The sequence below is a fragment of the Enterobacter bugandensis genome (genome assembly GCF_900324475.1).
GTDB lineage: Bacteria > Pseudomonadota > Gammaproteobacteria > Enterobacterales > Enterobacteriaceae > Enterobacter > Enterobacter bugandensis.
Window position 1 is genome coordinate 1,203,165 of the sequence record NZ_LT992502.1, and the last position, 57,001, is coordinate 1,260,165.

General features: G+C 58.2%; 54 protein-coding genes, 1 tRNA gene and 2 pseudogenes (2 of these 57 only partly in view). 28 read left to right on the forward strand and 29 right to left on the reverse strand.

From position 1 onward, the window contains the following. On the reverse strand, positions 1-534 hold the 5' portion of the coding sequence (locus tag DG357_RS05765) for an EAL domain-containing protein (RefSeq protein ID WP_049001006.1). 165 nt of this gene lie to the left of the window's left edge; only the first 534 of its 699 coding nucleotides appear in the window; it begins with the start codon at positions 532-534; its stop codon lies beyond the left edge, outside the window. 278 nt (positions 535-812) lie between these two features. Between DG357_RS05765 and DG357_RS05770 the strand changes: the two genes are divergently transcribed. After that, positions 813-889: transfer RNA gene (locus DG357_RS05770), tRNA-Arg, on the forward strand. Between the two features lie 15 nt (positions 890-904). Here the strand turns inward: DG357_RS05770 and DG357_RS22930 are convergent. Further along, positions 905-1,023: pseudogene (locus DG357_RS22930) on the reverse strand (hypothetical protein); the annotation flags it as partial. Between the two features lie 154 nt (positions 1,024-1,177). Between DG357_RS22930 and DG357_RS05775 the strand changes: the two are divergent. The 7 genes from DG357_RS05775 (at position 1,178) to DG357_RS05805 (ending at position 11,657) form a co-directional block, all read left to right on the forward strand. Next, the gene (locus tag DG357_RS05775) at positions 1,178-3,361 is read left to right on the forward strand and encodes a TonB-dependent receptor (RefSeq protein ID WP_088205205.1); all 2,184 of its coding nucleotides are present in this window, start codon (positions 1,178-1,180) and stop codon (positions 3,359-3,361) included. 128 nt (positions 3,362-3,489) lie between these two features. Further along, complete coding sequence (locus DG357_RS05780; protein ID WP_088205204.1) at positions 3,490-5,463, forward strand: PhoX family protein; 1,974 nt, start codon at positions 3,490-3,492, stop codon at positions 5,461-5,463. A 102-nt stretch (positions 5,464-5,565) separates the two neighbouring features. Continuing rightward, the gene (pheP, locus tag DG357_RS05785) at positions 5,566-6,954 is read left to right on the forward strand and encodes a phenylalanine transporter (RefSeq protein ID WP_047367642.1); all 1,389 of its coding nucleotides are present in this window, start codon (positions 5,566-5,568) and stop codon (positions 6,952-6,954) included. 244 nt (positions 6,955-7,198) lie between these two features. Next, positions 7,199-8,434: an MFS transporter gene (locus DG357_RS05790; protein ID WP_088205203.1), complete on the forward strand. Its 1,236-nt coding sequence runs from the start codon at positions 7,199-7,201 to the stop codon at positions 8,432-8,434. 15 nt (positions 8,435-8,449) lie between these two features. After that, entirely contained in the window at positions 8,450-9,475 is a 1,026-nt protein-coding gene (locus DG357_RS05795; RefSeq protein WP_088205202.1) for a sugar phosphate isomerase/epimerase family protein, read from the forward strand. Continuing rightward, on the forward strand, positions 9,468-10,610 hold the full coding sequence (locus tag DG357_RS05800) for a Gfo/Idh/MocA family protein (protein ID WP_088205201.1): 1,143 nt from the start codon (positions 9,468-9,470) through the stop codon (positions 10,608-10,610). The genes DG357_RS05795 and DG357_RS05800 overlap by 8 nt, the downstream gene beginning before the upstream one ends. Positions 10,611-10,685: 75 nt before the next feature. Continuing rightward, positions 10,686-11,657, forward strand: a complete 972-nt coding sequence (locus tag DG357_RS05805; RefSeq protein ID WP_088205200.1) for a LacI family DNA-binding transcriptional regulator — start codon at positions 10,686-10,688, stop codon at positions 11,655-11,657. On the opposite strand, the gene DG357_RS05810 is transcribed toward DG357_RS05805, so the two are convergent. Together DG357_RS05810 and DG357_RS05815 are read right to left on the reverse strand one after the other, a co-directional pair. Next, positions 11,658-12,902, reverse strand: coding sequence for a mechanosensitive ion channel family protein (locus tag DG357_RS05810; RefSeq protein ID WP_041911005.1), 1,245 nt, complete (start codon positions 12,900-12,902; stop codon positions 11,658-11,660). A 65-nt stretch (positions 12,903-12,967) separates the two neighbouring features. Continuing rightward, complete coding sequence (locus tag DG357_RS05815; RefSeq protein ID WP_088205199.1) at positions 12,968-14,404, reverse strand: MFS transporter; 1,437 nt, start codon at positions 14,402-14,404, stop codon at positions 12,968-12,970. Between the two features lie 107 nt (positions 14,405-14,511). On the opposite strand from DG357_RS05815, the gene DG357_RS05820 reads away from it, so the two are divergent. The 4 genes from DG357_RS05820 to DG357_RS05835 all read left to right on the forward strand — a co-directional run bounded on the left by DG357_RS05820 (position 14,512) and on the right by DG357_RS05835 (position 16,799). After that, positions 14,512-15,381, forward strand: coding sequence for a helix-turn-helix transcriptional regulator (locus DG357_RS05820; RefSeq protein WP_047367648.1), 870 nt, complete (start codon positions 14,512-14,514; stop codon positions 15,379-15,381). Between the two features lie 139 nt (positions 15,382-15,520). Next, complete coding sequence (locus DG357_RS05825; RefSeq protein ID WP_088205198.1) at positions 15,521-15,850, forward strand: type II toxin-antitoxin system RelE/ParE family toxin; 330 nt, start codon at positions 15,521-15,523, stop codon at positions 15,848-15,850. Beyond that, a complete protein-coding gene (locus DG357_RS05830; RefSeq protein ID WP_028012247.1) occupies positions 15,831-16,118 on the forward strand; it encodes a helix-turn-helix domain-containing protein in 288 nt (95 codons plus the stop codon). The genes DG357_RS05825 and DG357_RS05830 overlap by 20 nt, the downstream gene beginning before the upstream one ends. 78 nt (positions 16,119-16,196) lie before the next feature. Next, positions 16,197-16,799, forward strand: coding sequence for a hypothetical protein (locus DG357_RS05835; protein WP_045260722.1), 603 nt, complete (start codon positions 16,197-16,199; stop codon positions 16,797-16,799). A gap of 27 nt (positions 16,800-16,826) precedes the next feature. On the opposite strand, the gene nfsB is transcribed toward DG357_RS05835, so the two are convergent. The 3 genes from nfsB to DG357_RS05850 form a co-directional block, all read right to left on the reverse strand. After that, complete coding sequence (gene nfsB / locus DG357_RS05840) at positions 16,827-17,480, reverse strand: oxygen-insensitive NAD(P)H nitroreductase (protein WP_047367650.1); 654 nt, start codon at positions 17,478-17,480, stop codon at positions 16,827-16,829. A gap of 120 nt (positions 17,481-17,600) precedes the next feature. Continuing rightward, positions 17,601-17,969 carry an MmcQ/YjbR family DNA-binding protein gene (locus DG357_RS05845; RefSeq protein WP_028012250.1) on the reverse strand — a complete coding sequence of 123 codons (369 nt, stop codon included), beginning with the start codon at positions 17,967-17,969 and terminating at the stop codon, positions 17,601-17,603. Next, a complete protein-coding gene (locus DG357_RS05850; RefSeq protein WP_028012251.1) occupies positions 17,959-18,549 on the reverse strand; it encodes a TetR/AcrR family transcriptional regulator in 591 nt (196 codons plus the stop codon). Before DG357_RS05850 ends, DG357_RS05845 begins: the two co-directional genes overlap by 11 nt. Before the next feature lie 190 nt (positions 18,550-18,739). Between DG357_RS05850 and DG357_RS05855 the strand changes: the two genes are divergently transcribed. Further along, positions 18,740-19,843, forward strand: a complete 1,104-nt coding sequence (locus DG357_RS05855) for a RomA family MBL fold metallo-hydrolase (RefSeq protein WP_088205197.1) — start codon at positions 18,740-18,742, stop codon at positions 19,841-19,843. Positions 19,844-19,875: 32 nt separating this feature from the next. Continuing rightward, on the forward strand, positions 19,876-20,217 hold the full coding sequence (locus tag DG357_RS05860; protein WP_028012253.1) for a RamA family antibiotic efflux transcriptional regulator: 342 nt from the start codon (positions 19,876-19,878) through the stop codon (positions 20,215-20,217). Between the two features lie 56 nt (positions 20,218-20,273). On the opposite strand, the gene DG357_RS05865 is transcribed toward DG357_RS05860, so the two are convergent. After that, on the reverse strand, positions 20,274-20,522 hold the full coding sequence (locus DG357_RS05865; protein WP_041910998.1) for a DUF1158 domain-containing protein: 249 nt from the start codon (positions 20,520-20,522) through the stop codon (positions 20,274-20,276). Positions 20,523-21,010: 488 nt separating this feature from the next. Between DG357_RS05865 and DG357_RS05870 the strand changes: the two genes are divergently transcribed. The 3 genes from DG357_RS05870 (at position 21,011) to DG357_RS05880 (ending at position 28,011) form a co-directional block, all read left to right on the forward strand. Next, the gene (locus tag DG357_RS05870) at positions 21,011-23,719 is read left to right on the forward strand and encodes a cation-transporting P-type ATPase (RefSeq protein WP_162497083.1); all 2,709 of its coding nucleotides are present in this window, start codon (positions 21,011-21,013) and stop codon (positions 23,717-23,719) included. 83 nt (positions 23,720-23,802) lie between these two features. Next, positions 23,803-24,867, forward strand: a complete 1,065-nt coding sequence (locus DG357_RS05875) for an efflux RND transporter periplasmic adaptor subunit (RefSeq protein WP_088205195.1) — start codon at positions 23,803-23,805, stop codon at positions 24,865-24,867. 9 nt (positions 24,868-24,876) lie between these two features. Next, the gene (locus DG357_RS05880; RefSeq protein WP_088205194.1) at positions 24,877-28,011 is read left to right on the forward strand and encodes an efflux RND transporter permease subunit; all 3,135 of its coding nucleotides are present in this window, start codon (positions 24,877-24,879) and stop codon (positions 28,009-28,011) included. Here the strand turns inward: DG357_RS05880 and DG357_RS05885 are convergent. Then, entirely contained in the window at positions 27,962-29,083 is a 1,122-nt protein-coding gene (locus DG357_RS05885) for a YbdK family carboxylate-amine ligase (protein WP_045260729.1), read from the reverse strand. The genes DG357_RS05880 and DG357_RS05885 overlap by 50 nt on opposite strands. Before the next feature lie 105 nt (positions 29,084-29,188). Here DG357_RS05885 and DG357_RS05890 point away from each other — a divergent pair, with 105 nt between their 5' ends. Then, on the forward strand, positions 29,189-30,079 hold the full coding sequence (locus tag DG357_RS05890) for an oxidoreductase (protein WP_108780324.1): 891 nt from the start codon (positions 29,189-29,191) through the stop codon (positions 30,077-30,079). A 53-nt stretch (positions 30,080-30,132) separates the two neighbouring features. Here DG357_RS05890 and DG357_RS05895 read toward each other — a convergent pair whose 3' ends face one another. Genes DG357_RS05895 through DG357_RS05905 form a run of 3 tightly spaced genes read right to left on the reverse strand, consistent with a single transcriptional unit; the run spans position 30,133 to position 31,422 of the window. After that, positions 30,133-30,567, reverse strand: a complete 435-nt coding sequence (locus DG357_RS05895; RefSeq protein WP_088205192.1) for a hypothetical protein — start codon at positions 30,565-30,567, stop codon at positions 30,133-30,135. Next, entirely contained in the window at positions 30,564-30,920 is a 357-nt protein-coding gene (locus DG357_RS05900; protein WP_045325586.1) for a tlde1 domain-containing protein, read from the reverse strand. The genes DG357_RS05895 and DG357_RS05900 overlap by 4 nt, the downstream gene beginning before the upstream one ends. Before the next feature lie 10 nt (positions 30,921-30,930). Then, on the reverse strand, positions 30,931-31,422 hold the full coding sequence (locus DG357_RS05905; RefSeq protein WP_088205191.1) for an Hcp family type VI secretion system effector: 492 nt from the start codon (positions 31,420-31,422) through the stop codon (positions 30,931-30,933). A gap of 448 nt (positions 31,423-31,870) precedes the next feature. Between DG357_RS05905 and DG357_RS05910 the strand changes: the two are divergent. Further along, positions 31,871-32,023, forward strand: a pseudogene (locus DG357_RS05910) (oxidoreductase); the annotation flags it as partial. 170 nt (positions 32,024-32,193) lie between these two features. Here the strand turns inward: DG357_RS05910 and DG357_RS05920 are convergent. Next, positions 32,194-33,093 (reverse strand): LysR family transcriptional regulator, encoded by a 900-nt coding sequence (locus DG357_RS05920; protein WP_047367767.1) that lies wholly within the window; start codon positions 33,091-33,093, stop codon positions 32,194-32,196. Positions 33,094-33,221: 128 nt separating this feature from the next. Between DG357_RS05920 and DG357_RS05925 the strand changes: the two genes are divergently transcribed. Next, positions 33,222-33,794 carry a flavin reductase family protein gene (locus DG357_RS05925; protein WP_028012260.1) on the forward strand — a complete coding sequence of 191 codons (573 nt, stop codon included), beginning with the start codon at positions 33,222-33,224 and terminating at the stop codon, positions 33,792-33,794. A 179-nt stretch (positions 33,795-33,973) separates the two neighbouring features. Here DG357_RS05925 and DG357_RS05930 read toward each other — a convergent pair whose 3' ends face one another. From DG357_RS05930 to DG357_RS05940, 3 genes are all read right to left on the reverse strand, one after another. After that, a complete protein-coding gene (locus DG357_RS05930) occupies positions 33,974-34,429 on the reverse strand; it encodes a hypothetical protein (RefSeq protein ID WP_059357462.1) in 456 nt (151 codons plus the stop codon). Then, complete coding sequence (locus DG357_RS23285; protein ID WP_108780325.1) at positions 34,392-34,553, reverse strand: hypothetical protein; 162 nt, start codon at positions 34,551-34,553, stop codon at positions 34,392-34,394. Before DG357_RS23285 ends, DG357_RS05930 begins: the two co-directional genes overlap by 38 nt. Before the next feature lie 306 nt (positions 34,554-34,859). Then, positions 34,860-35,741 (reverse strand): LysR family transcriptional regulator, encoded by an 882-nt coding sequence (locus DG357_RS05940; protein ID WP_088205189.1) that lies wholly within the window; start codon positions 35,739-35,741, stop codon positions 34,860-34,862. A gap of 105 nt (positions 35,742-35,846) precedes the next feature. On the opposite strand from DG357_RS05940, the gene budA reads away from it, so the two are divergent. The 4 genes from budA (at position 35,847) to DG357_RS05960 (ending at position 39,715) form a co-directional block, all read left to right on the forward strand. After that, entirely contained in the window at positions 35,847-36,626 is a 780-nt protein-coding gene (gene budA / locus DG357_RS05945) for an acetolactate decarboxylase (RefSeq protein WP_028012263.1), read from the forward strand. Beyond that, positions 36,598-38,319, forward strand: a complete 1,722-nt coding sequence (gene alsS / locus DG357_RS05950; protein WP_274621348.1) for an acetolactate synthase AlsS — start codon at positions 36,598-36,600, stop codon at positions 38,317-38,319. The genes budA and alsS overlap by 29 nt, the downstream gene beginning before the upstream one ends. 20 nt (positions 38,320-38,339) lie before the next feature. Next, positions 38,340-39,110: a (S)-acetoin forming diacetyl reductase gene (locus DG357_RS05955; RefSeq protein WP_088205188.1), complete on the forward strand. Its 771-nt coding sequence runs from the start codon at positions 38,340-38,342 to the stop codon at positions 39,108-39,110. A 131-nt stretch (positions 39,111-39,241) separates the two neighbouring features. Then, positions 39,242-39,715, forward strand: a complete 474-nt coding sequence (locus tag DG357_RS05960) for a cold-shock protein (protein ID WP_088205187.1) — start codon at positions 39,242-39,244, stop codon at positions 39,713-39,715. 43 nt (positions 39,716-39,758) lie between these two features. Here the strand turns inward: DG357_RS05960 and DG357_RS05965 are convergent, their stop codons facing one another. The 5 genes from DG357_RS05965 to DG357_RS05985 all read right to left on the reverse strand — a co-directional run bounded on the left by DG357_RS05965 (position 39,759) and on the right by DG357_RS05985 (position 44,763). Beyond that, entirely contained in the window at positions 39,759-40,463 is a 705-nt protein-coding gene (locus DG357_RS05965; protein WP_088205186.1) for an ABC transporter ATP-binding protein, read from the reverse strand. Then, on the reverse strand, positions 40,450-41,286 hold the full coding sequence (locus tag DG357_RS05970; protein ID WP_088205185.1) for an ABC transporter ATP-binding protein: 837 nt from the start codon (positions 41,284-41,286) through the stop codon (positions 40,450-40,452). The genes DG357_RS05965 and DG357_RS05970 overlap by 14 nt, the downstream gene beginning before the upstream one ends. Further along, complete coding sequence (locus DG357_RS05975) at positions 41,279-42,112, reverse strand: ABC transporter permease (RefSeq protein WP_048961396.1); 834 nt, start codon at positions 42,110-42,112, stop codon at positions 41,279-41,281. Before DG357_RS05975 ends, DG357_RS05970 begins: the two co-directional genes overlap by 8 nt. Beyond that, positions 42,112-43,125, reverse strand: a complete 1,014-nt coding sequence (locus DG357_RS05980; protein WP_048961395.1) for an ABC transporter permease — start codon at positions 43,123-43,125, stop codon at positions 42,112-42,114. Before DG357_RS05980 ends, DG357_RS05975 begins: the two co-directional genes overlap by 1 nt. A gap of 69 nt (positions 43,126-43,194) precedes the next feature. Continuing rightward, the gene (locus DG357_RS05985; RefSeq protein WP_088205184.1) at positions 43,195-44,763 is read right to left on the reverse strand and encodes an ABC transporter substrate-binding protein; all 1,569 of its coding nucleotides are present in this window, start codon (positions 44,761-44,763) and stop codon (positions 43,195-43,197) included. 200 nt (positions 44,764-44,963) lie between these two features. Here DG357_RS05985 and DG357_RS05990 point away from each other — a divergent pair, with 200 nt between their 5' ends. After that, a complete protein-coding gene (locus DG357_RS05990; RefSeq protein WP_048998934.1) occupies positions 44,964-45,662 on the forward strand; it encodes a GNAT family N-acetyltransferase in 699 nt (232 codons plus the stop codon). A gap of 32 nt (positions 45,663-45,694) precedes the next feature. Here the strand turns inward: DG357_RS05990 and DG357_RS05995 are convergent, their stop codons facing one another. From DG357_RS05995 to betI, 8 genes are all read right to left on the reverse strand, one after another. Continuing rightward, positions 45,695-47,389, reverse strand: a complete 1,695-nt coding sequence (locus DG357_RS05995) for a thiamine pyrophosphate-binding protein (protein ID WP_088205183.1) — start codon at positions 47,387-47,389, stop codon at positions 45,695-45,697. 33 nt (positions 47,390-47,422) lie between these two features. After that, complete coding sequence (locus tag DG357_RS06000; RefSeq protein WP_063154746.1) at positions 47,423-48,163, reverse strand: SDR family oxidoreductase; 741 nt, start codon at positions 48,161-48,163, stop codon at positions 47,423-47,425. A 273-nt stretch (positions 48,164-48,436) separates the two neighbouring features. Beyond that, the gene (locus DG357_RS06005) at positions 48,437-49,084 is read right to left on the reverse strand and encodes an anti-sigma factor (protein WP_088205182.1); all 648 of its coding nucleotides are present in this window, start codon (positions 49,082-49,084) and stop codon (positions 48,437-48,439) included. Further along, positions 49,081-49,635: an RNA polymerase sigma factor gene (locus DG357_RS06010; RefSeq protein WP_045260746.1), complete on the reverse strand. Its 555-nt coding sequence runs from the start codon at positions 49,633-49,635 to the stop codon at positions 49,081-49,083. Before DG357_RS06010 ends, DG357_RS06005 begins: the two co-directional genes overlap by 4 nt. 43 nt (positions 49,636-49,678) lie before the next feature. After that, positions 49,679-50,242, reverse strand: coding sequence for a fasciclin domain-containing protein (locus DG357_RS06015; RefSeq protein ID WP_049138747.1), 564 nt, complete (start codon positions 50,240-50,242; stop codon positions 49,679-49,681). A gap of 156 nt (positions 50,243-50,398) precedes the next feature. Beyond that, entirely contained in the window at positions 50,399-52,063 is a 1,665-nt protein-coding gene (gene betA / locus DG357_RS06020) for a choline dehydrogenase (RefSeq protein ID WP_048998928.1), read from the reverse strand. Between the two features lie 13 nt (positions 52,064-52,076). Beyond that, entirely contained in the window at positions 52,077-53,549 is a 1,473-nt protein-coding gene (betB, locus tag DG357_RS06025) for a betaine-aldehyde dehydrogenase (RefSeq protein WP_088205181.1), read from the reverse strand. A gap of 13 nt (positions 53,550-53,562) precedes the next feature. Next, on the reverse strand, positions 53,563-54,150 hold the full coding sequence (betI, locus tag DG357_RS06030; RefSeq protein WP_049138744.1) for a transcriptional regulator BetI: 588 nt from the start codon (positions 54,148-54,150) through the stop codon (positions 53,563-53,565). A 128-nt stretch (positions 54,151-54,278) separates the two neighbouring features. On the opposite strand from betI, the gene betT reads away from it, so the two are divergent. The 3 genes from betT to nadS all read left to right on the forward strand — a co-directional run. Then, entirely contained in the window at positions 54,279-56,312 is a 2,034-nt protein-coding gene (gene betT / locus DG357_RS06040; protein WP_088205180.1) for a choline BCCT transporter BetT, read from the forward strand. 138 nt (positions 56,313-56,450) lie between these two features. Then, the gene (locus tag DG357_RS06045; RefSeq protein WP_041912044.1) at positions 56,451-56,837 is read left to right on the forward strand and encodes a type II toxin-antitoxin system RelE/ParE family toxin; all 387 of its coding nucleotides are present in this window, start codon (positions 56,451-56,453) and stop codon (positions 56,835-56,837) included. A 2-nt stretch (positions 56,838-56,839) separates the two neighbouring features. Further along, positions 56,840-57,001 carry the 5' portion of a NadS family protein gene (gene nadS / locus DG357_RS06050; protein WP_041910964.1) on the forward strand. Its footprint extends 123 nt past the window's final position, so only the first 162 of its 285 coding nucleotides appear in the window; it begins with the start codon at positions 56,840-56,842; its stop codon lies off the right edge, out of view.

Genomic DNA, 57,001 nt, shown 5'->3' on the forward strand with positions numbered 1-57,001 from the left:
GCGTAAACGCCAGAATGCGCCCTTATCAATTTTGATGCCGTTCAACGGTAATCGACAAAATAAAAACGGCTGAATGACCGTTTCGTCGATGTCATCCAGCCATATACTGTGCCCCTGTTCCCGGAGTTTCGACAGGTTTTGAATGACGCGCTGCTTCTGTGCGGCAGAGAAAGCCAGAAAGGCAGAGAGATCAACAATCTCGATATTCAGCGGCGTGTTTTTCAGATTGATGAGCCGCTGAAAAGACGCTGGCTCTGTCATAACGGTTATCGGCAGATTAATAAAAAGGTTATTACCGTGCGGCGTCTTTTTTAGTGCGGCAAGCTGCGCTTCAAGCAGCGTCATTGACCAGCCTGCCGACTGATGGCGAAAAAAATCCTCGCTGTGCTGCGTTTCGGACAGAATGCTAAGCACCTCCACGCCAACCTGACGCTGAGAGGTGAGGGCGACGACAGGCTCCAGTTTGATGCCGACGATGTCCTGAGAAATAAACTGTAATCGGGGGGGCGTATCGAACGGGTTGTGCGCTGTCACTCCATTGTCCTGTTGTCTGTCAGCCTCCAGGCGGCCGGGAAACCTTGCTCTAGTGTGACGAGCCGACGAGCAGGAAAACAGCAGGCGTTACTTAAATACAACTAAGCCTTTTCGCAGCGCTAAATTTTACGGTGAAACAGTGAGAAATGTTGAGAAAATAGCCGTATTTACAATCGGCTAGCGGTAATTGCCCCCGAAAACGGAAAAGGCATTGACTCACCTGACATTGACCGTATAATTCTTCGCGTTTCACCACCGCGAAGTTCACTCTTCTCAGTGCGCCCTTAGCTCAGTTGGATAGAGCAACGGCCTTCTAAGCCGTAGGTCGTAGGTTCGAATCCTACAGGGCGTGCCATTTAGAAACAGGCACTTACGCCAGTTTCAAACCAGCCTGATTTTCTCCTTGTGTCGTATTTGCGTCATGGTTGCCAAAATGGCCTCAATTTTCCGTGCGTGTTCACTTAAATGGTTCAGCGCAAGGTGAGCATCCCCTTTTATCACGCATTAACTTGAGCAGGATCCTGCAGAGATTTGCGCTTGCCAAAGCATAGATAATGCGTATAGTTCTCATTTGCATTGCAACCAATATATTCTAAGGCCCGTCCACGGGCTATTTTTGCGCGCACTTTCAAACGAGTTAACGATGAACAACACCAAAATGCACAAAACGCTGCTGGCGCTCGCCATTGGCGCGGTTACACATTCCGCCTGGGCGGCAGAGGATAAAAAAGAAGACACCATCGTTGTGCAGTCTGCACCTGCCGGCGACTTTAAACCCGGTGGCGACCAGCTGGTGCCGGCCTTCCTTGACGGGCAGGTGGCCAACGGCGGGCGAATGGGGATGCTCGGCCAGCAGAACGCCATGGACGTGCCGTTCAACATCATCAGCTACACCTCAAAACTGGTGGAAGATCAGCAGGCGAAAACCATTGCTGACGTGGTCGCCAACGACGCGGGCGTACAGTTTGTGCAGGGTTACGGCAACAGCGCGGAAACCTTCCGCATTCGCGGCCTGAAGTTTGACGGCGACGACATGACCTTCGGCGGCCTCTCCGGCGTGCTGCCGCGTCAGGTGGTGGATGCCCAGATGGTCGACCGCATTGAGATCTTCAAAGGGGCCAACTCCCTGATGAACGGCGCGGCAAGCTCGGGCGTGGGCGGGATGATTAACCTTGAGCCAAAGCATGCCGGGGAAACGCCGCAGGCGAAAGTGGGCGTGGACTACACCTCTGATTCCCAGATTGGCACCACGCTGGATGCGGGGCGTCGCTTTGGCGATAACGACCAGTTCGGCGCGCGCGTGAACCTCGTGCATCGTGAAGGGGAAACCGGCGTACCGAACGACCGCCGCCGCACCACGCTGCTCTCCACCGGCCTGGACTACAAAGGCGACCGCTTCCGCACCTCGCTGGATCTGGGCTATCAGAAGAAAACCTTCCACGGCAGCCCGACCAGCGTCAACATCTCGGCGGTGGACTTCGTGCCTGAACCGCCGAAAAACGATCGTAACTTCTCGCAGAAGTGGGCCTACAGCGATATCGAAAACGAGTTCGGGATGTGGCGCAGCGAGTATGACATCACCGACAGCTGGACCGCCTATACCGGCCTGGGCGCGCAGCACGCGCATGAAGAAGGGATCTACAGCGCGCCGAAGCTGGTGGACAAGAGCGGCAAGGCGACGGCCAGCCGTCTGGATACCAATCGCATCAGCGATTCCGTCAGCGGGATGGCGGGCATTCGCGGCAACTTCAACACCGGCTTCGTCTCGCACAAGGTCAACGTCGGGTACTCCGCAATGACCAAAAACGAAAAAATCGCCTGGAAAATGTCGGCGGCGAAGGATAACCCGACCACCAACATCTACCACAACACCGGCGTGGATATGCCGGACAGCACCAACTTCAACGGCTCCGGCGGTAAATACAGCGATCCGCTGACCAGCGGGCGCACCCGCACCCAGGGCTGGCTGCTGAGCGATACCCTGGGCGTGTTTGATGACAAGCTGCTGTTCACCGCAGGCGCGCGCCATCAGAAAGTGGTCGTTCGCGGGTATAACAAAATTACCGGCGCAGAGAACGACGCGGACGGCTTCGACGGCAGCCGCTGGATGCCAACCTACGGCGTGGTTTACAAACCGTGGGAAGAAATTTCCCTCTACGCCAACCACACCGAAGCGCTGCAGCCGGGCAAAACCGCACCTAACACCGCCACCAACTACGGCCAGAGCACCGGCATCGTTCACTCTAAGCAGAACGAAGTGGGCGTGAAGGCGGACTTCGGGCGCGTGGGCGGCTCTCTGGCGCTGTTTGAGATTAAAATGCCCTCGGCGATCCTCGATGCTAACAATCACTACGGCCTGGACGCTGAACAGCGCAACCGTGGCGTGGAGCTGAACGTCTTCGGCGAGCCGATGCTCGGGATGCGTCTGAACGCCAGCGCCACCTGGCTGCAGGCGGAGCTAACCAAAACCAAAAACGGCGTGAACCAGGGCAACGATGCAATTGGTATTCCGAACTTCTACGCCGTGCTGGGCGCGGAGTACGACATCAAGCCGGTTGACGGCCTGACAGCGACCGCGCGCGTGAACCACTCCGGCACGCAGTATGCCGACCTCGCGAACAGCAAAAAGCTGGATAGCTACACCACGCTGGATCTGGGCATGCGCTATCGCTTCGCGGTGAACCACAACGCAAACCAGATGACCGTGCGCGCGGGCATCGACAACGTGACCAATGAGAACTACTGGGCCAGCGTGGACGATTCCGGTACCTACATCACTCAGGGCGAACCGCGTACCTTTAAGGTCTCGGTGGGCTACGAGTTCTAAGCGTTCCACCTCGTTATCCGGGGCACGGATGCCCCCATCCTTCCGTCATCGTGTTATAAAATTGTAATAAAAGCTTCTTACACTGGTCGCCAACTCTTTTACCTCTTGGCCAATGACAGGAAGCCGCTATGGGCAGACCCCTCAAATCCGTTTTTAAAAAAGAACATCGCGACGACATCGCTAACCGCAGCGCAAACCCGGTATTCTCCGAGGTGGCGGAGGTGTTCCTCTCCCGCCGCCGTTTTCTCCAGATGGGGGCCGTTGCGGGGGCCGCCGTATCATTCCCGTTTCTGATCAAACCTGAGAACGCCATTGCCGCGGTATCGAAGCCTTCCGCGCTGGCAAAAGCGGTTTCCCTGGGCTTTACCAGCATCGACGTCTCCACCGAAGATACGGTCAGGGTGCCGGAAGGCTATATTGCCCGCCCGTTCTATCGCTGGGGGGACCCGACGGGGATCAAAAACAACATGCCAGCCTTTAAGCCGGACGCCAGCAACACTACGGATGAACAGGCCGTGCAGGCGGGCATGCACCACGACGGCATGGCGTGGTTTAGCCTGCCGCAGGGGGAGCAAAACCCGGAGCATGGCCTGCTGGCGATGAACCATGAATACATCGACAACGGGATGCTGTTTACCGACGGTACGGCGAACTGGAGCCTCGACAAGGCCCGCAAGGGGCAGAACGCGATGGGCGTGTCGGTGGTGGAAGTGAAAAAAGCGGGCAGCGACTGGCAGGTGGTACGCCCGTCTTCATATGCCCGCCGCATCACCGTCAATACGCCGATGCAGCTTACCGGCCCGGCGCGGCATCAGGACTTAATGAAAACCGCCGCCGACCCGCAGGGGGAACGCGTGCTGGGCACCATGCAAAACTGCGCTAACGGCCACACGCCGTGGGGCACCTATCTCACCTGCGAGGAAAACTGGTCGGATATTTTTGTCAAAAAAGCCGATCTCAATCCGCTGGAAAAACGCTACGGCATCAGCGACAGCGATGAATCCTACCGCTGGAACGAGGTGGACGAGCGGTTCAGCGTCGATAAAACCCCTAACGAACCCAACCGTTTCGGCTGGGTCGTGGAGATCGATCCTTACGACCCGACCTCTACGCCACGCAAGCATACCGCGCTCGGTCGCTTCAAGCATGAGGGGGCTGCCGTCACGCTCGCCGCTGATAATCGCGTGGTGGTCTATATGGGTGACGATCAGAAGTTTGAGTACATCTATAAGTTTGTCTCGGACAAAAAATACGATCCCGCGAACCGTGAAGCCAATATGCAGCTGCTGACCTCCGGCACGCTGTACGTCGCCAGGTTCAACGAGGACGGGAGCGGAGACTGGCTGCCGCTGATCTTCGGGCAAAATGGCCTGGATAAGAGTAAAGGGTTTGAAAGCCAGGGCGATCTGCTGATTAAAACCCGCCTGGCGGCCGACGCGGTGGGGGCGACCAAAATGGATCGCCCCGAATGGATAGCCGTCGATCCGCACGCCAGCGGCAGCGTCTACTGTACGCTCACCAACAACAGCGATCGCGGGAAAGAGGGGAAAGCGCCGGTGGATGCCGCCAACCCGCGCGCCAACAACGTGTTTGGGCATATCATGCACTGGCACGAAGACGGCGCGGACCCTGCTGCCGCACGCTTTAAGTGGGATATTCTGGTCATGGCCGGACGCACCGACGGCGACGATCCGAAGGCCAAAGGCTCCATGCAGGGCGCGGCATTCGGCAGTCCGGACGGACTCTCTTTCGATCATCAGGGCGTCCTGTGGATCCAGACCGACGTCTCCTCCAGCACCATCAATAAGAAAGCGTACGAGGGAATGGGCAATAACCAGATGGTGGCGACCATTCCGGGCACCAACGAGTATCGCCGTTTCCTGACCGGGCCGCGCGGGTGTGAGATCACCGGCATTGCGTTTACGCCGGACAACCGCACGCTGTTTATCAACATTCAGCACCCAGGGGAGGGCGGGGATGATATTACCGACCCGGCCAATCCTCGCGCCGTCTCTAACTGGCCGGACGCCAGCCCGAACGGACGCCCGCGATCGTCCACGGTGGTGATCGTGAAAGCGGACGGCGGAATTATCGGGTCGTGACGTTTATCCGCCGGGCGCACGCGCTGGCCCGGCGTTAAGCTTGCTACCACCAGCATGAAGTGTTAAAACGTGCCCCTTCTAAAAAAGAGACAGGGGTAGGGCGTGAAAGACGCGTCATCCGCTTCAGGCCATGGTCGCGCTGAAGCCTCGTCGGATCAGAATCCGACGCTGCAACGTGGTTTGCAAAATCGACATATTCAGTTAATTGCCCTCGGCGGCGCAATCGGTACCGGGCTGTTTCTCGGCATCGGCCCCGCCATTCAGATGGCCGGCCCGGCGGTTCTGCTGGGTTACGCTATCGCCGGGATTATCGCCTTCCTGATCATGCGCCAGCTCGGCGAGATGGTCGTTGAAGAGCCGGTGTCAGGCTCCTTCGCGCACTTTGCCTATAAATACTGGGGCCCGTTCGCAGGCTTCCTCTCCGGCTGGAACTACTGGGTGATGTTCGTGCTGGTGGGGATGGCGGAGCTGACCGCCGCCGGCATCTACATGCAGTACTGGCTGCCGGACGTGCCCACGTGGATCTGGGCGGCGGCCTTCTTCATCATCATTAACGCCGTTAACCTCGTCAACGTGCGCCTGTATGGTGAAACCGAGTTCTGGTTTGCGCTGATCAAGGTGCTGGCAATTATCGGCATGATCGGCTTTGGCCTGTGGCTGCTGTTCTCCGGCCACGGCGGCGAGCGGGCCACTATCGACAACCTGTGGCAGCACGGCGGCTTCCTGGCGACCGGCTGGAAAGGGCTCATCCTCTCGCTGGCGGTGATTATGTTCTCCTTCGGCGGTCTGGAGCTGATTGGCATTACCGCGGCCGAAGCGCGCGATCCGCATAAAAGCATTCCGAAAGCGGTCAACCAGGTGGTGTACCGTATTCTGCTGTTCTATATCGGCTCGCTGGTGGTGCTGCTGGCGCTCTATCCGTGGGTGGAAGTGAAGTCCGACAGCAGCCCGTTCGTGATGATTTTCCACGATCTCAACAGCAACGTGGTGGCTTCGGCACTGAACTTCGTCATTCTGGTGGCCTCTTTGTCGGTGTACAACAGCGGGGTCTACTCCAACAGCCGTATGCTGTTTGGCCTCTCCGTACAGGGCAACGCACCGAAGTTCCTTACCCGCGTCAGCCGCCGCGGCGTGCCGGTCAATTCGCTGTTCCTTTCCGGCGCGATTACGTCTCTGGTAGTGCTAATTAACTACCTGCTGCCGAAACAGGCCTTTGGCCTGCTGATGGCGCTGGTTGTGGCGACGCTGCTGCTGAACTGGATCATGATCTGCCTGGCGCACCTGCGTTTCCGCGCGGCGATGCGCCGCAAGGGGCGCGAGACGCAGTTCAAAGCGCTGCTCTATCCGGCGGGGAACTACCTCTGTATCGCGTTCCTGGCGTTGATTCTGGTGCTGATGTGCACCATGGATGAGATGCGACTTTCAGCAATGCTGCTGCCGGTATGGGTGGTGTTCCTGTTTATCGCGTTTAAGCTCTCACGCAAAAAGTAGCCCGTTTTTCTCCCTCTCCCTGTGGGAGAGGGCCGGGGTGAGGGCAACAGACCGCACCAAACCAGACCGCACCTGCCTTCACGCCCGGTGGCGCTGCGCTTACCGGGCCTACAAAACACTGCTTCATCTTTATCGTGACCCCCCTCCCAAATCTTCTACGATCCACAGGATCTTTATTTTGTAATCGATTACTTTTCATTTGAGTTGTTTTGTAATCGATTACTTTTTCCGGGTGAGGCTTATCATGGTGTCAACTGAAAGTAGTGAAAAGGCGATAGTGCAGCACCGGCTGCTGGTGCCGCGGCTGTCGCTGATGATGTTTCTGCAATTTTTTATCTGGGGTAGCTGGTCGGTCACGCTCGGCCTGGTGATGACCCAGCACAACATGTCTCTGCTGATTGGCGATGCCTTCTCCGCCGGGCCCATCGCCTCGATTCTTTCGCCGTTCGTGCTCGGGATGCTGGTGGACCGCTTCTTCGCTTCGCAGAAGGTGATGGCGATGATGCACCTCGCGGGCGCGGCGATCCTCTGGTTCGTGCCGGGGGCGCTGATTGCCGAGAACGGCGCGCTGCTGATTGGCCTGCTGTTTGGCTACACGCTCTGCTACATGCCGACGCTGGCGCTGACCAACAACATCGCGTTCCATAGCCTGGCGAACGTGGATAAAACCTTCCCGGTGGTGCGCGTGTTCGGCACCATCGGCTGGATCGTGGCGGGCATTTTCATCGGCGTCACCGGCGTGGCGTCCAGCGTTACCATCTTTAAGGTAGCGGCGGCCAGCTCCGTGCTGCTGGCGCTTTACAGCCTGACGCTGCCGCACACGCCTGCGCCCGCGAAAGGCCTGCCGGTGAAGGTGCGCGATCTCTTCTGCGCGGATGCCTTTGCGTTGCTCAAAACCCGCCACTTTTTCGTCTTCTCCGTCTGCGCGATGCTGATCTCCGTCCCGCTCGGCACCTATTACGCCTACACCGCCTCGTATCTGGCGGATGCAGGAATTGCCGACGTCAGCACCGCCATGTCCTTCGGGCAGATGTCCGAGATCTTCTTCATGCTGGTCATTCCGCTGCTATTCCGCCGCCTGGGGGTGAAGGTCATGCTGCTGATCGGCATGCTGGCGTGGTTTGTGCGCTACGCCATGTTCGCGCTGGGCGTCAGCGAGGAGGGGCGCATTCTGCTGTATCTCGGCATTCTGCTCCACGGCGTCTGCTACGATTTCTTCTTTGTCGTCGGCTTTATCTACACCGACCGGGTGGCAGGCGAAAAGGTCAAAGGCCAGGCCCAGAGCATGATCGTGATGTTCACCTACGGCATCGGCATGCTGCTTGGCTCGCAGATTTCCGGCGCGCTCTATAACCGCCTGGTGGCAGGGCAGACCGTGCCGCAGGCGTGGGTGACATTCTGGTGGATCCCGGCGGTAGCGGCCGCGGCGATCGCGCTGATTTTCCTTCTCACGTTTAAGTATGACGATGACAAGGCGTAACGTTCAGGAGGTGGTATGAGGACGATGAAAGGACCCGGCATTTTTCTGTCGCAGTTTATTGGCGCAGAAGCGCCGTTTAATTCGCTCGACGGGCTGGCTGAATGGGCGGCAGGTAAAGGTTATAAGGCGGTGCAGATCCCCTGCAACCATCCGCACATCTTTGACGTCGAGAAAGCGGCGGAGAGCCAGGCCTACTGCGATGACATCGCCGCTACGCTGGCCGCGCACGGGCTGGTCATTAGCGAACTGTCTACCCATCTGGAAGGGCAGCTCGTGGCGGTGAACCCCGCCTACAGCGACGCGTTTGACCACTTCGCGCCCGCCGCCGTGCGCGGTAACGATGCGGCCCGTCGGGCGTGGGCCACGGAGAAGCTGAAGCAGGCGGCGGTCGCCTCGGCAAGATTAGGTCTGAAGGCGCACGCCACCTTCTCCGGCTCGCTGGCGTGGCCGTTTTTCTATCCGTGGCCGCCACATAACGAGCAGCGTTTTCAGGAAGCGTTCGAGGAGCTGGCAACCCGCTGGCGGCCAATACTGGATACCTTTGGCGAGCAGGGGGTGGACGTCTGCTTTGAGCTGCATCCCGGGGAAGATCTGCACGACGGCGTGACCTTCGAGCGTTTTCTGGCGCTGGTGGATAACCATCCGCGCTGCAACATCCTCTTTGATCCGAGCCATATGCTGCTCCAGCAGATGGACTATCTGGCCTTTATCGACATCTTCCATGCGCGCATCAAGGCGTTCCACGTGAAGGATGCCGAGTTCCGCCCCAGCGGGCGCAGCGGCGTGTACGGCGGCTACCAACCGTGGATCAACCGCGCCGGTCGCTTCCGTTCGCCCGGTGACGGGCAGATCGACTTTAAGGGCATTTTCAGCAAGCTGACCCAGTACGACTACGACGGCTGGGCGGTGCTGGAGTGGGAGTGCTGCCTGAAGGACGGCGATACCGGCGCGCGCGAAGGCAGCGAATTTATCCGCCGCCATATCATTCCCGTTTCCGGACGGGCGTTTGACGATTTCGCCGCAGGGGGCAGCCATGATTAACGTCGGGATCGTCGGCAGCGGGTTTATTGGCCCGGCACATATCGAGGCGCTCAGGCGCCTCGGGTTTGTTCAGGTGGCCGCGCTGTGTGACGGCTCGCTCGTTAAGGCGCAGGAAAAGGCGCGCCTGCTAAACGTACCGCACGCGTACGGCAGCGTTGAGGAACTGCTCGCGCACCCTGATTTGCACGTAGTGCACAACTGCACGCCGAACCACCTGCACGCACAGATTAACCGCCAGATCCTGCGCGCGGGCAAACACGTGTTTTCCGAAAAGCCGTTGTGCATGACGTCTGAGGAGGCGCGCGAGCTGGTGGCGCTGGCGGAGCAGGCGGGCGTGGTGCATGGCGTGAGCTTCGTCTATCGCCAGTTTGCGATGGTGCGTCAGGCGGCGAGCATGCTGCGCGCAAGCAGCCTCGGGCGGATTTTTGCCTCACACGGCAGCTACCTACAGGACTGGATGCTGCTGGAAACCGACTACAACTGGCGGGTGGATGCCGCGCTCGGCGGCGCATCGCGCGCGGTGGCGGATATCGGCTCCCACTGGTGCGACACGGTGCAGTTCGTCACCGGGCGGCGCATTACCGAGGTGATGGCGGATCTCTCCATCGTCTGGCCGACGCGCAGGGCCAGCAAGGGCGGGAATCAAACCTTCTCCCATGACGAACAGGCGGAGTATGAAGACAAACCGGTCACGACCGAAGACTTCGGCTCGGTGCTGTTCCGCTTTGACGACGGCAGCAAGGGTTGCTTTAGCGTCTCGCAGGTGAGCGCCGGGCGTAAAAACCGCCTGACGTTTGAGATCAACGGCAGCGAGCGCTCGCTGGCGTGGGACCAGGAGGTGCCGCAGCAGCTGTGGATCGGCCATCGTGCGCAGGCAAACCAGACGCTCACCGACGATCCGGGGCTGATGAACCCTGACGTTGCCGACAGCGCCCATTTCCCCGGCGGGCACATTGAAGGCTGGCCGGATGCCTTCAAAAATATGATGGCGCAGTTCTACCGCGCCGTGCAGGCGGGCGCAATGCCGGAGACGCCGCAGTTTGCGACGTTTCACGATGGCGCAAACGTGATGTATATCATTGATGCCATTGTGAAAAGCCATCAGCAGCAGCGCTGGGTGCGCGTGGAATGCTGACGCATTGCCCGGTTCGCCGGGCAACAAATTTATGGTAGCCTGCACAAAACGCTAACCGCAGGATGTATCGTCGCTATGTCAATTCAGAAAATCGCTCAGCTGGCCGGGGTTTCCGTGGCAACGGTCTCCCGCGTGCTGAATAACAGCGACACCGTGAAGGCGAAAAACCGCGAGCGCGTTCTGCAGGCGATTCAGGAGAGCAACTACCAGCCAAACCTGCTCGCCCGTCAGCTGCGCACCGCCCGCAGCTATATGATCCTGGTGATGGTGTCCAACATCGCCAACCCGTTCTGCGCCGAAGTGGTGAAGGGCATCGAAGCCGAGGCGGAGAAAAACGGCTACCGCATTCTGCTATGCAACTCCGGCTCGGACATCGAGCGCTCCCGCTCGGGCTTAAGCCTACTCTCCGGCAAAATCGTCGACGGCATTATCACCATGGACGCCTTCTCGAAGCTGCCGGAACTTGCCGCGCTGATTGGTTCTGCACCGTGGGTGCAGTGCGCCGAATACGCCGATGCGGGCGCGGTCTCCTGCGTCGGCATCAATGATGTGGACGCTTCACAGCATGCCGTCAGCCAGCTGGCCGACGGCGGCCGCAAGCGTATCGCGATGATCAACCACGATCTCAGCTACAAATATGCCCGCCTGCGCGAACGCGGCTACAAGAGCGTGATCCACCTGCGGGATCTGGACTATCAGGCAGTGGAGTATGCCAGCGATCTCAGCTCGGGGGCGGGCATGGCGGCGATGCAAAACCTGTTAAAAGATAATCCGCCGGATGCGGTATTTGCCGTTTCCGATACGCTGGCGGCGGGCGCGTTGCGCGCCATTCAGCAGGCAGGTCTGCGGGTGCCGGAGGATATTGCCGTGGTCGGCTTTGACGGTACGGAGCTGGCGGACATGATTTCACTTACCACCATCGAACAGCCGTCGCGGGATATCGGGCGCAAGGCGGTCAATCTTCTCTTAAACAAAATCGACAACCCGGATGCGCCCACGGAAAGGGTGATGATGGACTGGCGCTTTATTTCCCGCGGCAGCACCTGATTATCTGGCAATAACGCCTGCCAGGGAGCGAATATCGTTCCCGGTCGGCGACTGGTGAATACGCAGGCCAAACTCATCCACTACCGCGAAAATATGGTCGAAGATATCGGCCTGAATATCTTCGTATTCCGCCCAGATTACCGTATTGGTAAAGGCATATATTTCAATCGGCAGCCCGTTGGCATCCGGCGCCAGCTGGCGCACCATCAGCGTCATATCTTTACGAATACGCGGATGGTTACGCAGATATTCATTCAGGTAAGCGCGGAAGGTGCCGATATTGGTCATCTTGCGCAGGTTTAATACCGATTCCCCTTCGCCGTTCTGCTGATTCCACAGGCTAATTTCCTCATGGCGCGCGGCCAGATAAGGCTTCAGCAGTTTCGCCTGAATCAGCTTCTGCTGCTCCTGCTCGTCGAGAAAATGAATGCTGGTGGTATCGATATTCAGGCTGCGCTTGATGCGTCGCCCGCCGGAGGCGGACATCCCACTCCAGTTGATAAAGGCGTCGGAGACCAGCGCCCACGTCGGAATGGTGGTGATGGTGTTATCGAAGTTGCGTACTTTAACGGTCGTCAGGCCGATGTCCGTCACCGTACCATTAGCGCCGTACTTCGGCATCTCCAGCCAGTCGCCGAGCTTGAGCATGTCGTTGGCGGAAAGCTGAATACCCGCCACAAGGCCGAGTATCGGGTCTTTAAACACCAGCATCAGTACGGCGGCCATCGCACCCAGACCGCTTATCAGAATCGCCGGGGACTGGCCGATCAGCAGGGAGATGATTAAGATCCCCACCAGGATAGCGCTCACCAGCTTGATGCCCTGGAAGATCCCCTTCAGCGGCAGCTGCGAGGCGGTCGCCATCTTTTGCGACAGATTAAATATCACGTCCAGCAGCGAGAAGAAGGAGAGCAGGGCATACACCATCACCCACAGCTTCGCGCAGGTGGTGAGTATTTCCGCCGCTTCGCTGCCTTTTTGCAGCCACAGTACCGCCTGAACGTTGACGATTATCCCCTGCAGGGTAAAGGCCAGACGGTGAAATAATTTATTCTGGGTAATAATTTGCAGCCATAAATGGCTACTGGCCTGCGCGCGTTTCTCGAATGCGCGCAGCACCAGTTTGTGCAAAATAAAATGAACAATGATGGCGGTGAGAAAAATAATACCAAAGATAATCACTAAAGAGGTGGTGTGATTAATTTCAATCCCTAACTCTTCAACCTGAGCAATTAATTCCTGCATAACGTCTCCTGTATTGATGCAGCCCCATAATGGCGGCTGCGGATCTATTATGCAAATTCACAGGATTATTTGGCGGCCTCACAGACCTTCACAACCGGCAGGCAGAGACGATGACGCATGCGCAGCGTCGCCAGCGCCAGGATAACCATCAGGCCGGTTTCCACCGCCAGGAAAAGGGTAATCGCCTGCGCGTAATCCCCGTGGTAATTCTGCAGCCCGTGCAGCAAAATCGCCCCGAAAATGGCCGGTCCCAGACCCAGCGCGGCCTGCTGCAGCGTGCTGAGAATGGCGCTTGCGGCCCCTGCGTCGTCAGGCTGGATATCGCGCATCCCGATGCGGTAGAAGCTGTTTACAATCAGCGCCTGGCCGTAGCCGACCAGCCCGGTGGCTGGGGCCAGCGTCAGCGCGGTGTTGTTCACGCCCCAAATCCGGAACGTCGCGATGAGCGCCAGCAGGCCGATTATCTGAATTGCCAGACCCGTCAGCAGAATCGTGCTGGTACTGTAGCGGGCAATCAACCGTGGCGCGAACCAGGCAGAGATAAAATAGGTCACGCCCAGGGCGATAAAGCTGTTCCCGGACTGCCACGGCGCCATCCCCAGACCGGTCTGCATGGTCAGCGCCATACAGAACATAAACCCGGACCAGACGCTGAAAAAGAGCAGCGCAATCACGATGCCAAAGCGAACGCTGCGAAGCTGAAGCAGGCGTGGCGGGATCAGCGGATGGGCATTCTCTCGCTCCTTTTTGCGCGCGTTCCGCGCCATCAGCCAGGCCAGCGGAATAATGGCAAGAAGCATAACCTTCAGCGACCACGGCCAGTGCCACTGCGGACCGAGCGCCATCGGGAACAGCAGGCAGCAAAGAATGAGGGCCAGCAGCACGGTGCCTGTCCAGTCGATGCGCGACGGCGTTTCACGACGGGTTTCCGGCACGTAGCGGCGGCTTAACGCCAGCACCACCAGACAAATCGGCACGTTGATAAAGAAGGCGTTACGCCAGCCCAGCCCGGCGATATCCGCCGACACCAGCCAGCCGCCGCCCATCTGTCCGACGATAAACGCAATCCCGCCAATGCCGCCAAACAGGCTAATGGCTTTCGCGTGGGCGCTACCTTTTAGCGTGACGTGCAGCGTGGCGAGGATCTGCGGCATGATGAGCGCTGCCCCCGCGCCCTGAACGATGCGTGCGGCCAGCAGTTGTTCAATATTTCCCGCCATCCCGCACAGCAGCGAGGCCAGCCCAAAAACTGCCACGCCCCACATAAACAGGCGACGGCGGCCAAGGTTATCCCCCAGCTTGCTGCCGAGCGCAAGGCAGACGGCAAAGGCCACGCCGTAGAGAGCGACAATGAGCTCCAGCTCGGTGGCGGTGGCGTGCAGCGAATGGGTGATGGCGTCCAGCGCCACGTTGGTGATTGAGGTATCAATCATCGGCAGCATCTGGCCGATTAACAGCAATATCAGGCCTGCGCGACCCGGTGAAACAACTGACGTATTCATGGTAACTCCATTGCGTCATTCATCAGATGGTCGTAGCATCAACCATCTGATAAACGGGTACCAGTTCTTGCTTATACTGGTACTGGCACTACCATGCAGGGGGATTTATGGCCTTGATGTCTGAACCCGTCACCTCACTTCAGGATGACACCCGAAAACAGCTGGGGGCATTTTTACGCGCCCGGCGGGAAAGCCTCGATCCCCAGCGTCTCGGCCTGCCGCGCAGCGGTCGGCGGCGCACGCCTGGCCTGCGCCGGGAAGAGGTGGCGATGCTCGCTGACGTGGGCGTGACCTGGTACACCTGGCTTGAGCAGGGCAGGGACGTCAACCCCTCCAGCGCAGTGATGGCCGCCATCGCAAAAGCGCTGCAGTGCACCCCGACCGAGGCCCGGCATCTTTTCGTGCTCGCCGGCTTGCCGCCGGGAGAAGCCCCGCAGGCGGTCTGCTGCGAGGGCATCAGCGAAGGCACGCGCCGCCTGCTGGATACCCTGATGCCTAAACCCGCCAGCATTCAGAAGCCCAACTTCGACATCGTCGCGTGGAATGACAGCTTCGGGCATCTCATGGGCGTCGATTTCAACGCCATCCCGCCGGAAGACCGCAACTGTATTTACCTGTTCCTTACCCATCCGGCGTGGCGTGCGCGTCTCGGCAGACGCGACGACGTGCTGCCGATTTTCGTTTCCTATTTCCGCGCGGCGATGGCCGAGCACCGGGGCGACCCGCTGTGGGAAGCCAAACTGGCGCGCTTCTTCGCGGTGTCCGAAGAGTTCAAAACCCTGTGGCACCAGCGCAACGACGTGCGAGGCGTGGAGAACCAGCTCAAGCTTTTTACCCATCCAGAACTGGGAGATTTTACGCTGCAGCAGATGTACTGGTACTCCGCGCCGCGAAACGGATCGCGGCTGCTGGTGTATCTCCCGGTGGATGAGGCGGGGGAAAGGGCGATGGAATGGCTGGCGGCGCAGGGGAAGTAAGTTTTTTGCGAGGCGCTTTCAGGTAATCAAAGCGGCTCCGGTTCTTCCTGTTAAAAATGGGTAAGGTGGGACACGAAAAGCTAAATTAGCCTTTAATGCAAATTGCCTTATATGCTAATATCATCAGGGATGAAATATCGTGTTCAGACTTATCGTTCATGAGGCGGTAAGGGAAGAGATTCTCTTACTACCTGCTGGGGTGAAGGCGAAGCTGATTCGCCAGCTTGATAAATTGCGTTTAAACCCGACGGCTCTTCGGGAACCTGACAGCAAACCATTGCCGCATGGCCTGTTTGAAATAAGGACCGTTGGGCTGATCCATACCCGAGGTATCTATGTTTACCCGCGGGAAAAGACGATTTTTCTTTTGCGCGTGTTTGTTAAGAAGACGCAAAAAACGCCCTCTGCTGAACTTCGTCTGGCACTGAAGCGACAACAGGAGATGTTGGATGAGCAAGAAGATTATTGACTGGGATGAACTCAGGGCTGAACTGTTAAGCGATTCAGAGGTTCAGGCTTCCTTTGATGCAGAAGAGCGCAAGGAGCGTTTGCGGGAGATGCTGGCGCAATGGCGCAATCATGCTGGCCTGACGCGCGCCCAGGTGGCGGAGCGGATGGGCGTCAGCGCACCAACGGTATCAAGAATGGAAGCGAATATTACCCGGGCGAGTCTCGATACATTAACGCGTTATGCGCTGGTGTGCGGGATAAAGCATCCGCAGATTACGCTCTATTGACGCTTAATCAACTTGCTGAATTTACGCGATTTCTATTGGAAGTTAAGTTGACTATACTTATGCGATGAGAAACAACTAATGTCGCCACTAATGATTGATTCCGCAGAGTTCAGCCAAAAACTCGGGCTTATCTCCCGAAACGTCGAACATACCGAAGCATTTCTGGCGCGGGGTACTGCGGATTTTCATCTGCCGGGGTTCTTGCTGCCTGTCGGATACCGGCTTTTAAAATCGCGTTATGGTGATGAATATCGTCTCGTGACTACCGATGACGGTAAGCCTTATACGGCGTATGCCGTGAAGCTTACATTTCATAAAGAAATTACCTTTCCCCACGGTGCCGCCACGCAGGTGATGGTATGGCGCACCCCGCGCGCCGTCCACCAGCGCGTAATAAGCGGATTACCGCAATTATTTTTCCAGTGGGTGCTCAGCGAATACGACATCGTAGTCTCCGACAGCGAGCAAACGGGGGACGGGCAACGGTTTTGGCTGCGCATGATCGATTGGGCGTTCACCATGAACTATCGCATTAGCGTGGCAGACGGTACAGTGGGAGAAGAATGGACGTTAACGCCCGTAAACTCTTACGCCGAGCTGGAAGAGCGCTGGATTGCCTTTGCCTGGGGAAGCGATCGCGATGTGCATCCACACCGCAGGCTGGTCATCAGTAAAACGTAACGGGCCGCGTGCAGCGACCCGTTTGAATCAGCACTCGGTCACAATCGTGCTCAGCGGCAGGCGAGATTTCGGCAGCGTGGCGTTAAAATCTTCCACGCTGTGATGCCCAACCGGCACCACCACCAGGCTGGTGAAGCCTTTCTCTTTCAGACCAAACTCTTCATCCAGAATCGCCGCGTCAAAGCCTTCAATCGGCACCGCGTCCAGACCCATCGCGCCCACGCCCAGCAGGAAGTTACCGACGTTCAGGTAAACCTGTTTCGCCATCCACTGGTCGTCATCTTTCAGATCCACGCGGTGCATGTCGGCGAAGTAGGTGCGGCCCTTATGGTTCGCGGCTTTAGCTTCCGGCGTGTTGAAACGGCCATCGGCCTCTTCCTGGTCGACAACGCGTTCCAGCCAGGCGTCGTCCATCGCGGTTTTCGCGCAGAACACCACCACGTGAGAGGCGTCCAGCATTTTGCGTTCGTTGAACACGTAAGTGCCTGCGGCGGATTTTGCCACGCGGGCTTTTCCTTCCTCGGTGCTGGCCACAATGAAGTGCCACGGCTGGGAGTTGGTGCTGGAAGGGCTGTACTGCAGCAGGGTTTTGATTTTCTCTGCTTCTTCAGCGGTCAGTTTTTTGGTTGGGTCGAACGCCTTGGTAGAGTGGCGTTTCAGGGCGACAGAAATGATATCCATGACTACTCCTGGTAATGAAATTCGCCCGTGCGCGGGCGCGAAAGGAGAGCAGATTACCGCGCGAAGCGGCAAAAGATAAGTGCGATTCGAGCGGTTATACTGTTCGGCGCAGACGAACAATCAGGCAGGGCGTATCCATTTCTGGTCTTTTTTCGGCAGCTTATCGACGACCAGGTTCCACGAATCCTCGATCAGGTCGGCGACCAGTTCTGGCGTGATGTCCTCGGTGCCGTAGAGCGAAATCCAGTGTTTTTTATTGAGGTGGTAGCCCGGCTCAACGCCACGGTAAATCTGCTGATTTAACAGGGATTTTTCCGGGTCGGATTTCAGGCTAACGTGGGGGCGTCCGTGCGCGGTGGCCATCAGCATAAAAATTTTCCCGCCCACCTTAAACACGTCGTACTCGGGGCCAAACGGCCAGCAGTGTTCGGTGAAAGGCATCTCCAGTGCGACGCGTTTTGCGTGCGCCTGCAGGGATTTACTGTCCATCGTTATCCTCCTGAGCCAGCCCGCGCCACATGGCTTCGAAACCCAGCGCTTTAAAATCGGTGGCGCGGGACGGATCGCGGGTGGCAAACTCCATGGTGGTTTCCGCCAGCGATAAGAAAAGCGCATCGCCAAACGTTTTGAATTCATCGGACATAAACACCGGGCGCACCGAACGGCGGCATAGCTCGTGAAGTTCCGGGAACATCTCTTTCACCGCCTGTTCCGTTTCAGCGCTCAGCTTTTCACTGACGCCAATCTGGCGGATCGCCGCATGCGCCACGGGGTTACGAATCCCCCAGTCCACGTAGCTGTTCCAGATATTGCGGGTATGCTCTTTAGGAAGCGTGAGGGTGCGATCGAGGTTCGCCAGCATGGTCTGGCAGAGATCCTGCTTGAGGTGCAGGTAAAGGGCATTCAGCAGATCGTCTTTAGTAGCAAAGTAGCGAAACAGCGTGCCTTCAGCGACGCCCGCATTCCGGGCAATTAACGCCGTTGAGGCGGCAATACCTGACTGTGCAAATGCCACCGTCGCGGCTTCCAGTAAGGCCTGTTTTTTATCTTCACTCTTCGGACGTGCCACTAAATTTTTCCCCCTTTCAATTATAAAAACCCTGATTGAAACACGTGCTTTGACACGCTGCAACGCGGAATGTCAAAGATCGAAAACGTCTTGACGACTTTATCATCATATCTATAATGAGTGCTTACTCACTCATAATCAAGTTTCCCTCGCGTAAACCATCGGATGGCGCGCGTTTTCGGGTCAGGATATGAAAAAGCCTCTCTTCATCTGCGTGGTGTTCCTCATGATTATTGCTTCAACTGCGAGTTTACCGTTTGTTCTGAATGCCGGATTTGGCCAGCCGCCGCAGGGTGCGCAGCTTACGGAAGTGGAGGCTTCTCCGCACTATCGCGACGGGAAGTTCCACAACGCGCTCCCGACGCCTGGCTTTACCGGGCAGCAAAACATGCTGGTGGCGTGGTGGCAGTTCCTGACCCGTAAAACCGAAAACGCTCGTCCGGCGCAGCCGCTGCCGCTGGTGAAAACCGATCTGGCGAGCCTGCCTCTGGAGCAGGATACGCTGGTGTGGCTCGGCCACTCCTCGTGGTATATGCAGCTGGCGGGAAAACGCATTCTGATCGACCCGGTCCTCGGCAACTACGCCGCGCCGTTCTCGTTCCTCAATAAAGCGTTTGCGGGAGAGTATCCGTGGCGCGCGGAGAGCATGCCGGAAATCGACCTGCTGATTATCTCGCACGATCACTACGACCATCTGGACTACGCCACCATCCGGGCGCTACTGCCGAAGGTGAAGCGCGTCGTTACGCCGCTCGGCGTGGGATCCCACCTGCGCTACTGGGGAATGAAGCCTAAGATTATCGACGAACGGGACTGGAACCAGTCGGTGCACATCAGCGATGCGCTGACGGTTCATGTCCTGCCCGCGCGCCACTTCTCGGGGCGCGGCATTAAGCGTGACCAGACCCTGTGGGGCAGCTTCATGTTTGTCACGCCAGAGCAGAAGGTCTACTACAGCGGCGATTCCGGTTATGGCCCGCACTTTAAGGCCATCGGCGAACAGTTTGGTGAAGTGGATTTAGCCATCATGGAAAACGGCCAGTACGACCAGGACTGGAAGTACATCCACATGCTGCCGGATGAAACGGCGCAGGCCTCGGCGGACCTCAATGCGAAAGCGGTGGTGCCGGGGCATAACGGACGCTTCGTGCTGGCGAAACACACCTGGAACGATCCGCTGATCCAGCTGGCGCGGGCCAGCAAGGACAAAAATTATCGGCTGCTGACGCCGGAACTCGGTGAGCCGGTCCGGGTGAGCGATAGCACGCAACAATTTCGTGAGTGGTGGGAATAATGTTGAACCAAGAAACAGAGGGGGAGAGCAGCATGACGATTTCCGCTCAGGTCATTGATACGATTGTCGAATGGATCGATGACAACCTACACCAGCCGCTACGCATCGAAGAGATCGCCCGCCACGCGGGTTACTCCAAGTGGCATTTACAGCGGCTGTTTATGCAGTACAAAGGCGAAAGCCTGGGGCGCTACATCCGCGAGCGCAAGCTGCTGCTGGCGGCGCGGGATCTGCGTGAATCTGACGAGCGCGTGTACGAAATCTGCCTGCGCTACGGCTTTGAATCGCAGCAGACGTTTACGCGCATCTTTACCCGCACCTTCCATCAGCCGCCCGGGGCTTACCGCAAAGAGAACCATAGTCGGGCGCATTGAAATTGACGAAACAAAGGCCGGGTAAGGCATCGCTGCTACCCGGCTTTTTTATTGGCCTACGACGCCAGTGAAAACCAGCGGCGCCAGACGAAACGCAGGATGAAGAATTCGATAGCGCCGAGCAGTAAAAACCACACGCAGAACAAAATGGTGTAGAGCTGGTTCAGGTCGACCATATGAAAGGTTTGAACCAGCTTCTGCGCCAGCACCAGACCCAGCGACGGCGCGGGTAGCAGTAAGCAAGAGATCAGGGCCATCAATAAAATGCCCCCCGCAGTCAGCAGCGATTCCAACGGGTGTTTCATCGTAATGTTAATCGTCAGTTAAAAATGTCATTGTCCGGCATCCTTTAACGTAAAGCAATATCAACCCGGCGGCCCTTTTTAAATTAAATAATTCCATCCCACGAAGAATAATGCGCGGAAGGAGAATAATTTAATCCTGATGATTAAATTAATATCGCGCTATGTAAATAAATGTCTGCATCACGAAAATAATTTTACAAACATATAGGTGCTATATCCAATTAACGTCGCAATAACAATGGCTGCGACAATGTATAACGCCAGGCGCCGTCCGCGATAAATACCAAACATGGTTCCCCCTCGTTTAGGATTGGTTTAGAAATATTTTGTAAAAATCAGCTCGTCGAAATAATTTTTATCAATTTTGAATAACCCAGTGGTAAATATATTGCGGTAGATCAATTTTACCCGCAAGACTTTAAAATCAATTTATTTAAGCCAGAAAGGAATTCAGGCTTCTGTTCACCGGATATTGAAGGAAAAATATGATGACTGAAAAAAAATACTCCCCAAACGTGCCGCCTTCCGGCGGGCTGGCATACCAGCAGACCGCAGAGCAGGTGCTTACCCACGTGCAGAGCCAGGCCAGCGGTCTGGATCGTGCAGAGGCGCAGGCGCGTCTGCAAAAAACAGGGCCGAACGCGCTGCCGGAGAAAAAAGGCAAACCCGCCTGGCTGCGTTTTTTGGCCCATTTTAACGATGTGCTGATTTACGTTCTGCTGGCCGCCGCGGTATTAACGGCGGTAATGGGTCACTGGGTCGATACGCTGGTAATTTTGGGCGTGGCGGTCATCAATGCGCTAATTGGCCATATTCAGGAAAGCAACGCAGAAAAATCGCTGAAGAGTATTCGCAATATGCTTTCCAGTGAGGCGCGCGTTATTCGTAACGGCAACCATGAAACCATACCGACGACGGAAATAGTTCCGGGCGATATTATTGTATTGCGCGCGGGGGATCGTATTCCGGCGGATATGCGTTTAATCGAGGCGCATAATTTACGCGTGGAGGAGGCGATTCTGACCGGTGAGTCCACCGTGGTGGATAAACACACGAATCCGCTGAGCGGCGAATTACCGCTGGGCGACCGCACCAATATGGTCTTTTCCGGGACGACCGTGAGCGCAGGCGGCGGCATCGGCGTGGTCATTGCCACCGGTAAGGATACGGAGCTCGGCCACATCAACCAGATGATGGCGGGCATTGAAAAGCACCGCACCCCGCTGCTGGTGCAGATGGACAAGCTGGGTAAAGCCATCTTCGTCATTATTCTGGCGATGATGGCCGCGCTGTTCGTCTTCAGCCTGATGTTCCGCGAGATCCCGATGGGCGAGCTGCTGCTCTCCCTGATCAGCCTGGCGGTTGCCTCCGTACCGGAAGGTCTGCCGGCGATTATCTCCATCATCCTCTCCCTGGGCGTGCAGGCGATGGCGCGCAAACGGGCGATTATCCGCAAGCTGCCGACGGTTGAAACCCTGGGCGCGATGACCGTGGTCTGCTCGGATAAAACCGGGACCCTGACCATGAACGAGATGACGGTAAAAGCCATCATCACCGCCGACGTCTGCTACCGCGTGGACGGCAACAGCTACGAGCCGGTAGGCAATATCTACCTGGAAGGCAGCGACGAGCCGGTGCAGATCCAGCCGGGCACCGTCCTGGAGCAGTATCTGCGCACCTTTGACCTGTGCAACGACAGCCAGCTGATTCAGGACGAGCGCGGCCTGTGGGGCATTACCGGTGGGCCGACCGAGGGCGCGCTGAAGGTGCTGGCGGCGAAGGCCAGCCTTGAGCCGGTGGCGACCACGCTGATTAACAAGATCCCGTTCGATTCTCAGTACAAGTACATGAGCACCCACTACCAGATTGGCGGTGAGGAGCAGATTTTGATTACCGGCGCGCCGGACGTCATTTTCGCCCTGTGCAACCAGCAGCAGACGCGTAACGGTGCGCAAGCGTTCAACCGTGCGTACTGGGAAACGGAGATGGAGCGCTATGCGCGTCAGGGGCTGCGCATGGTCGCTGCGGCGTTCAAGCCAGCGAACGGCGGGCAGGAGCTGACGCACGACGACCTGAGCCACGGCCTGATCTTCCTCGGCATCGCCGGAATGATGGATCCGCCGCGCCCGGAAGCGATTGATGCGATTAACGCCTGCCAGCAGGCGGGGATCCGCGTCAAGATGATCACCGGCGATCACCCGCAGACGGCGATGAGCATCGGCCAGATGCTGGGGATCAGCAACAGCGAGCAGGCGGTCACCGGCTATCAGCTGGAGAAAATGGACGATGCCGAGCTGGCGGAAGCGGCGGTGAAGTATGACATCTTCGCCCGTACCAGCCCGGAGCATAAGCTGCGCCTGGTGAAAGCGTTGCAGGATAAAGGCGAAATCGTCGGCATGACCGGCGACGGCGTAAACGATGCCCCGGCGCTGCGCCAGGCGGACGTCGGCATCGCGATGGGCATCAAAGGCACGGAAGTCACCAAAGAGGCGGCGGACATGGTCCTGACGGACGATAACTTCGCCACCATCGCCAGCGCGGTGAAAGAGGGGCGTCGCGTTTACGACAACCTGAAGAAAACCATCCTGTTCATCATGCCGACCAACCTGGCGCAGGGGCTGCTGATTGTGATTGCGCTGCTGGCGGGGAACATCATTCCGCTAACGCCGGTGCTGATTTTGTGGATGAACATGGCGACCTCCGCCACGCTCTCCTTCGGCCTGGCCTTTGAGGCCGCCGAGCGCAACATCATGCGCCGCCCGCCGCGCCAGACCGGGCAGCACGTAATGGACGCCTACGCCGTGTGGCGCGTGGCCTTCGTCGGCACCATGATTGCCATCGCCGCCTTTGCGCTTGAAGCCTGGCTGGCCCCGCGCGGCCACAGCGCGGAGTTCATCCGCACCGTGCTGCTGCAGATGCTGGTCTGCGCCCAGTGGGTGTACATGATTAACTGCCGCAACACCGAAGGGTTCTCCCTCAACCGCGGCCTGCTGGCGAACAAAGGGATCTGGCTGGTGACGGGCGTACTGTTCCTGCTCCAGGCGGCCATTATCTACCTGCCGTTTATGCAGATGCTGTTCGGCACCGAAGCGCTGCCGCTGCGCTACTGGTTCGTGACGCTGGCGGTGGCTGGGGTGATGTTCTTCGTCGTCGAAATCGAGAAGCGACTGACCCGCAGGTTCCGTAAGGCTGCATAACGAAAATCTTACCCCTCACCCTAACCCTCGCCTCTTTGGGGAGAGGGCCGGGGTGAGGGGAGAAACAACGCTGAGGTACTCCCATGAAACTTCCACTCCTGTTCGCACTTCTTGTCAGTACCCTGCAACCCGTCTTCGCCGCCGCGGTCCCCGTTCGCGTCGCCACCGTGGAGCAGACCGCCCACGCCGCCGAGCGCCAGATCCCGGGACGCATCGAAGCCATTCACACCGTTGAACTGCGCGCACGCACGGAAGGCGTGATAACGAAAATCAACTTCCGCGACGGGCAGTACGTGAAAAAAGGCGACGTGCTGTTCGAGCTGGACGACGCCGAGCCGCGCGCTGCCCTGCGTCTGGCGCAGGCTGAAGTGAGAAGCGCTGAAGCCACGCTGCGTCAGGCGCAGCAGCAGCTTTCCCGCTTCGAAAGCCTGGGCAGCAGCAACGCCATCAGCCGTCACGACGTGGACAACGCCCGCATGCAGCGCGACGTGGCGAGCGCCGCGCTGGAGCAGGCGAAAGCCCGGCTCGACACCCGCAGCGTCACCCTGAACTACACCCGCATCACCTCGCCGATTGACGGTCGCGTGGGCCACAGCCAGTTCCACGTGGGCAGCCTGGTGAATCCTGCCAGCGGCGTGCTGGTGGAGGTGGTGCAGCTCGATCCCATCCGCATCGCCTTTGCGCTGGAGGAGGGGGCGTTTGCCACCAAAGCCGGACAGCACGCGGATATCAGCGCCATGAAGCAGGCCTGGCAGGCGCTGATCGACAGCAACGGTCAGCGCGTCGGCGGGGAACTGACGTCCGTGGACAACCGGATCGATCCGCGCACCGCCAGCGTGATGCTGCGCGCCGAGTTCGCTAACCCGCGCCACCAGCTGCTGCCCGGCGGCAACGTGAATGTCTACCTGCGTCCGGCGAGCGAGCTGCCGGTGCTGACGCTGCCTGCCGCCGCGGTCCAGCAGAACGGCGACGGCTACTTTGCCTGGGTCGTTAACGCCGACGGCAAAGCCGAAAGGCGCCCGCTGAGCGTGGCCGGGCATATCGGCCAGCAGTTTCAGATTGCCTCCGGCGTGAAGCCCGGTGAGCGAGCGATTACCGACGGCGCGCAGCGCGTGCAGCCCGGCGCTGCCGTCCAGATACTCAATTAAGGAGCCATCATGCTGACGTTTTTTATCAAACGCCCGCGCTTCGCGATGGTGATTGCGCTGGTCATCACCCTGCTGGGGGCCATCGCGCTGAGGATTATTCCGGTGGAGCAGTACCCGCAGATCACCCCGCCAGTGGTGAATGTGTCCGCCAGCTGGCCGGGCGCCAGCTCGGCTGACGTGGCGGAGGCCATCGCCACGCCGCTGGAGACGCAGCTTAACGGGGTGGATCATATGCTCTATATGGAGTCCACCAGCTCGGATGAAGGCACCTACAGCCTGAACATCACCTTTGCGGCGGGGACCGATCCGGACCTTGCTGCCATCGACGTGCAAAACCGCGTGGCGCAGGCCGTGGCGCAGCTGCCGACCGAGGCACAGCAAAACGGCGTGCAGGTGCGCAAGCGCGCCACCAACCTGATGATGGGTGTAAGCCTTTACTCACCGAACAACACCCACACGCCGCTGTTTGTCAGCAACTACGCCAGCACGCAGGTGCGCGAGGCGCTGTCGCGTCTGCCGGGCGTGGGACAGGTGCAGATGTTTGGCGCGCGGGACTACAGCATGCGCATCTGGCTGCGTCCGGACCGCATGAACGCCCTGAACGTGACCACCGATGACGTGGCGCAGGCGCTGCGCGAGCAGAACGTGCAGGGAGCGGCGGGCCAGATCGGTACGCCACCGGTATTCAACGGCCAGCAGCAGACGCTGACCATCAACGGGCTGGGGCGCTTAAGCCAGGCCGAAGACTTTGCCGACATCATTATTCGCGCCGGGGAGATGGGCCAGCTGGTGCGCATGAAGGACGTCGCCACCATCGAGCTCGGCTCGCGCAGCTACAGCTCGGGCGCACAGCTGAACGGGCATGACTCTGCTTACCTTGGCATCTACCCAACGCCGTCCGCCAACGCCCTGCGCGTGGCCGACGCGGTGCGCGCGGAGCTGGAGCGTCTCTCGACGCGCTTCCCGGACGACCTGGTCTACGAGGTAAAATTCGACACCACCACCTTTGTTGCCGCCACCATTAAAGAGATTGGCGTCTCGCTGGCGCTGACCATGCTGGCGGTTGTGGTGGTCGTTTCCCTGTTCCTGCAAAGCTGGCGCGCGACGCTGATTGTCGCCCTCGCCATTCCGGTGTCTCTGGTGGGCACCTTTGCGGTGCTCTACGCGCTCGGCTACTCCGCCAACACGCTGAGCCTGTTCGCCATTATTCTGGCGCTGACCATGGTGGTGGATGATGCCATCGTGGTGGTGGAAAGCGTCGAAACCCTGATGGCGGAAGGACAGAGCCGCACGGCGGCGACCGCGCTGGCGCTGCGCCAGATCGCCGGGCCGGTGATTGCTACCACGCTGGTGCTGCTGGCGGTGTTTGTGCCGGTTGCGCTCCTGCCGGGAATTGTGGGCGAGCTGTACCGCCAGTTCGCGGTGACGCTCTCCACCGCCGTCACGCTCTCAAGCCTGGTGGCGCTGACCCTGACGCCCGCGCTCTGCGCGATGCTACTGCGCCCGCGTCCGGCGAAGCCTGCCGCCATTTTCCGTGGGTTCAACCGTGGGCTGGACGCCACGCGCACGCTTTATACCCGGATAGTGAGCGTATTCAACCGGCGTCCGTGGCTGGCGCTGCTGGCCACCGCAGGCGCGGCGGCGGTGGTGGCGTTCAGCTTTATGTCGATGCCAAAGGGCTTCCTGCCCCAGGAAGATCAGGGCTACTTCTTCGCCAGCGTCCAGCTGCCGGAAGCGGCCTCGCTGGAGCGCACCGAAGCGGTGATGGCTACCGCGCGCGAGCTGATCGCTAAAAACCCGGCGGTGGAAGACGTGATTCAGGTCTCCGGGTTTAACATCCTCAACGGCACCAGCGCCTCCAACGGCGGGTTTATCTCCATCATGCTGAAGAACTGGAGCGAGCGCCCGCCGCTGGACGAGGTGATGGGCACCCTTCAGCGCCAGCTGCTGGCCCTGCCGGAAGCGACCATCATAACCTTCGCGCCGCCGACGCTGCCGGGGCTGGGCAACGCCTCTGGCTTCGACCTGCGCATTCAGGCGCAGGCAGGGCAGAGCCCGGCGGAGCTGGAGCGCGTCACGCGTGAGGTGCTGGCAAAAGCCAACCAGCATCCGCAGCTGAGCCGCGTGTTCACCACCTGGAGCAGCAACGTGCCGCAGCTGACGCTGACCGTTGACCGCGAGCGTGCGGCCCGGCTCGACGTGCCGGTGTCGCGCATCTTCAGCAGTCTGCAAACCGCCTTCGGCGGCACCCGCGCCGGGGATTTCAGCGTCAACAACCGCGTCTACCACGTGGTGATGCAGAATGAGATGCAGTGGCGCGAGCGCGCGGAGCAAATCAGCGAGCTGTTCGTACGCAGCAACAGCGGCGAGCGGGTGCGTCTGAGCAACCTCGTCACCATCACGCCGACCGTCGGCGCGCCATTTATTCAGCAGTACAACCAGTTCCCGTCGGTATCGGTAAGCGGTTCGGCAGCGGAAGGGGTAAGCAGCAGCACCGCGATGGCGGCGATGGGCGAAATTCTGGCGCAGAGCCTGCCTGCCGGGTACGACTACGCCTGGAGCGGCATGTCGTATCAGGAGCAGCAGACCGGCAACCAGGCGGTATGGATTGTGCTGGCGGCGGTGGTGATGGCGTGGCTGTTCCTCGTCGCCCAGTACGAGAGCTGGACGCTCCCGGCGAGCGTGATGCTTTCGGTGCTGTTCGCCATCGGCGGGGCGCTGGTCTGGCTGTGGCTGGCGGGCTACGCCAACGACGTATACGTCCAGATCGGTCTGGTCTTGCTGATCGCGTTAGCGGCGAAAAACGCGATTCTTATTGTGGAGTTCGCTCGCGCGCGGCGGATGGACGGGATGGCGATTGTCGATGCCGCGCGGGAAGGGGCATCGCGCCGCTTCCGCGCGGTGATGATGACCGCCGTGTCGTTCATCATCGGCGTCCTGCCGATGATGCTGGCGACCGGGGCGGGTGCCCAGAGCCGCCGCATCATTGGCACTACGGTGTTCAGCGGCATGCTGGTGGCAACCGTGGTAGGGATTGTGTTTATCCCCGCGCTGTTCGTGCTGTTCCAGCGCCTGCGCGAGTGGGGCCACGGCCTTACGGACTCGTCGCCCACAGCTCGCAGTGCTTCTGAACCAGAGAAATAAGCGAGCCGCCGTCGGCGATGAAGTCCCGCATGCGCTGCGCCTCGCTCTTGCCCTGCTTTAACAGCAGGGCAATTTCATTAATTGCGCTCGTTGCGCCGAGCTTCTCGGCCGACGGCGCAACCTGCTCCAGCAGCCAGGCGATATCGTCCGCCACGGTTTTGTGCTCGCCGGTATGCACGTCCGTCAGAACCCCCTCCAGCCCGTAGCGACACGCCTGAAAACGGTTAAAGCGGTACAGCAGAAAATCCCGCTCCTGATGCTTATACGGCCGCGTGGTCAGCAGCCAGTGGGACGTGGCCTGGATCAGCCCGGCGATATTAATCGCGTGGCCGAGCGTCAGCGGGGTATCCATCACCCGTACCTCAACGGTGCCAAAGTGCGGGCTGGGGCGGATGTCCCAGTGCAGATCTTTAATGCTGTCGATCATGCTGGTAGCGCTCAGGCGGCGGAACAGCCCCTCGAACTCCTGCCAGCTGTTAACCCACGGCATCTGGCCGTTATCCGGGAACCCCGAAAAGATATTGAGCCGCGACGAGGAGAACTTCGTGTCGGTGCCCTGCATGTACGGCGAGGCGGCCGCCAGGGCGATAAAGTGCGGCACAAAGCGCGACAGGCCGTGCAGGAGGTAAATGGCGTCATCCCCGGTCCGGCAGCCGACGTGCACGTGCTGTCCGAACACCGTTGCCTGCAAAATCAGATAGCCAAAGCGCTCCAGCGTGACGTTATAGCGCTCGTCGTCGCACACCTCCTGACGCTGCCACTTCTGGAACGGATGGGTCCCGCCGCCGCAGATCTGAATATGCTGCTCCGCCGCCGCGCGCAGGATGCTCTGCTGCATCACCGAGAACTGCGCCGCCGCCTGGTCAATGTTCTGGCACACGCCGGTGGCGATTTCGAGCATGCTTTCGGTGATATCGTGTTTGACTTCACCGCCTTTGATGTCGTCTTTGACGGCGGCGATGAGGGCAGAGGAGTCCTGGCTCAGATCGTAGCCCGGCGGGTTAACCACCTGCAGTTCGAGTTCGATGCCGAGGGTGAACGGTTCAGAGGATTTGAAATCAGGTAAAGGCATGGCGCACTCCGTTGTCTGTTGTGTGTTGAGTATAGACAACGACGTGGCGCTCACTTTTCAGGGTGGTATAACTGTTAGCAGGCTTAGCGAAAAGAGGGGTTAACCATGTCTGAGAATCCAGTTATTGCGCTGATTGGTCCCGGCGCGATTGGCACCACCATTGCCGCGGTGTTGCATGACGCTGGCCGCATGCCGCTGCTCTGCGGACGCACCGCGCATCCGGAATTACGCCTGCGTTACGACGAGGGGGAAACGGTTGTGCCCGGTCCGGTATTCACCGATCCGTCCGTCATTACTCGCCCCGCAGATCTTGTTTTTGTGGCGGTAAAAACGACGCAAAATTCCGACAGCGCCGGATGGCTGCGCGCGCTGTGCGATGAAAACACCGTGGTCTGCGCGCTGCAAAACGGCGTAGAGCAGAAGGCGCAGCTTGAGCCATTGGTCAGTGGCGCAACGGTGCTGCCGTCGGTGGTCTGGTTCCCGGCGCAGCGCGAGCCGGATGCCTCCGTCTGGCTGCGCGCCAAACCGCGCCTGACGCTGCCGGACGAGCCCCAGGCGCAGCGGGTGGTCGAAGCGCTTCGTGATACGCGCTGCGCGGTTGAGCTCTCGGAAGATTTCGCCACCGTCGCCTGGCGCAAGCTGCTGCAAAACGCGGTCGCCGGGCTGATGGTGCTGGCCAACCGCCGCGCCGGGATGTTCAGGCGCGAGGATGTCAGCGAGCTGGCGCTGGCCTACCTGCGCGAAGGGCTGACCGTCGCCCGCGCTGAAGGGGCGAAGCTGAACGATGACGTGGCGCAGGAGATCCTGGCGAACTTCCAACGCGCGCCCGTGGATTTGGGTACGTCGATTCTCGCTGACCGTCAGGCGGATCGCCCGATGGAGTGGGATATCCGTAACGGCGTCATCCAGCGCTACGGCCGCAGGCACGGCATTGCGGTGCCCATCAGCGATGTAGTGGTGCCGCTGCTGGCGGCGGGGAGTGAGGGGCCGGGATGAGCCTGGGTCTGGAGTGAAGGAAAGACCCGGCCGTTGTGCGCCGGGTAGCGTCTCTACTTAGCCTGACGGGCTTTCTCTGCTTTCAACTCTTCCATGGTTGCCTCCAGAATCCAGAGGCACTGAGCACCCTCAAACGTTTCCAGCAGCGCCCGGCGGGTACGCTGATAGAACGCGTCGATTTCTTCGGGGGATTTCTCTAAAGGCGGCGTGCAGACAATATCGCTGCCTACCATGTGCGGCCACTTTCCGGCGTCAATGGCGCGGAGCGCTTTCAGCGTTGCGTTCGTGTTTGTTATGAGCGCTGCGGCTAAGGCGTCCTCCAGCTGTTGCGCCTGCTTGACGTCAGCCGTAGCAGACAGGGTAGGAGCTTGCTCAATCCAGTGTGCATCACCAGAGGCGATTCCATTAAGTGCTGATGACCAGTCAGTGCTGGCTGCAATGGCTGGGACGGCGAGCGCACATAGCAGGAGTACGATAGGGTATTTCATCGCACGACCTCAAGGTCACCGCCGTCACGAAGGATTTTACGTCGCGTTGACAGTGAGAGAATGATGCACCCCTCTGATGCAAACCCGGCTGGACCATACTTGTGGTCACCATGAATGCGGAATTCTGAGCGACCAAAACTCTCTCCGGAGGTTTGCTCAAGGATGATTGTAATTGGTCCTTTTGAATTCGAATGACCCGCGATTTTATATGTCCCGCGAGGCAGTGGCCCCAGTCCCTTTACATGCTGACGGTCCGGGTTGTTTTTATTCGTAAGAGCTCCGGAATATCCGGTTTCAATTAATTTGCCGTCTTTATACATCTTGCCGGTAGACTGCTCATACTTCCATACCATAACGTTCTCCTTATGCCGTTTTGCGATCATTCCAGCTATCAGAATGCATGATGTTACCGTCGACATAGCGCCAGGTAATTTTTTCATACAGCAGTTCTACCAGCTCAAGATGGTTATGTTTCTCATAGTCAGGATCTTTGACGTCAAGCATCATTGGACAGACGCTGACGATCGTCACTCCTTCCATAAGGCTGGAAAAATATTCCACTTCCTGGCCGGCATCGTTGATATGGTAAAACTTTACCTCTGCGGATTTTAGCTTCTGACCTGTGCTGACAGCCTTGTACAAATAGGGGCTGGAGGCGTCGATCTCTTTATCGAAAGAATAAGGGGAATGGACGCGAAGACTTGTTGCTTTGCCGTTATGCTTGTCCGTGGGTTGCATTACGCCGTGGTTCAGTGCGATTAACTCAATACTTCCTTCACGACCATGTATATCGACAGAGCCTTTGATGTCGGCACCACCGTCGTCTTTGAGCCATAAATAAGCGGGAATAGCCATTTGTATAAAACTCCATTTAAGAAAATCCTGAAAAAGCCTTTTGGTTAAGTTGGTTAGGTAACCATGGTGACGCTAGCGCTTATAAAGTGGGTCGTCAATTTTTGTACGATTTGGATATGAAATGATCTGCATTTTCGTTGATATAAATTAAGAAAATGTGGGATCTTACGGTTTGAAACTGGAAAATTTATTAATGTTTAATGCCGTGGTTTTACTTAAGTATTAATTAAGTAAATATTGATTGAAAGTCTAATAAATATTTGGATTGTTATTAGGTTTATATCTATTTAACGATTTATTGATTGGTTAAAAGCTCATAACGGTTCGTCAGAATACCCGCAAATCCCTAGCGACATGCCTGAAACGGTTAAAGAGGTTAAGCAGAAAATCCTACTTCCGATGCTTATATAGCCGTCTGGTTAGCTGCCAGTGCAGATCTTTTATGCTGTCATTCCTGGCCGACCGTCAGGCGGATCGCCCGATGAAGTGGGATATCCGCAACGGCGTCATCCAGCGCTACGGCCGCAAACACGGCATTGCGGTGCCCATCAGCGACGTGGTGGTGCCGCTGCTGGCGGCGGGGAGCGAGGGGCCGGGCTAACGGCCGCTGTTTTTCCATTCGGCAAAGTAATGGGTGGCCGTGCTGCCCATCGCTTTTCTAAACAAAATGATAAACGCATTCATACCTGAGAGTGGAGGCGGGCCGATAGAGAGGAAGGGAGATGAATATGAATGTCCGCTCTGTGCCAGCAGCAGACGTTGAGGAGAATATCATTTTGATGTGAAATATTTGCGTAATATTTTTTCTAATAGCGAGAAAACGACCGTCACCCTTTTGGGAGTAATCAGCTGGTAAGGTCGATATAAATAAAGTTGCCATTTCTCCTGTCGGAGCTCTGGCAGTGGGGGAACAAGTTGGCCGCTTGCTAAGTACTCCCTACAGATAAAATCGCTGGATTGTACAACCGTTTTTCCGGCCAATGCAGCCTGAATTTCGGCGTATGGGTCTGTAGTATAAAACTCAATATGACGAGGGACAAAAGTGTTCACTGCGTCACTCATAAACTCAAATGATTTTCCTGTCTCAGGATTAATTAAACCACTAAATGGATAACGCTGTCGAAGATCTTCTAAATCAGTAGGTGCTCCCAGACGCTCAATAAGTTCAGGGGATGCAACCAAAATATGTTCAACTTGTCCGATGTTTTTAATGATAAAGTTTGGATTAGGTTCTCGCCCTACGCGTATACCTATATCGATACGATGCTCAATAGTATCAAGTTTCATCATATCTAAACGCCAGTCAATAAATAAATCAGGATAGGGGCGTAGTGCAGTCAAGAGTTCATACAAGATTTGTTCATGATTTGGAAATCGAAGTAATGTGATGCGAACAATACCTTTCATTTCATTATCATCTTTCGCCATCTGAAATAATTTTTCAGAATCTTCCAGCAGTCGCTTCGCTTGGGGTAAAAATAGTTCGCCGAAACTGGTGAGAAAGATCGAACGAGTATTGCGTTTGAATAAAGGTTCACCAAGTTGTTTCTCCAACTCAGCGACTGTTCGGGTTACTACTGATGGTGAAACCGACAGTTTGATGGCTGCTTCGCGGAAGTTCAAGGTCTCAGAGGCGATGATGAAAAATTTTAGTGCATCAAGTTTGTTCATGATTATTGTGAAATTTGCAATAATGTATTTTGATAATAGCAATTAATTTGCAACTATTCCAGCCATATAATCGAACAATCAAATAAGTAACCTGTCTTACTTTTTATCAGAACTCAAAAGAGTAAATTATGTCAATTCAACCAGTAGAGTTAAACAAAGCCTATCGTTTATTACAGGTCGGGCCAACCACGATGATATCGGCTAAAAATGATGGCATTGAAAATGTCATGGCAGCGGCCTGGGTGGGATTAGTAGGCAATAACAAAGTGATGGCTTTTATAGGTCCACAGGCATTTACTCGCGGGCTTGTAGAAAAAAGCGGATATTACGCTGTCCAGATCCCAGTAGTAAATCAGATGGAAATGGTTTTATATGCTGGAGGCCACAGTTATTCCGACACACCAGATAAAAATAGTAAAATCCCACTATTTTATCAGAAAGAGTTTGATCTGCCTCTAGTTGAAGGTTGCGCTGGCTGGTTAGTATGTAAGGTCATACCCAATGAAGAAAATGAAAAGCAGCACAACTTGTTCTTGGGGGAAATTGTCGGAGCATGGAGTGATGACCGCGTTTTCAGAAATGGGCACTGGATTTTTGATGATGCGCCTGATGAATTACGTACTGTCCATTACGTAGCTGGTGGACAGTTTTATGCCATTGGCAAAGGTACAAAATTTAATTATGGTCCGGGAAAAGACTAATCCTTACTTCTGTATAAATGTAGCCATATAACATGGCTACATAGAGGTAGTAGCAAAAAAAACAATTAAGATGTCCGCTTTTCGCTCTTAACGGACATTCAACAAACTACTCTGTACTTTGAGTAAGGCCAAAGTCCTGCTTTTTACCCCAGCAGAACCCCGGCCACCTATCACCCGCCTCAGTGCGCCGTTATATAAGGCTCCTTCACAAACTCCGCCAGCAGCCAGACCATATCATGCAACAGCCCGGTGAGTTCTTTCGCCACGCTCGCAGGTAATGTCCCGCCCATTACTGCCAGCGTTAACGCCACGGCATAATCCACCTGTAGCGCCGTTTCTTGCCAGCACTCTGGCACGCAGGAGGTAATCTTTTCCCCCGCAATGAGCCGTTCCACCAGATACGGTGGAAGTTCTGAGTCACAGCACTCGCGCAGCCGTTTCAGCGCAGCCAGCAGTCGCTCGCAAAGGGTGGCAAAAGTCACCGCGTCGTCCGTTTCAACCAGCACGCTCACATATGCAGTGCAGGCATCAGCGAGTTCAAAGAGATCCGCAGACTCAGGCAGTTGCAGGTGGAGAAGGTGATGAACAGCACTTTCTTCAGAAAGTGCATAAGACAGAGAAGGGATAGTTGTCATGTGATTTTCCTTTTAAAACGTACTCCAGACCACCACATAAGTTCCTACGCTCATGGGTGGTTGCGCTGACGGAGGTAGGAATACCGCACATGACTAACGGCCAACCTTTCGGTTGCTCCGCCAGCGCGACCGTATTTTAACGGGATGAGCGCTGTCGCGACAAAAATAATTGCCGTGTCATGTTATGCGGGTTCCTACGCCCGGTTACGGATGTGCCGCAACGCAGGCACTTTACGGCGATGAAAAAAGGAAGGAAAGGGGATACCCCTGAATTACATAAGGTTGCTTGCAGGTTTGCGAGGCGGCTTCCAGAACGGCATTGCCGGGTGGCGGCTACGCCTGACCCGGCCTACAAAATCCAAAGCCCCAACAGCGACACGAACCGCAGGCCCGCGCAAGCGAAGCGCCGCCGGGCACCGCCGCGCTGCCGTCACCCCTCGCTCAGCATCGCCAAAAACCGCTTCACCGTCCGCGAACGTTCAAAACGCCGCCAGCAGAGCGCGATATCGGTATAAAGCTCCGGCGAGCGCAGCGCGTGGTAGGTGACATTCGGTGGTGAAATGGCCGCCATGGATTTCGGCACCAGCGCGAACCCGCCGCCGGCGGAGACCATGCTCAGGGAAGAGGAAAGCTGCGACGACTGCAGCGCGCGCTGCACGTTTATTCCGGCCCGCTCACAGCAGCCGTAAACCCGGTCATACAGACCCGGCGCGACCTCCTGCGGGAACAGCACCACCGGCGTATCCCGAAGTTCCTCCAGCGCCAGATCGCCGCACGTCGCCAGAGGATGATCGCGATGCAGCGCCACCACCATTGGCTCCCGGTCGAGGATTTTTAATTCGAATACCTTGCTGCTTTCGCACGGCAGGCGCACAAAGGCGATATCCAGCTCACCCTCCGCCAGCATCGTGGTCAGCGACGACATGTTGGCTTCCACCTGGTGAACCTGCACTGCCATGTTCTGCACCTGAAACTGGCGGATCAGGGCGAAGATTTTGGGATGAAAAGCATCCGAACTGGTAATGCCAATTGACAGGCTGCCGTTCAGCCCGCGCGCGATGCCCCGGGCTTTCTCCAGCGCGGCGTCGCTCAGCGCCAGGATCTTACAGGCGTCCTCATAGAAGGCTTCTCCCGCCTCGGTCAGCTCCACGCCCCGCGTCAGGCGCCTGAACAGCGGTGTGCCCACTTCCTCTTCGAGCCGTTTGATCTGCTGACTCAGAGGAGGCTGTGAAATACCCAGCGCGTTGGCCGCCCTGGTGAAGTGTCGCTCGCGTGCTACCGCGACAAAATAGCGCAGATAACGAAGTTCCATATCAAAAACGTCTCAAACCAGCATGGATTCTATATTGGAACTCTCTGCTGAATCGGGTCAACATTTATTTAACCTTTATAAATAAAGTTGAAGAGGACGAGCATGATGATGCATTCATCTGCATGCGACTGTGAGGCGAGTTTATGCGAGACCCTGCGCGGGTTCTCGGCTCAACATCCTGACAGCGTGATCTATCAGACATCGCTAATGAGCGCCCTGCTAAGCGGCGTCTACGAAGGGGAGACCACCATCGCCGACCTGCTGGCACACGGCGATTTTGGCCTCGGCACCTTTAACGAGCTGGACGGCGAAATGATTGCCTTCAGCAGCCAGGTATACCAGCTGCGCGCCGACGGCAGCGCCCGCGCCGCGAAGCCGGAGCAAAAAACGCCGTTCGCGGTGATGACCTGGTTCCAGCCGCAGTACCGCAAAACCTTCGACGGGCCGGTCAGCCGTCAGCAGATCCACGATGTGATCGACCAGCAGATCCCCTCCGATAATCTGTTCTGCGCGCTGCGCATCGACGGCAACTTCCGCCACGCGCACACCCGCACCGTACCGCGCCAGACGCCGCCGTATCGGGCGATGACCGACGTGCTGGACGACCAGCCGGTGTTCCGCTTTAACCAGCGCGAGGGCGTGCTGGTGGGGTTCCGTACCCCGCAGCATATGCAGGGGATAAACGTGGCGGGCTATCACGAACACTTCATCACCGACGACCGACAGGGCGGCGGCCATCTGCTCGACTATCAGCTGGAGAGCGGCGTGCTTACCTTCGGTGAAATTCACAAGCTGATGATCGACCTGCCTGCCGACAGCGCGTTTTTACAGGCCAACCTGCACCCCAGCAACCTTGATGCGGCTATCCGCGCCGTTGAAAACTAACAGGAGTACTACCGTGAACAGTGAGAAACAGTCACGTCAGTGGGCGCACGGCGCCGATATGGTTGTCGGCCAGCTGGAAGCGCAGGGCGTGAAGCAGGTGTTCGGGATCCCGGGGGCAAAAATCGACAAGGTTTTTGACTCCCTGCTGGACTCCTCCATTGAGATCATTCCCGTACGCCACGAGGCCAACGCGGCGTTTATGGCGGCGGCAGTGGGACGTCTGACCGGCAAAGCCGGGGTGGCGCTGGTCACCTCCGGACCGGGCTGTTCGAACCTGATCACCGGTATTGCCACCGCTAACAGCGAAGGCGACCCGGTGGTAGCGCTGGGTGGGGCGGTGAAGCGGGCGGATAAAGCGAAGCTGGTGCATCAGAGCATGGACACCGTCGCGATGTTCAGCCCGGTGACAAAATACGCCGTAGAAGTGAACTCCCCGGACGCGATTGCCGAGGTGGTGTCCAACGCGTTTCGCGCCGCCGAGCACGGCAGGCCGGGCGGGGCGTTTGTCAGCCTGCCGCAGGATATTGTCGACCAGCCCACCACGGGGGCGATTTTGCCCGCCAGCGGTCCCGCGCTGATGGGGCCGGCACCGGAATCCGCCATTAACGACGTGGCGAAGCTTATTGAAAAGGCCAAAAACCCGGTCATCTTACTCGGCCTGATGGCCAGCCAGCCCGCCAACAGCGCCGCGCTGCGCAAGCTGCTGGAGAAAAGCCGTATTCCGGTCACCAGCACCTACCAGGCCGCCGGGGCGGTCAATCAGGAGCACTTCACCCGCTTCGCCGGACGCGTCGGCCTGTTTAACAACCAGGCGGGCGACCGGCTGCTGCATCTGGCGGATCTGATTATCTGCATCGGCTACAGCCCGGTGGAGTACGAGCCTTCTATGTGGAACAGCGGCGACGCCACGCTGGTGCACATTGACGTGCTGCCCGCCTATGAGGAGCGCAAGTATGTTCCCGATCTGGAGCTGGTGGGGGATATCGCCGCCACGCTGAACCTGCTCGCCAGCCGCATTGAGCACAAGCTTGAACTGAGCCAGCGCGCCTCGGAAATTCTGGTCGATCGCCAGCATCAGCGGGACCTCCTCGACCGCCGCGGCGCATCGCTTAACCAGTTTGCCCTGCATCCGCTGCGCATCGTGCGCGCCATGCAGGACATCGTGAACAACGACGTGACGCTTACCGTCGATATGGGCAGCTTCCACATCTGGATCGCCCGCTACCTCTACAGCTTCCGCGCGCGTCAGGTGATGATCTCCAACGGTCAGCAGACCATGGGCGTGGCGCTCCCGTGGGCGATTGGCGCGTGGCTGGTCAACCCGGGCCGCAAGGTGGTGTCGGTTTCCGGGGACGGCGGCTTTTTGCAGTCGAGCATGGAGCTGGAAACCGCCGTACGCCTCAACGCCAACGTGCTGCACATCATCTGGGTGGATAACGCCTACAACATGGTTGCCATTCAGGAAGAGAAAAAATACCAGCGTCTTTCCGGCGTCGAGTTCGGCCCGGTCGACTTCAAAGCCTATGCCGACGCGTTCGGCGCAAAAGGTTTTGCCGTCGAGAGTGCCGACGCGCTCGAACCGACGCTGCGTGCCGCAATGGATGTCGATGGCCCGGCCGTGGTGGCCATTCCCGTCGACTACAGCGATAACCCGCTGCTGATGGGCCAGCTCCATCTCAGCCAGATTTTGTGAATCAACATAAGGACAGAGAAATGCAAAAAGTGGCTCTCGTAACCGGCTCAGGCCAGGGGATTGGCAAAGCGATCGCGCTTCGTCTGGTGAAGGATGGTTTTGCCGTCGCTATCGCCGATTACAACGAAGAGACGGCGAAAGCGGTAGCCGATGAAATCATCCGCAGCGGCGGGAAGGCCGTCGCCGTGAAGGTGGACGTCTCTGACCGCGAGCAGGTGTTTGCGGCGGTGGAAAAAGCCCGCACCGCGCTGGGCGGCTTCAACGTTATCGTCAATAACGCCGGGGTGGCGCCGTCCACGCCGATCGAATCCATCACGCCGGAGATTGTCGACAAGGTCTACAACATCAACGTGAAAGGGGTGATCTGGGGCATTCAGGCCGCGATTGACGCGTTCCGCAAAGAGGGACACGGCGGCAAAATCATCAACGCCTGCTCACAGGCGGGGCATACCGGCAACCCGGAGCTGGCCGTCTACAGTTCCAGTAAATTTGCGGTGCGCGGCTTAACCCAGACCGCCGCACGGGATCTTGCTCCGCTGGGGATCACCGTTAACGCCTACTGCCCGGGCATCGTTAAAACGCCGATGTGGGCGGAGATCGACCGTCAGGTCTCCGAGGCGGCGGGTAAACCGCTCGGCTACGGGACCGAGACCTTTGCCAAACGCATTACGCTTGGCCGCCTGTCCGAACCGGAAGATGTTGCCGCCTGCGTTTCATATCTTGCCGGGCCAGACTCTGACTATATGACCGGCCAGTCTCTGCTCATCGATGGTGGGATGGTGTTCAACTAAATTCTAATAAGCTCTGACATGAGTTTTCCCCTGCCTCCGCGCAGGGGCTTTTTTTTGTCTCCTCCGCCATTGTGCATTACACTGCGCGCTGCAAAACTTTAGTCATTACGATCTGACAGGCGGTAACAGCGATGAACGGTACAATCACAACGTGGTTTAAAGATAAAGGCTTTGGATTTATCAAAGATGAAAACGGCGACAACCGCTATTTTCATGTGATTAAGGTCGCGAACCCCGATCTGATTAAGAAAGATGCCGCGGTGACCTTCGAGCCAACCACCAACAACAAAGGCCTTTCCGCCTACGCGGTGAAGGTGATCCCCGAAAGCAAACATCTCTATATCGCAGGCGAGCGCGTGAAGCTCAGCTCCATCAAATCCTTCGTGGTATTCAGCGAAGAAGAGCCCGTTGAGACCAAAATCGACAAAGAGAACGCGGTGCTGTCGGTGGGTCTGCTGATGAACAGCATCAAACCAAAATCCGACAAGAAGCCGGGCGAAATGCGCACGGTGAAGAAGCTGGCGATCACCACCTTCCAGAACACGACGATGATCTTTACCGAAGATGAAATCGACATTGATGCCACGGTGAAGCTGCTGAAGTGATGGTTTGCCGGGTGGCGGCGATGCCTTACCCGGCCTGCAAAACTTAACCCATTCTGTGCTCGCCCCGTAACATCGCCTCACGGTTAAACACCTTCTGAATCGCCCCGTGCGCCATAAACGCTGCCCGGTCGGACATATGGGCAATCACGTCCGCGTCGTGGCTCACCAGCAGATAGGTCATCTCATGCTCGGCCTTCAGGCGGTTAAGCAGGTTCAGGATTTCCGCCTGTACCGACATATCCAGCGCCGAGGTCGGTTCATCCAGCAGCAGAAGCTGCGGGCGCAGCAGCAGCGCCCGGGCAATGGCAATGCGCTGGCGCTGGCCGCCGGAAAGCTGGTGCGGGTAGCGCCTGCCCGCGTCGGCGGAAAGTCCCACCTGCTGCAGCGCATCCGCCACCTTTTCCGCAACCTGCGTTTCGCCGTGTAGGCTTAACGGCTCCGACAGGGTGCGCGCAATGGTGTGGTTTGGATGCAGCGAGGCCCACGGATCCTGAAACACCATCTGCACGTTGCGGCGAAGCTTGCCTTCAAAGCGGCGCCCTGGCGTTAACGTTTCCCCCAGCAGGGCAATACTGCCGCGCCACTCGCGCTGTAGCCCTGCCAGCACGCGCAGAAGGGTCGATTTGCCGCAGCCGGATTCGCCAATCAGGCTGAACGTCTCGCCTCTCTCTATGCTAAAGCTGGCGGCAGAGACCGCCGTTTTTTCCCCGAAGGTGACCTGCACCTGGTTAACCTCAACGAGCGCCATCGCTGGCCTCCTTCCACGGCTGCGAACGATCGAGCGTCGGCAGCATCTGTCCATAAGTATGGGCGTCTGGACGACAGGTCCACAGGGTGCGCGTGTACGGATGCGTCGCCTGCGGGAGCCGGTTCGCCGCCATCTCATCGACCTTTTCACCCTGATACATCACCAGCACGCGGTCGCAGTGCTCCGCCACCAGCGGCAGATCGTGGCTGATTAACAGCATCGCCATCTGGCGTTCTTCGCACTGCTGCATCAGCAGCTCGAGGATCTGATTGCGCAGGCGGGCGTCCAGCGCGGAGGTCGGTTCGTCGGCAATCAGCACCTGCGGATTGTTGATCAGCGCAATCGCAATCATCACCCGCTGGCCCATGCCCCCGGAAAGCTCGCCGGGATAGCGTGACAGCACGTTCTCGTTCAGCCCGACGGCGCGGATGATGTCGTGAATGCGCGCCGCACGCTCCGGGCGCGTCAGGCGCTGATGCAGCGTGAGCGCCTCATCAAGCTGGGCGGCGACGCTTTTCACGGGGTTTAGGGCGTAGCGCGGGTCCTGCAGGACCATCGCAATCCCGTTGCCGCGCAGCGCCTGCCAGCGGCGGGCGTTCAGGGTCAGCAGATCGTTGCCAAGCACGTTAAGCCGGTTCGCGCTCACGATACCGGGTTTACGCACCAGACCCATCAGGGCGCGGGCGGACATCGACTTACCGGAGCCGGATTCTCCCACCAGCGCCAGCCGCTCGTTGCCAAGCCGAAAGCTCAGGTTGTTGACCACGCGCGCGGCGGGGTAGTCGATATTCAGCGCATCGACGATAACGCGGTGTTCAGTCATGCTGTGGCTCCAGTACGTCGCGCAGGCCATCGCCCAGCAGGTTAAACGCCAGGCTGGCAAACAGGATGGCGCCGCCCGGAATGGCGGCAATCCACCACTGGTCGAAAATCACCTGCATGCCGTCGGCAATCATCGCCCCCCATTCGGCCATGGGCGGACGCGCGCCAAGGCCGAGGAAGCCGAGACCGGCGGCGGCCAGAATAATCCCCGCCAGATCCAGCGCCAGCCGCACAATCGCGGACGGCAGGCACAGGGGCAGAATATGGCCGACCAGCAGGCGCAGGCCGCGGATCCCCATCATCTCCGCGGCGGCCAGATAATCGCTGTGGCGCAGACGCTGAATCTCGCTCCGCGCCTGACGCGCGTAGGCGGGCCAGGTGGTTAAGGCCAGCGCCAGCGCGCCGTTGACCAGCCCTGGGCCAAGCATCGCCACAAACGCGAAGGCGAGGATCAGGCGCGGCATCGACATCACCACGTCGGTAAAGCGCATCAGGATACGCTCCACCCAGCCGCCGTAGTAGCCGGACAAAATGCCCACCAGCAGCCCGGCGGGCAGGGTAATGACCGTCACCAGGGCCACCAGCCCGAGCGCCGGACGGGTGCCGTAAATCAGGCGCGAGAGCAGATCGCGCCCGTAGCTGTCGGTGCCCAGCCAGTGCCGGGCGCCAGGCGCCTCCAGGCGCGCGGCAGCGTCCTGCCAGTTCGGATCAACCGGCGCCAGCCAGGGCGCGAACAGGGCAATAAACACCAGCAGCACGAGGCCAGTCAGTCCGCAAACGGCGGCAGGGGAGCGGCGCAGGCGGCGTAAGAAGAGATAAAACGGCATCAGCGCACCCTGGGATCGGTCGCCCGCACAAGCAGGTCGGTAAGGTTATTGATCAGCACAAAGCAGACGCCAATCAGCAGCGTACCGCCCATAACCGCGGTCGTGTCTCCGGCGAACAGGGCGGTGGTGAGATAGCGTCCAATGCCCGGCCACGAGAACACGGTTTCGGTTAATACCGCCCCTTCCAGCATGCTGGTATAGGCCAGGGCGATCACCGTCAGCAGGGTGCTGCGAATGTTCGGCAGCACGTGGCGCAGCAGAATGGCCATCTCCCCGGCACCCTTGGCGCGGGCAAGCAGGATGTACTCCTTGTTCATTTCGCTGAGGCAGGCCGAGCGGGTCAGGCGAGTAATGCTTGCCAGCGAGTAATAGGCCAGCAGCAGCACCGGCAGCACCAGGTGGCTGATGGCGTTGCGGAATGCCTCGCGATCGCCGGAAAGCCAGGTGTCTATCAGCGCAAAGCCGGTGCGCGGCTCGACGGTGAACTGCCAGATATCGTCCAGCCTGCCGGGGCCCACGCTCCACTGCAGCTTCGCGTAGAACAGGGCCAGCATCAGCAGGCCAAGCCAGAAAATCGGCACCGAGTTGCCGAGCAGGGTAAGCGTTCTGATCGCGACATCGAGCGGCGAACCGGCGTAGCGGGCGCACAGCACCCCGGCCGTCACGCCGAGCACGGACCCAATGATTAACGCCAGCGTCGCCAGCTCCAGCGTAGCGGGGAAGGCGTGCAGCAGATCCTGCAGCACCGGCTGCCCGGTAGCGCTGGCGGTGCCTAAATCACCGTGGGCGAGATTTTGCAGATAGTGCCAGAACTGCACGGGCAGGGGACGATCCAGCCCGAGCTGGTGGCGAACCTGATCGTACGTTGACTGGCTGGCGTGATCCCCGACGATCTGCAGCACGCGATCGACCGGGGAAAACGCCGAAAGCGCAAACGTGACGAGCAGCAGCCCGAAGAGCGTCAGCAGCAGGGTCAGCAGACCCTGAAGCACGCGGGTGGAAAGATGCGGCATGGGAAATCGTTATCCAGAAAATATGCACGGACGACCCCCTCTCCCACGGGAGAGGGAGAAGGACAAGGGCTACTTCGTGACGCGATCGTACCAGACCATATCCGCGTTCAGCCCCTGCTGATATCCCTTCACGTTATCGCGCACCGCGATCTGGGTTTTGCCCTGATCGACGAACACGTACGGCGAGCTCTGCTGCAGCTGTTCCTGCATCTTCTTGTACAGATCCAGACGCTTCGCCGGATCCGGTTCGGCAACCGCCGCCAGCGTGGCCTTGTTCAGCTCCGGGATTTTCCAGCCGTTCAGACCGGCCACGGTGCTGGACTTCCCGTCGTTCCACGCGAAGGCGCTGGCGTTTGAGTGCGCATCGAAGTAGTCCGGGATCCACAGACGAATCGCCGCCTGATGCTGCTTAGCGCGCACGCGGGCATAGACCTGGCTCCCGGCGGCAGGCAGCAGATCCACCTTCACGCCACCCTGAGCAAAGCTCGCCTGCATCGACTGGGCAATAGTGATAAACGGCGGCTTGTTCTCCACGTCCAGCGTGAAGTGCGCGTCCTTAATGCCCGCTTTGGCGAGGATTGCCTTCGCTTTTGCCGGGTCAAATTTAAACCGATTGTCTTCCAGCGCGCCCGGCAGGCCGACCGGCAGGAAGCTCTGGTGAACAAAATACTGGCCTTTCAGCAGGTTTTTAGTGATGCCGTCATAGTCGACCAGCCAGCGCGACGCTTCCCAGAACGCCGGGTTGTTCAGCAGCGGATTGGCGCTGTTGCCGATGTTAAACACCAGGTAATTCTGTTCGGCGGACGGAATGCTCAGCACCTTCACGCCCGGCTTGCCGTCCAGGGCGCTAATCTGGTCTGCACCCAGATCGCGCGCCACGTCCGCATCCCCCTGCTGGATCAGCAGGCGGCGTGAAGCCGGATCGGGAACGTTCTTAATGATGATGCTTTTCAGCTTCGGCGCGCCGCCGGGGGCGGAATCGTTGGCTTCCAGCACGATGGCCTGATGCGGCTGATAGACGCGCATTTTGAACGCGCCGCTGCCCGCCGAGTGCATTTTCAGCCAGGCGTTGCCGAAATCGTTATCCTTGACGTTTGCCGCGACCTGCTTTTCATCGACGATGGAGGCTATCGGCGTGGAGAGAATATTCAGCGCCACCGAGGGGCTAACGTCCGCCGTCCAGTGAAGCTGGAGGGTATGATCGTCCACCTTTTTCAGCTGGCTGGCGATGTTGCTCGCGTCCCAGCCCAGCACGTTGAGGATAAAGGCCGGGGATTTGTTCAGCTTCACGGCGCGGGTATAAGAGAAAATCACGTCTTCCGGGCGCAGCGGGTTGCCGGAGGCGAATTTTGCATCGGGTTTAAGCTTGATGGTCAGGGTTTTTGCTGCCGCATCCGCGTCCCAGCTTTCTGCCAGAACCGGCGTGATTTTTTCCGGATTATCGCGGTCCGGCTGCACCAGACGCTGGTACAGGCTCGGCACGGTCTGGATGCTGGAGAGCTCGTTGGCTTCGGCCGGGTCGAGGCTCACGATGTCATCAAGACCCTGAGCAACCACCAGCGTCGTCGGCGGCGTAGCGGCGTGGGTAGCGCCTGAGAGCGCAGCCAGCATCAGTAACGGCAACAGTTTTTTCGTCATAGCGATCCCTGAGAAGAATATATTGTGATTGTTTTATGCTCCGCTACGTTAGGTCGACTCCACATTTCTTCAAAGTCGAAATTCTGCTTTGCTTATGCCATGCGGATATATCGCATGCGGCCTGGTTATTAAACGCCTCTCTTTTCGCCGCCCTTTTAACCTGCTATAACAAAATCCTTACCTTTCAGGGAGTCACCCCCGTGCCCGAAATCAATCAATATGGTCAAACCGTTAACGATCTCGTCCCGGACTGGAAGTGCGCGCAGGTATTAACCCGCACGGCGCTGACCGGGCAGTATTGCCGTCTTGAGCCGCTGGACGCCGGGCGTCACGCGGCGGATCTCTTTGAGGCCTACGCGCTGGGCGACGACAGCGACTGGACGTGGCTTGCCAGCACCCGGCCTGAAAGCGTGGAAGCCACCGCACACTGGGTGTCCGGAAAGGTGATGGATGATGACCTGGTGCCCTTTGCCGTGATGGATTTACGCACTGAAAAGGCGGTCGGACTGGTGAGCTATATGGCGATAGAGCGCTTTCAGGGCTCGGTGGAGATCGGCCACGTCACCTGGTCGCGCAGGATGAAAGGCACTCGCATCGGCACCGAGGCGGTGTGGCTGCTGCTGAAAAACGCCTTTGACCACAAATACCGACGGCTGGAGTGGAAGTGCGATTCGATGAATACCGCATCGCGCAGCGCCGCGGAGCGGCTTGGGTTCGTCTGGGAAGGGCGCTTACGCCAGCGGCTGGTGCGGAAAGGCCGCAACCGCGACAGCGATATGCTTTCTATTATTGATGGCGAATGGCCGCAAAGAGACGCGGAGCTGCGCGCCTGGCTGGCGGCGGCGAATTTTGACGAGGAAGGACGGCAGATAAAGCGGCTTGAGGCGTTTCGGTTATAAGTTTTTATGTAGGGTACAGCCCAACCACGCGGCTAATCCGCGGAAATAGCGATTTCAATCAGGTTGGTTTTTCCGGACTGCAGGCCGCGCGTTACCGCTTCGGCGATATCCGCCGCCTCGGTCACCCGGCAGCAGTGGACACCCATGGCGGTGGCCAGCGACTGAAAATCGATATGCGGGTTCACGAGGTCCATCCCGATAAAACGGCCCAGCCGCGTTGAGCTGTAGTCGGCCTGGCTCTTCATAAAGTTTTTCAGGATGTTGTACTCCCTGTTATTCATGACGATAAAGGTGACCGGCAGATTTTCGTGTGCTGCCGTCCAGAGTGCCTGCGGCGAGTACAGGGAGGCCCCGTCGCCGATCAGGCAGACCACCGGCTCCTGTCCGCGTCCCAGCGAATGCCCCACGGAGGCAGGCATCCCCCAGCCCAGTCCGCCGCCGCGCATAAAGTAGTAGCGCTGATGCTGCTGGTCAGAGATGAACCGGCGGACATGCCTGGCGGTCGCTATCGCCTCATCAACGATGGTGGTACCCGCCGGAATGGATCGGATGACCTCCCAGGCTGCGACCATCGGCGAAAGGGCCGGGCGAAGCCGCTCGCCGGCCAGACGTTCTTCCTGCAACTGCCACTCCTTCTCACGTTCGTCGCGGGCCGCCACCAGCAGCTGCTGGTGGGCCAGCGTGTTGGAGATCAGGCGCTGCTCAAGCTTCGGCAGCAGTTCGTGCAGGGACAGTTTGATATCCCCCATCAGCGAAAGGCGAGTGGCATAGGTGCGGCCAAGCTCGTGCATATCCGCCGAGAGCTGATACACCGCGCAGGTTGCCGGAATGGCCTCGCCCTCGCTGTACAAAATGGTGATTAGGCTTCTGCCGCCGATGATAAACACGGCGTCATAGGCATTGACGATGCTGGCGATTTCGCTGGCGGTGGTGGGCATATTGCCCCGCCAGAGCGCGTGCTGGGTGGGAAATGGCAAATTCAGCGGCCAGGAGGAGCCGTAGACGTGGGCGCCGAGCGCTTCCGCCAGCTGGACAATTTCCTGCGTCGAGCCGCTGGAGTGCACCTCATCGCCCGCCACAATCATGATCCTGCCCGGCGCTATCTCGCTGAGCGCCTCCGCCAGCTCGTCCAGCGAGCCCGCAACGGTGTGGTAGTTTACTCTCGACGCCGTCTGTATCCCGGCGTCGCTCAGCTCTTCCATCACGTTCATCGGCAGGGAGAGCAGCACCGGGCCGCCAGGAGGATAGCTGGCAGCGTGAAACGCGCGGCGCACCAGCACCGGGAGCTGGTCGGCGCTGGTGACCTCCTGCGCCCACTTCATGATCGGAGAGCCGATGGAAACAATATCATCATACAGAAGCGGGTCGCGGACGTAGTGTCGCGTATCCTGCTGTCCAACGGTCACCACCAGCGGGGTTTTCATAATCCGCGAATTAATGAGATTCCCCATACCGTGCCCAAGGCCGCTGGCGGTATGCAAATTGATAAAGCCCGTTTTGCCGGAGGCTTTCGCATAGCCGTCGGCAATCGCCACCACGGTGCTCTCCTGAAGCGCCAGAATATAGTGAATATTTTCATGGCGAAGCAGGGCATCAATGAGCGGAAGTTCGGTGGTGCCGGGGTTGCCAAAAATATATTCCACGCCTTCACTCTCCAGCACTTCAAGAAGAATATCGGCACCCGTTCGCATATTGAGATCTGATAAGGACGTTAATGATTTAATCATAATGACACCTCATTCAGCATTATTTAACGCAGGCTAAAATTCTTCCTGCGTTGGACGCACAACAATTTCATTAATATCAACGTCGCCAGGCTGTTCTATGGCAAATAAAACCGCGCGGGCAACTGCGTCAGCCGGAATAGCCTGCTTATAAAACTCATGGAGAAATTTTTTACTCTCTTCGTCAGAGCTGCCGAATTGCAGTTCGCTTTCGACGGCACCGGGCGAAATAAGCGTCGTGCGGATAGTTTTACCTGCCTCCTGACGTAAGCCTTCGCTCAGCGCGCGGACGGCGAATTTCGTGGCGCTATACACCACGCCGCCAGGGGCCAGCACCTTGATGCCCGCAACGGAGGCAACGTTAATAAAATGCCCGCTGCCCTGACGCTGGAACACCGGGAGCGCGGCAGCGATGCCGTACAGCACGCCCTTCAGATTGGTATCAATCATCTTGTCCCATTCGTCGGTTTTCAGCTCGCTGAGGGGGGCGATGGCCATAAAGCCCGCGTTATTGATCACCACATCCACGCGCTGGTATGCGGCAACGGCAGCGTCAATCGCGCGCTGCACCTCTTCCTGACGGGTCACGTCAGCCTTTACGGCAATCGCCTTGCCGCCCTGTTGAATAATCTGATCCACCAGGGCATTAATTCTGTCCAGACGGCGCGCCACCAGCACCAGCGAAAACGCGTTATTCGCTAAATGGAGGGCAATGGCCTGACCAATACCGCTGCTGGCACCGGTGATGACAACAACTTTATTTGCACTAATATTCATGATCTTATCTCGCTATTGAGTGATGCAAAAAATAAAAGGCAGAGAAGAATTAATGAATAATGATAAATTCATTAATGCGATTTTTGATATATTGTGTATCGGGAATAAAATGATGTTCGTTTAAAACTTAATGGAGTACGCAAGCGTCTGTCAATGTCGTTTTTTAATAATTAAATTAATTGCAGGCCTAATATTTAATTCTTATAGGTAACCGAGAATATTATATAAATAAAAGGGGGGAACGATAGCGGCCCTGCAAACAGGGCCTGAGGATTACAGTTTGCCACTGTAAAGCACCGGGCCTGTGGGGAGGCCGGTGGGCGATCCGCCCTCTGGTTCAAGGCTTATGGCTATCGTGGCGTCAGCAGGGAGCGTTGCGTTCCTGAGGGTGACGCGTGTGGGGATGTCGTTATGCAGCAGCCCCATGGATACCGGCGCCTGCCCGCCTGGGATCAGCCAAAGCTGCAGGCTGTGTTGCGCGGCGACAGCTGTCGGTCGAAGCGGGGCAATGCTCAGGTGCTGGCGGCTGGCGTCCGCGCTGACGACCCACTGCCCGTGCTGTTGGTCATCGTTGAGTATCATCAGCGGAGCGAGTTCCGGGGCTCGGGTGGCATACCAGGCAACGACCGTCAGGGCGGCGAGTGAGGCCGCAACCATCCAGCCGAGATAAGGCCGACTTTGGCGTAAAGGCTTTTTGGGCGGCAGGTCGAGGGCGATTCTTTTCCACACCGTCTCGGGTGGGGGGACGGGCACAAGATGACTATCCAGCGTGCTGAACATGTCCTGCCAGTACGCCACGCGGGCGGCCAGAGCCGGTTCACGGAGGACCCTTTTCTGGAACTGAAGCCGTGCTCCTCCCCGCAGCGTGCCGAGGGCATACTCTGCTGCCAGCATGTCGTCGCGTTTTTCTGCGTCATTCATAGCCCCACGCACTCCCGAAGATGGTCCATTGCCCGACGTATCCAGCTTTTCACCGAGCCTACAGGCTGCTGGAGCCAGTCGGCAATGTCGCTGTGAGACATTCCCTGATAGTAGGCGAGCGTAATGCTCTGGCGCTGCTCGCTGCTCAAATGTTCGAGGCAATGCCTGAGCCGCTCTGCCTGCGCATCGTCGTGCCAGTTATTCTGCTCATCGTTCTCGCCGGGCAAAAGCACTTCGCTATACGGTGACTCGCGTTCGGCAGCGCGGGTTTGCCCGCTGCGCAACCAGTCAATACAGCGATTGCGAACAATATGCGTAAGCCAGGTCATCGGGGAGCTCAGTGCAGCGTTGTAGGTTTCGGCTTTACTCCAGACGGTGATAAAACAGTCGTGAAGGATCTCTTCTGCCCACGCGCGGTCGCGCAGCATGCGCAGCGCGACGGCAAACAGGTGTGGCGAAGTGAGTCGATAGAGTTGTTCAAATGCGCGGCGATCGCCGTTTGCGACCGCCTGCATTAATTTCTGCTGCTGTTCTGCCAGCGCGTTATCCATGTTTTTCCCGGAAGGTAACGTCACACTTCCGAAGTATAGACAACTACTTAGGCATCAGGACGGTATCAATTACATCGATCACACCGTTTTTTTGATGAACGTCATAGGTGCTAATGTTCGCCACATTGCCTTTACCATCCTTAAGCTGAATGTTGTGCGGGCCGTTGCTCATGATCCACAGTGGCTGACCGTTAACGGTCTTCAACTCCGCGTGTCCGCCGCCCTGTTTAATTTTCTGCTCCAGCGCCTTCATATCGTAATTACCGGCGACCACGTGATAGGTGAGGATGCTGGTGAGCGTGGCTTTGTTTTCGGGTTTGACCAGGTTCTCGACCGTGCCGGCAGGCAATTTCGCAAACGCCGCATTGGTCGGCGCAAATACGGTGAAGGGCCCTTTGCTCTGAAGCGTATCCACCAGTCCAGCCGCTTTGACGGCGGCCACCAGCGTGGTGTGATCTTTCGAGTTCACGGCGTTTTCAACGATATTTTTGCTCGGGAACATTTCGGCTCCGCCTACCATCACGGAGCCTGACGTCATGGCGGCTGATGTGCCTGCACAGAAGAGTAAAGCGCTGGTGACGAGTGCAACACGGGTTAGCTTTTTCATCATCTTTCCTCGGTTTGGGGAGCAAAGGGATTGCTCACATACGCATATACGAGGGGAGGTGGGAAACTGGATGCAATGAAATGAAAATAAATTTTTGAAGGGGTAGGTTAATCCCCTCTCCCCTATGGGGAGAGGGCCAGGGTGAGGGGAATATTTTTAGCGTCTGACCGGCGCCCCGTTGGCCACATAATACGCGGCCGTACTCTTTGCCAGCGGCTCGCGCCCGCGGATCGCGTCGGCAATCTTCTCGCCGATCATAATGGTGGTGGCGTTCAGGTTGCCGGTGATGATCTGCGGCATAATCGACGCATCCACCACGCGCAGCCCTTCCAGCCCGTGAACGCGGCCTTCGCCGTCGACCACCGCCATCTCGTCATAGCCCATCTTGCAGGTGCCGCACGGGTGGAAGGCGGTTTCGGCGTGGTTGCGCACGAATTCGTCCAGCTGCTCATCGGTCTGGCAGTCAATACCCGGACTGATTTCGCGGCCGCGGTACTTGTCCAGCGCGGGCTGGTGCATGATCTCGCGGGTGATGCGGATCGCGTCGCGGAACTCCTGCCAGTCCTGCTCGTGGGACATATAGTTGAACAGGATCGCCGGATGCTGGTGCGGATCGCGCGACTGAATGCGCACGTGTCCACGGCTCGGGGAGCGCATGGAGCCGACGTGGCACTGGAAGCCGTGTTCCTTCACCGCGTTTGAGCCGTTGTAGTTAATCGCTACCGGCAGGAAGTGGTACTGAATGTTCGGCCATTCGAACTCCTCGCGGCTTCGGATAAACCCGCCCGCTTCGAAGTGGTTGCTCGCACCCACGCCGGTGCCGCCAAACAGCCACTCCGCGCCAATCTTCGGCTGGTTCCACCACTGCAGGGCAGGGTAGAGGGAAACCGGCTCTTTACATTCATACTGGAGGTACATCTCCAGATGATCCTGCAAGTTTTCTCCCACGCCGGGTAAATCATGCACCAGCGGGATATCGAACTGCTTCAGCAATTCAGCATTGCCTACGCCGGAACGCTGGAGGATCTGCGGTGACGCAATGGCGCCTGCGCACAGGAGGACTTCTTTATTCGCCGTCGCTTTTGACGGAATGGTGCTTTCGCCTTCCAGCCACTCAACGCCCGCCGCGCGCTTGCCGTCAAAAATAATGCGATCGGTCATGGCGTGGGTGCGGATGGTCAGGTTAGGACGCGGTTTTGCCTGGTCCAGATAGCCGCGCGCGGTGCTGGCGCGTCGGCCCTGCGGCGTAACCGTGCGGTCCATCGGGCCAAAGCCTTCCTGCTGGTAGCCGTTGAGATCGTCGGTGCGCGGATAGCCCGCCTGCACGCCTGCTTCCACCATTGCTTCAAACAGCGGGTTTACGCCCGGCTTAGAGGTGGTGACGCTCACCGGGCCGTCGCCGCCGTGGTAGTCGTTCGGCCCCACGTCGCGGGTCTCTGCCTTGCGGTAGTAGGGCAGGCAGTTGAGGTAGCTCCAGTGCTCCAGACCCGGTTCTTTCGCCCAGTTGTCCAGATCCATCGCGTTGCCGCGCACGTAGCACATGCCGTTGATCAGCGACGAGCCGCCCAGCCCTTTGCCGCGTCCGCACTCCATGCGGCGGTTGTTCATGAAGGGCTCTGGCTCGGTTTCATACGCCCAGTTGTAGCGCTTGCCCTGGAGCGGGAAGGCCAGCGCGGCAGGCATCTGGGTGCGGAAGTCAAAGCGGTAGTCCGGCCCGCCCGCCTCAAGCAGCAGGACGGTGGTGTTCGGATCTTCAGTCAGTCGTGTAGCCAGTACGTTGCCGGCAGAGCCGGCCCCGATAATGATGTAGTCAAATTGCAAATAAACCTCCCGGTTAAAATATGGACTGGAATTTACCCATCTCAACCTGGATGGACTTCACCTGGGTGTAGCTCTGCAGCGTCATCACGCCGTTCTCGCGGCCAATGCCGGAGTGCTTGTAGCCGCCGACCGGCATCTCCGCAGCGGATTCACCCCAGGTGTTGATCCAGCAGATGCCCGCTTCAAGCTGATGAATGGCGCCGTGCGCACGGTTCAGATCGGCGGTGACGATGCCCGCCGCCAGACCGTAGTCGGTGTCGTTGGCGCGGCGAATGGCTTCTTCATCGCTTTCATAGGTGAGGATGGACATCACCGGGCCGAAGATCTCTTCGCGCACGATGGTCATCTCGTCGGTGCAGTCGGTGAACACGGTCGGGGCCACCCACGCGCCGTTATCAAATCCGTCGCCCTTCAGCACGTCGCCGCCGCACAGCACGCGCGCGCCTTCTTCTTTGCCTTTGGCGATGTAGCGCATCACGCTGTCGCGGTGCGGGAAGCTGACCATCGGGCCAAAGTTGGTGTTTTCATCGAACAGATCGCCTGCGCGGATGCGGCCCACGCGCTCAACGATTTTCTGCTCAAACGCGGCCTTAGATTTTGCAGGCACGAACACGCGGGTGCCGTTGGTGCACACCTGGCCGGAGCTGAAGAAGTTGGCCATCATGGTGATGTCTGCGGCGAGATCCAGATCCGCATCGTCAAACACAATCAGCGGGGATTTGCCGCCCAGCTCCATCGTCACCTCCTTCAGGGACGAGGCCGCGGCGTTCGCCATCACCTTTTTGCCGCTGGCGACGCCGCCGGTGAAGGAGACTTTGGCAATGCCCGGATGCTCGGTCAGGTACTGGCCGGTTTCCGCGCCCACGCCCGGCAGGACGTTAAACACGCCGTCCGGCAGGCCCGCCTCGGTGTAGATTTCCGCCAGCTTCAGGGCGGTGAGCGGGGTGACCTCGCTCGGCTTGAAGATCATCGCGTTGCCCGCCGCCAGCGCCGGGGCGGATTTCCACAGGGCGATCTGGATCGGGTAGTTCCACGCGCCGATGCCCGCCACCACGCCCAGCGGCTCGCGGCGCGTGTAGACGAATGAGGTGTCGCGCAGCGGGATCTGGCTGCCTTCCAGCGCCGGGATCAGCCCCGCGTAGTACTCCAGCACGTCCGCGCCGGTGACGATGTCGACGGTCGAGGTTTCAGAAAACGCCTTACCGGTGTCGAGGGTTTCCAGCTTTGCCAGCTCGTCGTTGCGCTCGCGCAGGATGTCGACGGCGCGACGCAGGATGCGCGAGCGCTCCATGGCGGTCATCGCCGCCCAGATTTTTTGCCCGCGCTTTGCGCTCTCTACGGCGCGGTCCACGTCTTCGCGCCCGGCGGCCTGCACGCTCGCCAGAACTTCACCGTTGGCCGGGTTGATGGTCTCGAAGGTGCGACCGCTGGTGGCGGATGTATAACCACCATTGATATAAAGCTGCTGTTCTGCCATTCGGGACATGCTTCCTCCTCGGTTATTCGGTCGGTAAATGCTGGCTGATAAAGTGGCTGGTGAGCGATTGCGCGAGGGTTTTGTCCAGCGGTTTGCCGCTTAGCGCGGCGCGCAGCCACAGCCCGTCAATCAGCGCGGCGAGCCCGTAGCCCGCCTCTTCAGCCTGTTCACGCGGCAGCTCGCGGCGGAACTCGTACACCAGGTTTGAGAGCAACCGGCGGCTGCTGACCTGCTGCAAACGGTAGAGCATCGGCTGATGCATGCTGCTCGCCCAGAAGGCCAGCCAGGCCTTCATCGCCGCGCTGCTCACCTGGGTTTCATCAAAATTGCCGCCGACAATCGCCTGCAAACGCTGCTCCGCGCTGCCGTTCGGCAGGGCGCGTAAGCGGCTTAATACCGCATCGCGCAGCTGGCCGGTGATGTCGCGCATAGTCGCTTCCAGCAGGCCGTTTTTATCTTTGAAATAGTGGCTGATGATCCCCGTGGACACGCCCGCCCGACGGGCGATCTGCGCAATGGTTGCGTCATGCATGCCCACTTCATTAATTGCTTCCAGCGTGGCGTCGATAAGTTGCCTGCGCCGGATCGGCTGCATCCCCACTTTGGGCATTTTTGCCACTCCATTCATCAGCGTTGGTAATCTATTAAAGCGGTTTTTGATTGGACGTTCAATATAAAATGTGTCTTAATTGTTGCGATTTTGGATTTCAATAGTTACAAAAACAGTGGGGATACTGGATGACAGACCTTTCACAAGACAGAGAAAAAGACAAAATCAACCCGGTCGTTTTTTATACGTCCGCCGGGCTGATTTTGTTGTTTTCCCTGACGACCATTTTCTTTAACGATTTTTCTGCCGAGTGGATTGGCCGCACCCTGAACTGGGTGTCGAAGACCTTCGGCTGGTACTACCTGCTGGCGGCGACGCTCTATATCGTCTTCGTGGTCTGCATTGCCTGCTCGCGCTTCGGCTCGGTGAAGCTCGGGCCAGAGCAGTCCAAGCCCGAGTTCAGCCTGCTGAGCTGGGCGGCGATGCTGTTTGCCGCGGGCATCGGCATCGATCTGATGTTCTTCTCGGTAGCCGAGCCGGTCACGCAGTATATGAAGCCGCCGGAAGGGGCGGGGCAGACGATGGAGGCCGCACGCCAGGCGATGGTCTGGACGCTGTTCCACTACGGCCTGACGGGCTGGTCGATGTATGCCCTGATGGGGATGGCGCTCGGATACTTTAGCTATCGTTATAATTTGCCTCTCACCATCCGCTCCGCGCTGTACCCGATTTTCGGGAAAAGAATTAACGGCCCGATTGGCCACAGCGTCGATATTGCGGCGGTAATTGGCACCATCTTCGGCATCGCGACGACGCTCGGCATTGGCGTGGTCCAGCTCAACTACGGGCTAAGCGTGCTGTTTGATATCCCGGATTCGATGGCGGCGAAAGCGGCGCTGATTGCGCTCTCGGTGATTATCGCCACCATTTCGGTGACCTCCGGCGTGGATAAGGGCATCCGCGTGCTCTCTGAGCTGAACGTGGCGCTGGCGCTGGGCCTGATCCTGTTCGTGCTGTTTATGGGCGACACGTCGTTCCTGCTCAACGCCCTGGTGCTGAACGTGGGCGACTACGTGAACCGCTTCATGGGCATGACGCTGAACAGCTTCGCCTTTGACCGCCCGGTGGAGTGGATGAACAACTGGACCCTGTTCTTCTGGGCGTGGTGGGTCGCATGGTCGCCATTTGTTGGCCTGTTCCTGGCGCGTATTTCGCGCGGGCGCACCATTCGTCAGTTTGTGATGGGCACCCTGATCATCCCGTTCACCTTTACCCTGCTGTGGCTGTCGATTTTCGGCAACAGCGCGCTGCACGAGATCATCCACGGCAACGCAACCTTTGCCCAGGAAGCGATGGCGCACCCGGAGCGCGGCTTCTACAGCCTGCTGGCGCAGTATCCGGCGTTCACCTTTAGCGCCTCCGTGGCGACCATCACCGGCCTGCTGTTTTACGTCACCTCGGCGGATTCCGGCGCGCTGGTGCTGGGGAACTTCACCTCAAAGCTGAAGGACATCAACAGCGACGCGCCGAACTGGCTGCGTATCTTCTGGTCCGTCGCCATCGGCCTGCTGACGCTCGGCATGCTGATGACCAACGGCATTTCGGCGCTGCAGAACACCACGGTGATCATGGGCCTGCCGTTCAGCTTTGTGATCTTCTTCGTGATGGCCGGGCTGTATAAATCGCTCAAGGTGGAAGACTATCGGCGCGTCAGCGCCAGCCGCGACACCGCGCCGCGGCCAATGGGCGCTCAGGACAGGCTGAGCTGGAAGAAACGCCTGTCGCGCCTGATGAACTACCCGGGCACGCGCTACACCAAACAGATGATGGAGACGGTCTGCTACCCGGCGATGGAAGAGGTGGCGCAGGAGCTGAAGCTGCGTGGTGCGTACGTGGAGCTGAAAAACCTGCCGCCGGAGGAGGGCGAAACCCTGGGGCATCTGGATCTGCTGGTGCACATGGGCGACGAGCAGAACTTTGTCTATCAGATCTGGCCGCAGCAGTACTCGGTGCCTGGTTTTACCTACCGGGCGCGCAGCGGGAAATCAACCTACTACCGGCTGGAGACGTTCCTGCTGGAAGGTAGCCAGGGGAATGACCTGATGGATTACAGCAAGGAGCAGGTGATTACGGACATTCTGGACCAGTATGAACGGCACCTGAACTTTATCCATCTGCACAGGGAAGCGCCGGGGAATAGCGTGATGTTCCCGGATGTCTAAACGGATTCTTAAAATACCTTTAAGCTGTATATAAATACAGTTATTTGGCGCAGCATTACTCAAGGAAGAGTAACCATGCAGCATGAGCCTGGTGTTGAAGCATTCGGGCTTTTGCTGCGTTTAGGGAAGGAACTATGGATGAGTCATGCGATAGAGTTTATCGAAACATCACTCTTTACCCGACAGATTAAAAGCATTGCTACGGATGATGAATTAAAGGATCTGCAAAAGGAACTTATTGCGTGGCCTGATAAAGGTGACCTGATCCAGCAGACGGGTGGTTTACGTAAAATAAGGATGGCGGCAGCCTCAAAGGGAAAGAGAGGGGGTATCAGAGTGATTTACTTTCTGGCCACGGAGGAGGTGATCTATTTCATTATGGCCTATCCAAAATGCATAAAGGACAGCCTGACAGAGGCAGAGAAAGCAGAACTTAAAAAGCTGACTTCCATTCTGAAAAATACTGCTTCCAGTGCCGTAAATGAGAGGTGTACTATGTACCCTAATCAGGCAGGTGGAGGCTAATAATGAGTATTTTTAATGAATTAAAATCTTCGCTTGAAGAGGCCGTTGAGATCCATAACGGAAGAAAAGCCGCTTCCCGAGTAACCCGCTATGAAGTTGCTGATGTGCGTGCCATCAGAGAGCAGCTCAATATCACGCAAAGCGAAATGGCGAAGGCGCTTGGC

Bases quoted from the DNA above. Each gene is read 5' to 3' on its own strand.
- DG357_RS05775 (WP_088205205.1), top strand. From the start codon at position 1,178: ATGAACAACACCAAAATGCACAAAACGCTGCTGGCGCTCGCCATTGGC.
- DG357_RS05780 (WP_088205204.1), top strand. From the start codon at position 3,490: ATGGGCAGACCCCTCAAATCCGTTTTTAAAAAAGAACATCGCGACGAC.
- DG357_RS05790 (WP_088205203.1), top strand. From the start codon at position 7,199: ATGGTGTCAACTGAAAGTAGTGAAAAGGCGATAGTGCAGCACCGGCTG.
- DG357_RS05795 (WP_088205202.1), top strand. From the start codon at position 8,450: ATGAGGACGATGAAAGGACCCGGCATTTTTCTGTCGCAGTTTATTGGC.
- DG357_RS05800 (WP_088205201.1), top strand. From the start codon at position 9,468: ATGATTAACGTCGGGATCGTCGGCAGCGGGTTTATTGGCCCGGCACAT.
- DG357_RS05805 (WP_088205200.1), top strand. From the start codon at position 10,686: ATGTCAATTCAGAAAATCGCTCAGCTGGCCGGGGTTTCCGTGGCAACG.
- DG357_RS05810 (WP_041911005.1), bottom strand. From the start codon at position 12,902: ATGCAGGAATTAATTGCTCAGGTTGAAGAGTTAGGGATTGAAATTAAT.
- DG357_RS05815 (WP_088205199.1), bottom strand. From the start codon at position 14,404: ATGAATACGTCAGTTGTTTCACCGGGTCGCGCAGGCCTGATATTGCTG.
- DG357_RS05820 (WP_047367648.1), top strand. From the start codon at position 14,512: ATGGCCTTGATGTCTGAACCCGTCACCTCACTTCAGGATGACACCCGA.
- DG357_RS05830 (WP_028012247.1), top strand. From the start codon at position 15,831: ATGAGCAAGAAGATTATTGACTGGGATGAACTCAGGGCTGAACTGTTA.
- DG357_RS05835 (WP_045260722.1), top strand. From the start codon at position 16,197: ATGTCGCCACTAATGATTGATTCCGCAGAGTTCAGCCAAAAACTCGGG.
- nfsB (WP_047367650.1), bottom strand. From the start codon at position 17,480: ATGGATATCATTTCTGTCGCCCTGAAACGCCACTCTACCAAGGCGTTC.
- DG357_RS05845 (WP_028012250.1), bottom strand. From the start codon at position 17,969: ATGGACAGTAAATCCCTGCAGGCGCACGCAAAACGCGTCGCACTGGAG.
- DG357_RS05855 (WP_088205197.1), top strand. From the start codon at position 18,740: ATGAAAAAGCCTCTCTTCATCTGCGTGGTGTTCCTCATGATTATTGCT.
- DG357_RS05860 (WP_028012253.1), top strand. From the start codon at position 19,876: ATGACGATTTCCGCTCAGGTCATTGATACGATTGTCGAATGGATCGAT.
- DG357_RS05865 (WP_041910998.1), bottom strand. From the start codon at position 20,522: ATGAAACACCCGTTGGAATCGCTGCTGACTGCGGGGGGCATTTTATTG.
- DG357_RS05870 (WP_162497083.1), top strand. From the start codon at position 21,011: ATGACTGAAAAAAAATACTCCCCAAACGTGCCGCCTTCCGGCGGGCTG.
- DG357_RS05875 (WP_088205195.1), top strand. From the start codon at position 23,803: ATGAAACTTCCACTCCTGTTCGCACTTCTTGTCAGTACCCTGCAACCC.
- DG357_RS05880 (WP_088205194.1), top strand. From the start codon at position 24,877: ATGCTGACGTTTTTTATCAAACGCCCGCGCTTCGCGATGGTGATTGCG.
- DG357_RS05885 (WP_045260729.1), bottom strand. From the start codon at position 29,083: ATGCCTTTACCTGATTTCAAATCCTCTGAACCGTTCACCCTCGGCATC.
- DG357_RS05890 (WP_108780324.1), top strand. From the start codon at position 29,189: ATGTCTGAGAATCCAGTTATTGCGCTGATTGGTCCCGGCGCGATTGGC.
- DG357_RS05895 (WP_088205192.1), bottom strand. From the start codon at position 30,567: ATGAAATACCCTATCGTACTCCTGCTATGTGCGCTCGCCGTCCCAGCC.
- DG357_RS05900 (WP_045325586.1), bottom strand. From the start codon at position 30,920: ATGGTATGGAAGTATGAGCAGTCTACCGGCAAGATGTATAAAGACGGC.
- DG357_RS05905 (WP_088205191.1), bottom strand. From the start codon at position 31,422: ATGGCTATTCCCGCTTATTTATGGCTCAAAGACGACGGTGGTGCCGAC.
- DG357_RS05920 (WP_047367767.1), bottom strand. From the start codon at position 33,093: ATGAACAAACTTGATGCACTAAAATTTTTCATCATCGCCTCTGAGACC.
- DG357_RS05925 (WP_028012260.1), top strand. From the start codon at position 33,222: ATGTCAATTCAACCAGTAGAGTTAAACAAAGCCTATCGTTTATTACAG.
- DG357_RS05930 (WP_059357462.1), bottom strand. From the start codon at position 34,429: ATGACAACTATCCCTTCTCTGTCTTATGCACTTTCTGAAGAAAGTGCT.
- DG357_RS05940 (WP_088205189.1), bottom strand. From the start codon at position 35,741: ATGGAACTTCGTTATCTGCGCTATTTTGTCGCGGTAGCACGCGAGCGA.
- budA (WP_028012263.1), top strand. From the start codon at position 35,847: ATGATGCATTCATCTGCATGCGACTGTGAGGCGAGTTTATGCGAGACC.
- alsS (WP_274621348.1), top strand. From the start codon at position 36,598: ATGCGGCTATCCGCGCCGTTGAAAACTAACAGGAGTACTACCGTGAAC.
- DG357_RS05955 (WP_088205188.1), top strand. From the start codon at position 38,340: ATGCAAAAAGTGGCTCTCGTAACCGGCTCAGGCCAGGGGATTGGCAAA.
- DG357_RS05960 (WP_088205187.1), top strand. From the start codon at position 39,242: ATGAACGGTACAATCACAACGTGGTTTAAAGATAAAGGCTTTGGATTT.
- DG357_RS05965 (WP_088205186.1), bottom strand. From the start codon at position 40,463: ATGGCGCTCGTTGAGGTTAACCAGGTGCAGGTCACCTTCGGGGAAAAA.
- DG357_RS05970 (WP_088205185.1), bottom strand. From the start codon at position 41,286: ATGACTGAACACCGCGTTATCGTCGATGCGCTGAATATCGACTACCCC.
- DG357_RS05975 (WP_048961396.1), bottom strand. From the start codon at position 42,112: ATGCCGTTTTATCTCTTCTTACGCCGCCTGCGCCGCTCCCCTGCCGCC.
- DG357_RS05980 (WP_048961395.1), bottom strand. From the start codon at position 43,125: ATGCCGCATCTTTCCACCCGCGTGCTTCAGGGTCTGCTGACCCTGCTG.
- DG357_RS05985 (WP_088205184.1), bottom strand. From the start codon at position 44,763: ATGACGAAAAAACTGTTGCCGTTACTGATGCTGGCTGCGCTCTCAGGC.
- DG357_RS05995 (WP_088205183.1), bottom strand. From the start codon at position 47,389: ATGATTAAATCATTAACGTCCTTATCAGATCTCAATATGCGAACGGGT.
- DG357_RS06000 (WP_063154746.1), bottom strand. From the start codon at position 48,163: ATGAATATTAGTGCAAATAAAGTTGTTGTCATCACCGGTGCCAGCAGC.
- DG357_RS06005 (WP_088205182.1), bottom strand. From the start codon at position 49,084: ATGAATGACGCAGAAAAACGCGACGACATGCTGGCAGCAGAGTATGCC.
- DG357_RS06010 (WP_045260746.1), bottom strand. From the start codon at position 49,635: ATGGATAACGCGCTGGCAGAACAGCAGCAGAAATTAATGCAGGCGGTC.
- DG357_RS06015 (WP_049138747.1), bottom strand. From the start codon at position 50,242: ATGAAAAAGCTAACCCGTGTTGCACTCGTCACCAGCGCTTTACTCTTC.
- betB (WP_088205181.1), bottom strand. From the start codon at position 53,549: ATGTCCCGAATGGCAGAACAGCAGCTTTATATCAATGGTGGTTATACA.
- betI (WP_049138744.1), bottom strand. From the start codon at position 54,150: ATGCCCAAAGTGGGGATGCAGCCGATCCGGCGCAGGCAACTTATCGAC.
- betT (WP_088205180.1), top strand. From the start codon at position 54,279: ATGACAGACCTTTCACAAGACAGAGAAAAAGACAAAATCAACCCGGTC.
- DG357_RS06045 (WP_041912044.1), top strand. From the start codon at position 56,451: ATGAGTCATGCGATAGAGTTTATCGAAACATCACTCTTTACCCGACAG.